Source organism: Legionella bozemanae, from assembly GCF_900450575.1.
Taxonomy (GTDB): domain Bacteria; phylum Pseudomonadota; class Gammaproteobacteria; order Legionellales; family Legionellaceae; genus Legionella; species Legionella bozemanae.
In genome coordinates, this window is record NZ_UGGY01000001.1 from 2,308,493 (window position 1) to 2,366,163 (window position 57,671).

The following is a 57,671-nucleotide window of genomic DNA, read 5'->3' on the forward strand; positions in this document are numbered from 1 at the left end:
AGTTAGCGAAACAACATTTCCCTCACCTCAAAATCTTTGTTCGCGCTCGCAACCGTCGTCATGCTTATGAATTATATCGAGTAGGTGTTGATTATTTCATTAGAGAATTATTTGATTCCTCTTTGAGTATGACCAAGGAAATTATGAAATTCCTGGGTTACAAACATGAGGACATACAGAAAAAAGCAATAGCATTCCAAAGACATGACGAAGAGACATTAATTCAATCCTTTGATTTTTTTGAAAAAGAAAGCGATCTCATCAATTTCTCACGGCAAGCAAAAGGCGAATTGGAACGCATTCTGCAATCGAGTTAAAAAGTACAACTCAAGCTTATTCATTGTAGCCTGGGTGCAGCGAAGCGAAACCCGGGGAAAAATAAGGCTCAAAATCCTGGGTTTCGCTTCGCTGCACCCAGGCTACAATAATCAGATGTTTTTTGGGAGTATTAACACCATATGATCAATTTTCAGCAAATTTCTTTAAAAACCTTTCTCAGTGAGTATTGGCAGAAAAAACCTCTAGTGATTCGTAATGCCATTCCGGATTTTACTAATCCATTATCTGCTGATGAATTGGCAGGCCTTGCACTTGAAGAAGATGTTGAAAGTCGCCTTGTCTTTGAAACACCTCATGAAAAACCCTATTGGCATTTAAAGCGCGGACCATTTTCTGAAAATGACTTTAAACTCCTACCCCCAACCCATTGGACCATACTCGTACAAGGCGTGGATAGATTAATTCCTGAAGTATATGATTTACTCGATCATTTTGATTTCATTCCACAATGGCGGATTGATGATATTATGATTAGCTATGCTGCGCTCCACGGCAGTGTCGGACCTCATTACGATAATTATGATGTTTTTTTATATCAAGCTCAAGGACGCCGAGAATGGTCGCTTACTACTAAAAAATGCAATAACGAGAATTACATCAAAGATCTCGAACTTCGTATCATGGAGCAATTTGATGTCGAAGAGCGTTTGACTCTTGAAGAAGGAGATATGTTGTATCTTCCACCACATATAGGCCACTACGGCATTTCACTTTCCGAGGATTGCATGACCTACTCTTTTGGCTATCGTAGTTATCAAGGACAAGAATTATTGGATAGTCTTGGGGATTATTTGGCTGAAAAAGGAACATTCAAAACATTATATCAAGACCCTGATTGGTCTCATTTGCACAATACCTCTGAAATCACCCGCCCTGCCTGGCAAGCTGCACAAAAACTATTACAACAATTAATCAGTGACGATAAAATAATGCAATCTTGGTTTGGATGCTTTGCAACACGCCTGGATCAAGGGGCAGAAATGCAATTACCTTTGCCTTTAGAAGAAAATGAACTCATTGATTTATCACATTTTATTGAAGAAATAAACACAGGATCGGATCTGAACAGAGATGCAACATGTCGTTTTGCTTATCAAAACTCAGAGGAACAATTCGAATATCAGTTTTATGTTAATGGCGGTGAATGGGATACAACCGATGTTTCTCATGATTTGCTAAGCTACATTGCCAATAATCGTCACCTATCCCATCAATCTCTTGCTGCTTATTTAAATACTACACAAAATCAAATATTTATTTATAATTTATGGAAATTGCAATGGCTATACATTGCAGAAAACTAGGGTCTGTTTCCAAACCCTAAGACTTATTGACTTTTTACCGCTAAGACAAAAAACTTGTGTGTAAATTGGTTAAATTCAAAAACATAGAGTATAGTTAATATACATACCATAATAAGGACAGGTAATGAAAAAAATAATACTGGCTGTAATCTTGGTGTGCTCAACTGCCTTTCTGGTCAACTGTGGCGGTAATCCCTGTTGCGGAACTTGTGCGACTGATTGTGGTGGCTGTGGCGGTTGTAATGGAAGTTGGTATTAAAAATATCAGCTAACTGTTCGCACAATAAAAATGCTGCCTGGGCAATAGCGCCCAGGTTACGGTTCTAATGCATTCATAAGAACAGTTACCCCGCATCTTCACTGCGTACGAGCTGAAACTTCAATTGGCCAATAGTGATTTTATGGCTAAACAAAGTAAGAAGCGCGCCTGTTAATACGAATACAATACCTGCAGCGCCCCAGAAGTTCAGTTCTTCACCTAAAAGCAATACACCAAAAATGACCACAAATACCGGCTCTAAAACGGATAAAATAGAGGCTTTTTCTGAGCTGATGTATTTTAAGCTATACAGCAACAAAATTATGGGAGCTACAGTTGCAATAACAGAGATGCCAAATAAATGATACCAAACGTCCGTTGAAGATGGGATGGCAAAAGAGTGATTAAAAAGAGAAACGAATGAACTGGTTACCATACACCCCAAACAAACCATAAAAGTAGACATATTTGGAGAGAGTTCATTTCTTTTGCTGCCTATTACATAGCACGCATAAAAAAAAGCAGAAGCAATCCCCAGTAAAATACCCCATAAGTTAAAAGACAATGCATCCAAGTCCACCATAAGCGTCATTCCCATTAAAATCACTAGAATCGCAAAATAATAAACTTGTGGTATCGATTGCCCGTAAAAAAAATAATTGAGCAACATAATGAGTACCGGATAGGTAAAAAAGATAACCATCGCCAGTCCAGAACCTATGTAATTAGATGCTAAAAAGTAAAGCCAGGTTGATATACCATAAAAAAAAGCGCCTGTTAAAAAGGCAAGAAACATATTTTTATAAGAATCGTTGTTTTTTTTAATTTTTGGCAACATGATAATTAAAATAATCATGCTGGAAATTAAAAAGCGCCAAAACAACATAGTGCTCGCGGATAAATTGCCATTCATTGCGCTTAGACCAAAATAACCAATAAACCCGTAAAGAAATCCAGATAAAATGGCATAGATAGAACCGCGATATTCTTGATTTATCATCATGATAATACTGCCTGAAAAAACTGACTTACGAAAAAGCAGGTTAGATTTTTAATCCTACCTGAAAGCATGAAAGTAAAGTGTACCTAACATAAAAAAATAAGAAGTTAGTGTATCATTTTTTCCACATAATATCATATTGAAAACAAAAGATACATACTGTATTATTTGTCTACTTTTAATTGAGATTGTAACTATGTTTCGTTTTTTACTCTTCATCTCTTCCTTCTTTGTAGTAGCCCCTAATATTTATGCCGACGCTGCTGCATGTGCTGAACATCAATGTATTGCCGTTGTTGATGCAGGGAGTACGGGATCAAGACTTCATGTTTTTGCTTATGATCTTGATGAAACAAACACGCCTTCTCGTATTACAGAAATATGGTCTAAAAAGATCAGGCCTGGATTTTCAATGATTGAAGCCAATCAAAATACTGTAGATGCATACTTGACAACGCTTTTCTCAGGAGCCCCTGCCCAGCACATGCCCGTTTATTTTTATGCAACTGCAGGAATGCGTCTTGTGCCACAAACCAAACAAAAAACTTATTATCAGGAAGTACAAAAGTGGTTTAACCAGAAATCTGAATGGCAACTTGTAGAAGCAAAAACCATTACAGGACATGATGAAGCTTTATATGACTGGCTTGCAGTCAATTATCATATAGGAGCCCTCAAATCATCTTCTAATGAGCCAGTAGGTGTTATGGATATTGGTGGTGCATCAGTACAAATTGTTTTTCCAATACGCAACAAAACGGATAATAAAGGAGCGCAAGTTGAATTGGAGCTTTACGGCCGCCGCATCAATTTATCTGTTCATAGTTTCCTGGGTCTTGGACAAAATGAAATGGCTCACCAACTTCTGGATACAGCCTCCTGCTTCTCGGATGGCTATCCTCTTTCTGATGGCAGTCATGGGCAAGGTGATGCATTGGCTTGTGAACAAGAAGTGACTCCCTTAATTAAAATGCATAAGGTCAGTAATGAAGTGCAGCCAGATCTTTCTGCCAGCCATATTAATTCTTGGTACGCCATTGGTGGTTTTCCAAATCTTGTAGAAAGCAAACCGTTTCAGTTCCAAAACAATCAATTGACCATTCAGGATTTACTGCAACAAGCAAATGCTCTGATTTGTCATCAACAATGGGAAAGTCTCAGCGATCAATTTCCAAACAATGAATACATCGAGACATATTGCCTCTTACCCGCTTTTTATTATGCTTTAATGGTAGAAGGCTATGGTCTAACAGTAAATCAACCAGTGAACTATATTCCTGCAGAGCAAAATCTGGACTGGACTTTAGGTGTAGTACTGCATCATTGATGCCAAGGGCATTTAATGCGCCTGCAATCTGGTGCAAGTCCCCACTGCTATTCCCGACGTATTGCGCTTTATGCGCAGTATCCAGAGATCTTGTTAATAAAATCAGGAGTTCATAAAATGTTATAATTCATCTAAAGAAAAATCCTCCATCCTTAAAGCACTTGGTTGACCATAGAAGGAACATAAAGCATCGCGAAATTTTTGCGCACGTTGTGATAACCCATGTTTACAATAATGTACCACTTGCTTATATACTGACTGTTTAAAAGCAATAGTATCTGATTCCATACCATTTAAATTGTCGATACTGATATAAAATTTATGCCCCGCTGCCTTTGAAAGAATCCATTCCATTGCCTGCGGTTTTACTTCAACTTGTTGAAATAACGCCTGTTGCTCTGCACTACGTCCATCAGGCATATACCAATATCCAAAATCGACTTGTTTTCTACGCTCTTCGCCGGCAATGAGCCAGTGGGAACATTCATGCAAAGCACTGCTAAAAAAGCCATGGGCAAAATATATAGCGTTGTAAGGGTGCTGTTCACCAGCAGGGATGTAGATAGGCTCATTATCGCCTTTAACTAGCCTGGTATTAAACTCTTCACCGAAGCAATTATAAAAAAGCGTGATTAAATCTTGATATTGATGCACTAATAGCTTTTCACTCATTAATTTACACATAGTGGCTAATTTATACTAATATAATTAAAGAGTCATTATTTTTTATGAGTTCCTGGATTTGGAGTTCCGACGATAAAAATGCAAAAAAAAGCACTGTCGTACCGATTAGGAAGATTGATAAATAAGCTTCGTTGGCCAATTATAGGCTTATGGGTGCTTGCTATATTACTCTGCATCCCCTTTTTACCGCACATTGTTGATCCATTTAAAACTACTGGATTTATTGATGAAAGTTCAGCAAGTGCCCTTGCTGAAAATTATATGAATAAAAAATTGGGATATAACGATAAGAATAAATTTCTTATTATGTATCATAGCGATAAACTTTTAGCGACCCAGGCTCAATTTAAGAAAAAAATTAAAGCATCATTATCCGATTTAAACGATTTTCCAATTAAACACGAAATTATTTATCCTGACGACACCCATCAAATTTCCAAGGATAAACATACAGCTTATGTTGTGGTGATCATCAAAAGCAATAAACAGCTTAGCGATGACTTATTAAAACAATTTACAGAATCAATAAAAAAACCGTCACGCATGACCGTGCAAATTGGCGGAGAACCACTTTTTGTACAAAATGTGAATCAACAAACACAAACAGACCTTTTTAAAGCAGATATGGTTGCCACCCCAGTAGCAATTATCACTTTAATTCTTGTATTTGGATCAGTAATTGCAGCAGCACTCCCCATTATTTTAGGAGGCGGATGCGCCATAATTATCCTAACTACACTCTATTTTTTAGGACATCTGTTTACCCTTTCTATTTTTACCGTCAACATTGCCTTATTACTCGGCCTGTGTCTTTGCTTGGATTATTCATTATTTTTTATTAGTCGATTTAGAGATGAATTAAAGAATGGATTAAATATTGAAAAGGCGATAGCAACCACTCAAGAAACCGCAGGTAAAGCAATTTTCTTTAGTGGTTTAGCTGTTTTTGTGAGCCTCAGTGCATTATTTTTATTTCCAGTCAATATTCTTTTTTCAGTTGCAGTCGGCGGCTTAGCTGCTGTTTTTTTCGCAGTACTCATATCCACTATATTTTTACCAGCAATTCTTGCCGTTCTGAAATCAAAAATTAACTTGCTCTCAGTACGTCTATTTAAGAACAAAAATAATGCCAGTTGCTGGCGCTGGCTTGCAGAGCGAGTAGTTCATCATCCTACTCTCTTTTTCTTCCCCATTCTTATTTTTTTATTGGTACTGGGATACCCTTTGTTAGTGTCAAAGTTTGGTATTTCAGATTATCGCATTTTCCCAGAAAAATCAGAAAATCGAGCATTCTACGATACGTATGCAAAGAAATTTCAGATTGAACAATTAAATCCTGTAATATTGGTTATCGAATCACCGTCTTCATCAATTTTGTCACGCCAGAATCTTTCTAAAATATATAATTTAGTCCAAAAGCTAAAACGCAATCCACTGGTCAAAGAAGTCAATGGCATCATCAGCAGTAATTCGGATCTAAAAAAGGGACAATATTACACTCTTTATCATTTAGATAAAAAATTACTCGATCCGAGCGTGAAACAATTGCTTAAAACAACGACAACCAAACATATGGCAGTCATTAATGTGATCAGCAAATATCCAGCAGATTCCGAAGAAACCAAAAAGCTTATTAATGAGTTGCAGGAAACAAAATTAGGCTCGGGATTAAAGGTACAAGTTACTGGAGTAGCTGTGAGTAATATTGATGTGCTTCATAGTATTTATCATTATCTCCCTTATGCCATCCTTTGGATAATGGTGTTTTCTTATCTGATACTCCTTCTATTATTGAGATCTTTATTTTTGCCATTAAAAGCAATTGTAATGACCTTATTAAGCCTAAGCGCTTCATATGGAGCCCTGGTTTTTATATTCCAGGAAGGGTATTTCGCTGAAGTGCTTAACTTCCAGCCACAAGGAATGCTCGATATTAGTTTATTAGTCATCATATTTTGTGCTCTTTTTGGTTTTTCAATGGACTATGAAGTATTTTTATTGACTCGAATTAAAGAGGCACATCAGTTAACTAAAGATAACAACAAGAGTATTATTTTTGGTATTGAAAAAAGCAGCCGTATTATTACAAGTGCTGCACTGATTGTCATCGTGATTTGCTGTGCTTTTTTGATCGCCGATGTATTAATGGTCAAAGCATTTGGCCTTGGCATCGCAGTTGCTATTTTCGTAGATGCCTTTTTGATACGAAGCTTTTTAGTTCCCGCAACAATGGCTCTCTTTAAGTCTTGGGTCTGGTATCTCCCCAAATGGTTGGATCGAATCCTGCCTAAGCTGTAATCCATCACTTAAGTTGAATATACCGGGAGTGTTTACTATACTGAATTTAAAGGTTTTTTAGCTATTTTGTGGCAGAAAAGGAATTTAAATAACACTGAGCTCATGAAACTTCATAATAACTAAAAACCTTTAGCTTCAGGATAAGATTTTAGTTTTCGCATTATTCCTTAACTGCCGAATATGGGATAAAAAATGGCGAATAAAAAAATAATACAAGCCTTATTTGAAGAGTATGCTCATCATTTTCCTCACCATATTGCCGCTCTAAGAGGAAATGATAAACTGACTTATAGTGAGTTGAATCGAAGGGCAAACCAACTCGCTCATTACTTACAGGACACAGGTTTAAAGCCAGATACCCCTATTGCTCTGTGTTTAGACCGTTCATTTGATTTTCTAATAACACTTATTGCTGTTTTAAAAGCAGGATGTGCTTATTTACCTATCGATTCATCGCAACCTGAAGAACGTTTATTATTTTTGCTTCATAATAGCCAGACGCCGATTTTAATCACAAAGTCCGCTTTCAAAGATAAATTTACAGCATATCAAGGAACTGTAATTTTACTTGACTTAGAGAGTAAGAATATCCAGAAACAAGCAAGTGACAATCCATCTTTAGCAAATAATCCAGAGAATTTAGCTTATATCATCTATACTTCTGGATCCACCGGAACACCTAAGGGCGTGCTTATTGAGCATGGTTCCGTCGTCAATTACTGTCATTGGTTTGCCGACTACACCCGCTGCAAGCCGCAACAACGAATTGATTTTTCTGCAAATCCTATTTTTGATATGTCCGTATCGACTACAATTGTTCCGCTAATGCTTGGGTTAACTGTTGTTCTTTGTGATGATGTTATTAAAAAAGAAGTACGCTCTTATCTGCACTATCTAGCGAAATCACGAATTAATATCATGAAGTTGACTCCGAGTTATTTTAAAGTACTGTTGCATGAAGCAAAAAATAATTTCATTGTCTTGCCACACCTGCATTCCATCATTCTGGGAGGAGAAAATCTATCCTCTGCTGAATGCAAATCCTGGCTTGCATTATACCCTAAACACATTTTATTTAACGAATACGGTCCAACAGAAACAACCGTAGCAATCGCAGCGTATGAAGTAAATATTTTAAACTGTGAGAACTTAGATACCAATGTTCCTCTTGGAATAACAGGTAGCAATATGAATGGCGTTATTCTTGATACCAATCATCAACCTGTTCCAGATGGAGAACCAGGCGAATTATTTATAAGCGGAAAATGTCTTGCTCGTGGTTACTTAAATCAACCGGAATTAACACAACAGCAATTTATTATAAAAAATAAAACCCGGTTTTATAAAACGGGAGACTTATGTAAAAAACGTTCTGATGGAATGTTTGAATATCTGGGAAGAATTGATGAACAAGTCAAGATACGGGGATATCGTATTGAACCTAGTGAAATTGAAAAACATTTGATTACTCATCCTGAGATTAAAGAGGTTGCGCTACTTGCTCAAAAAGACTCTTTTGGAGAGCAACGATTAGTAGCCTATTACGTTCTAAAAAATCACAATGCCATATTAAACACGAATCAAATACGCCAGCATTTACAAAAATATTTACCTGAGTACATGATTCCAACAGTTTTTGTAAAAGTTGGCTCATTTTCTCTAACCGCGAATGGTAAGTTGGATAAGTCATCATTGCCCGTCCCTTTACTCACTGTACGCCATAATTATATTGAGCCTGTTACTGCCTTAGAAAAAAAACTTACGCAAATTTGGTCAGATGAATTAGGCATTCAGCTGATCGGTATTCATGATGATTTTTTTGATTTAGGGGGGCATTCTTTATCAGCAGCACGTATCATTTCAAAAATAAATGATGAATTAAGCAGAAACATCAGCCTCCATGACTTTTATAAAGCAACAAACATTGCCAAATTAGTCCCAATCATCAAAAATACAAAAAAGAACAAGAAAAAACATCCACGTAGAATTCTTAATAATCATAAAATACCCCATATTCCTCTTAGTGATTTTCAATTTTTGCTCTGGATGTCAAATACATTTGAACCTAGAGCGCAAAAATTGAATATTGTTGCTAGAAAGCGCTTGAACGGCCGCTTAAATGAACTGGCTTTAGAATTTGCTTTTCAAGCAATTTTAAAAAAACATGAAACATTGACTTACCAGATATTCAAATTAAAACCTGCTCAAAAAATACAAAGAAAATGGTCATTTAAACTGGATGTGACCGATTTTACATCTCTTTCTACGCAACAAAGTGAAGAAAAATTACAAAAATCAATGACCCAATTAATTAACTTTTATCCTTGGCCTAAAAAAACTCCTTTGATTATTGGCAAATTATTTTACTTACATGAAAATGAATCAGAACTGCAGATTTGCATGCCACATCTGATTTCCGATGAGCACTGTATTGATATTTTATTCTCTGAATTATCTAAATTTTATCAGCAGTACAACCAATTAACACTTGATAAAATCTCAGCGGACTCCCAGTTTAAAGAGCATATTTTTAATGAACGAACGGCAATGAAAATGCATCAGGAAGAAGGCGCTTCATTTTGGAAGGAGTACCTTAAAGATGCCAATTTATTTACTTTCCCAGAAGAGTATGTAGTCCGGGATATGAAAGCTGAAAATATTCCCTATTCAACATATTCAGTACTATCTGAGGAATCATTAAATCATTTCAAACTTTTTTGTGAACAAAACCATATCAGTATGAGTAATGCTTTATGTGCGGTAATTGCATTGGCTTTACGAAATTGCAGTGGCAGCCATAAAAGTGAAATACCTTCTACTCATATGAATATCATTCAATCAACACGCGATAATTCGATTTATGATAATACAATTGGCTGTTTTCTAAGAGTTGAACCTATTAAAATTATTCTTGATGCTACTGCAACATTAATGGACTTGGCCCAACAAATACGTCATACCACGATTAATACGAGCCGTTATCAATATTGCTCAAACTTAGTGAAGCTTTGCTCTATCAACTCTTTTAAGCCTAATATAATTGAAAATTTCATTACACATTTAGTTACCCCACTCTATATAAATCTACTTAAAATTCCTTCGATTTACCGAAAAATCTTACAACGATGTGGCAGTCGGATGATTGCATTTAAGCGAAATACCAACTTTCTTATTAATCTCAACATCAGAAGTAATTTTATTGAACCTCCTGGTAAAAATCCGGAATTATTTGGTTTTAATACAAAGCCGATTAAAAACGATAATATTGATTTATTAACAATCGATTATATTTTTGAAGCCAGTTTCATTCGCGATGACAATCAAAATACCCGTTCCTTGATTATTTCAGCAAATTTAAAACCCGAGTTTCGCGAAAAAATTATAAGAGAAGTGATTCAAATCATAGATTCTGTGCCACTTGAAAAAAATTCAAATGAACAAAATCTAAAATATGAACATGAAGAACAATTTTTTTAAGATAAACACTGAATCCAGAATCTTTTGAATTCTCTTTCTCCAGTCTGTGTCGCTCAAAAATAGTTAATCTGTTTGCATTTCGCTAGGTAAATTAAGACAATTTAGCCAAGATAGCAGAAATGTAAACAGACCCTAACTTTTTGCATCATTAAAATCACATATTCATGCCAATGCCTTTTGCAGCCAGATTAATTTTCTGATAGAGTTACTTGGATAAAATTTCGGGTCTAAATAAAATAGAGGATGTTAAAAATGATACGAGGATTTTTTGCAGGTTTAATGTGTTTGCTAAGTTTCTCTGTTTTTTCATATGGTAATCCTTGTGGTAATGCTGCTCCTACTAATGATTTAAATTTTTGTGCCTCATTTAAAGTAGTTGCAACATGTTATTGCACCTCTTCTGGTTTACCTGCTGGTATGTGCCAAGATATGAATATGCTTTATGCACGTATGGTGAGTGTATATGGCTCATTGGATAAAGCTTGCGCAGCACAACCCTACACTACAAAACAAGATTGTCTTGATAATTGGAATTGTTACCGCCTTGGTGGGGTGGATTCTCGCGGCAGAATATGTAGTTCCACTCGGAAATCCTGTCAATAATTTTATTAAATTATCAAAGTCAAAAAAATTTGATTAAGTTGGGCTTCGGCCCAACAGAAATTCTAATGATTAAAGCTATCTTGGTAGAGTAATTATTGTGCATAATAAAAAATCAAAATTATTTTTTTTCTCATTCTTATTCCTTTCTACGTCTTCTTGTTTAGCAGAGAAAAGTAATCTACCACAACACCCTTTTTATGTAGGTGCAATAGGCGGTTTTGGCTCAACTACATGGAAAGGCTTAGTTCCCACCAAAGAAAATCAAAATGTTGCGCTTATGCTCTCAACACCAATAAAGGTTGAAGAAGGCGGGAGCGTATGGGGTGTTTTAGCAGGATATGAATTTACTAACTTCTTTGCAATTGAAGTAAATTACACACATTTTCCCGAAGCGAATGTTAATTTCGACCCTACAAGCTTATTCAGTTTCGATCATGATGGCTTAGAAACTTTAACATCTCAAACTGAAGTCTTAACTTTGATGGGGAAACTCATGGTCCCTATTCCTCATTCGCAAATGAAAATTTTTTCCGGTGCGGGAGTGGCTGGCGTACACCGCAAAGATATCGTTGTTGATGATTGGCGTCCAGGACCTACTTTTAGTGTGGGAGTAAATTATAATTTTACAGAGCGGATAATGGGAGAAATTGCTGGATCTTTTACTGCCGGATACGGAGAATCGCAACTTAACCCAGCAGACGCATATTATCCCTTTCTCTACTCAGTCGCCGCCCATCTGATTTTTCGTTTTTAATGCTTTTAAAAAAACTAACATACGATTGCTGAAACGTCTAATAATATAGCTCGGATTATTATTGTATAATCCGGGTTTTCTATTACAGGTTTAACCATTGACGGCGATTGGTAAATGGTTATAACTATATGAGCTAATACAGAGCTTGCAAAGCCCACCAATGAGGCTCTACGTTTAGTCCTACTTTTATAAACTAATTTAGCAAATCCTTAAGGTGATAGACTTTCAAACATGTGTTTACCAACATAATATTCAGCGTAGCATTTTTCCAAATTCGGTTTTAGATTTGTGTTTTCAATTCCTAACCGCTCTACTAAAGTCAAGGTGTGCCGTATATGAGCAGCTTTTGCTCGAGTAACGTAAAATGGCATGATACAATTAGCTTTCTGGGAATCTGAACTTTCTTCGAGCAAAGTTTTTTTGGTAAGCCCATCAATGTGTTTGCATTTCTTTTCTGCATCCGGCAGAAAGTTCTTTTCTTTTACAAGACAACGCATTACATGATAATAGGTATGTATTTGTTGATAAGTCAAATCAATATGAACTGCATTATCCTCATTATAAATATCCATAGTTGGATTTCGAGAAAGCAAAGGATTATGCATTTGTGCAAGCCCTTCTTTCTCTATAAGCTCATCTTGGACAGAGGCTTTTGTGCTTTTTTTATCTGCAAAACAATAAGAGAATATAAGAGCACTTGCAAATAAACCTCCAGCAATGCTCAGAAAAGAAAGTGCAGGTAAGATACCGACAAATGCAAGACATGTCCCAATAAGAATTTCCAATACAGGTATAGAGATCATCCAATTTTTTATAAGAAAATACATCCAAGGTCGAACTCCGTAAGTATACGGAAGTAAAAAAAGACTATAAACTAAGGTTCTACCCAGTGTATAAAGCCAAAAATTACGTGTTTTTCGTTTGGCATTATCCAGATCAGCCTCAATGTAAGTAAAAATTGTATCTGCAAAACCCGCATAATTTAAAAAATGGTCACAAAAACGATTTGGTCCCTGTTTGTCTTTTGGAGGGGTTATCTGAATAATATACCAATCATCCTTCCAAATCCCAAAAGCCGACACGGGATCATTTCCTTGTTTTTGCACAACAACTTCTGGTTTCTCAGTCAACTTATCCCAACAATCATACCTTCTTTTAAACCAGGAATCATGAAGTCCAGCAGGATTTAATGCGTCAACGCGTGAAAGCTTATACTTTCCTTTATCAATAGCGAGCAATAAGCTTAAAGATCCTCCCAAACTTACCCCACATACATGTATCTTATTTTTCTGTGAATTGAGCCATTCATGAATTCTTTTTCGTCCCATTCGATAAAGAGATTCACCAACTGTGGAAAACCCCTTAGAATCAGTATTAATTTGAGGTAAAAAACCTTGTCCTGCTGGATAGGTTGTTCCCATAAAAATTAAATGTGACTCTGCTTTCTCATTAAAAATTGGCTCAAGCCCATAAGCAAAAACACGATCTTTATCATGGATAAAATAGTTCTGCCATCCTGATCGTTCTGTTAATTCAATTGGCTTAACCTGATACTCGACTAGCTCCCAATGTCCATCAATACATTGAGGGATTTTTATGGATTCATAAGGAGTTAAATCGCTGTAAGGAAGTAAGGTTAAACAATTACTCAAGTAAAGATTAACTTGTTCTTGTTGTATGTCCGTTAATTTTTTCTCTTTAAGTTGTTCAAAAAGCTCTGAAAAACCTTGTTGGAAAGCAAAACGTAATTCTCTTAATAATTCATGATCACGTTGTACAAAAATAGCATGGGCTACTGTAGAAGTTAAAAAATCTGTCCACTGCTCCGTCCACCCCATCATTAAAAGCCGTACCGCATTCCGAGCAATAATTGGTGCCTGCTTCTCCGGCTCTACACCATCAATTGATTCAAATTTACGTTGTGGAAAAAAATTAAGATCTATTCCACCCTGAAAAGCAGCTTTTATAGGCACAATTTGCCTCCCAAAATAATTACAGTCTGTAATTACCTTATTCCGGAGCAAAAAATTTTGGGAACGCTCGAATTTAAATGCATATGGATATATTCAATACGAACGTTCTTAATAGAGGAATAAGCGCTTATTATAGTTTTTCCTGTTGCAAGGAAGTCACAATAGCCGGACGCTCTGCAGCAATGCTCATGAATTCTTCTATATGCTTATAAGGTGACAGATCCATTTTAAAATAATGAGTCCATCGTATTATGACGAATAAATAAGCATCTGGTAAGGTAAAGTCTTTACCCATCAAATAAGGCCCATTCGCAAGACGCTCATTAATATGTTTCAATCTGGTATTAATTACGGACGTAAAAATGTTTTTTGTTTCCTCATTAAGATTAGGATAGAAAAACATGCCTACTGTTTTATGTAATTCAGTAGCAACATAATTGAGCCATTCTAGAGTGTGGTATCTTCTTAAATCGCCTACTGACGGCAACAGCTTTTGACCGGGGGTGGTATCTGCTAAATATTGCAAAATCACCTGATTTTCAGTCAGCAAATCTCCATTATTAAGATGAAGTGCAGGAACTGCACCTTTTGGATTAATCAATAAATAATTTTTGTCTGAGCGTGTTTTTTTCGCTTGCAAATCAACTTCTTCATCTTGAAAATCAAGACCTAACTCATTAAGAACGATACGTACAGCTAACGAACACGCTGATTTGGTGTAATAAAGCTTCATATTCACTCCTTTGATTCATAGTTAATACCAAGAGGTATATATATTAAAAGAAAACTCAAAAACTACTTATAATATGCTTTTTGTACACGATTGAACACTGCTAAAATTAGCCCCTCTAACCAAACGTTCTATTCGCAATTTCTGCTGCAAGATCATCTTCTACTTCTGCAAGTAAATTCATAGTAGCCGATTGTCTTTTAATGAAAGGGAGAGAATCCCAGAAATATTCTTTTCTTAAAACATTTAATACTCGCTTATTATTCTTTTCCTCTTTCCAGGTATGGATGCTTCTTAGCAATTCATTAAGAGATAAACCCTTCTGCGGCCCCACAATATTTAAATACAATTCTTTCAATTTCAAAAACTTATCCTGAGTATACTGGGAATTAGGCTCAAGGAGTAACATATTTTCCATTCGTAAGTATAACTTTGTAATTACCTTTTCTTTTGCCTTGTCCGACTCATGAAAAGACCCTGGAGGAGGTGGAAGCACATAGAACGGTATATTTTCACTGGGATGGCCATATTCCAATACCGTTTCATAAGGTAAATTCATTAAAAAACTAGATGAAACCAAAGAAGAAATTGGCGCATGTTGGACTTCTTCAATGAGTGCAATTGCTGAATGCCTGCATGTATTACCTACATTCAACTCCAGAAGATTCGTATTTAGTTTCTTTACATTTACTGGGGGTAATTTTTTTTCACTGGTAAGCGTCAACGTGACTTCATCTCTCCCAATTGCAAAGGAATCAGCGGCTGAATCAGGTTTATAACATTTATATGCATCATGACGTCGCAATGATTCTAATATTCTCACAAATTCTATATATTGCTCATAGGAAATATCATAAGCTTGGTAAGTAATTGGAACATCGCCTCTTTTTTTTCGCGAAACGCCTTCATTTTTTAAAAATGCTTTACTAGCAAAAAAAAGAGCATTGCAAAGAAATTGCAATTTAGCGGGATAATTCACTTCCCCATTCTCATCGGCTTCAAAATCGGCAACTTTACCAACGCGACAAAGTACATGCCGGAATTTATTTTGATCATATACTCCCAACATAATAAAAGAATGTCCCTTTTTTTTATTAATTGAAATAAAAAAATGATCCGTTTTTTTATTAACATTCAGGGATTCAGGTGGTTGATAGTCAGACTCAGGTAATTGATTCTTACTTTGCATGTCTATTAATGGTCCAAATTGTCGAATTATATCACGCGAATTATATCTGTACTACAATTTGATGAGGTTAATTTCATTGTAATTTTTTTGAAGAGCTTGAATAAAAGCCCTTCAAAAAAGGAAGAAGGATAAAGACAGAATCACGAGATACACTGCAATTCAGGATGGTTTTTCAAAATCACTTTGTACAAATTTTGGTTCGCCTCCATGATCTCATCGCCTAATTTAGAATCCGGATTCCCTTCTCCTCCTTTGCTATTTAAAGCAACCACTGTAGTAACATTATTGCAAGGTTGCCAAAAATACATCACGCGAAATCCTAAAGTGCTTCCTTTATAAACCCAAAAACTTTGCTTGAGATCTTTATCATAAAGATACCCTACGCCCAATCCAAATCCGTAAGGATCATCTTCAGTCACTTGAAGAATTGGCTTTCCTGTTTTCATAGATACAACAGATTCTAATTCAGCTAAAATTCGCTCTCTAAAAATGGGCTTAATTAAAGTTCCATGATAGAGCAATTGCACCCAATGCACTACATCTTCCGGCGTGGCAACAATTGCCCCAGCAGCGCCGGCCCAAGATAAGTCATTGGTGAGTGTATCAATTAGTTTATTTTTTTTCTCATCATATAAATACCCATGTACCCTGCGATTTTCAATTGCTTTTTCTACAGATTGACCATCGGGTCCGGCAGGATAAAATGAATCATTTAATCCATTTTTTGAATTAATAATTCGCAATTTTAATTGGTTTTCAAAAGTATCGTTGGTAATTTTTTCGATTATCAAAGCAGCAAGAATATAATTGGAATTAGAGTATTCAAAAAGATTTCCTTTTCTCTTTTTAAGTGGTTTTTCAGGGTGAGCATATTTAAGCAGTTCCTCATCCGTCCAAATTTTATCTAAATGTGATTCCATTTCTTTGGAGAATTCATCATCTTCAGAATAATTTGGTATACCACTTGTCATATTCAATAATTGTCTTAAAGTGACATTTTTCCAATTAGGATATTGCGGTAACCATTTACCTAAGGGATCGTCTAGAGTCAATTTATCTTCAGTCTGCAATTGCAAAAGAATTAATGCAGTAAAGGATTTGGTAATGCTGCCAATATCAAACAAATTATTTGAGGTAATAGGTTGGGATAAAGGAGGATACCCCATGGTACCGTGCGCCACTGTCTTGATTTCCTTTTTATAATTCATTTGATTCTGAGGAATCAAGACAGAAGCGGCAATAGCAGTAAATCTCTCCTTTTTACTGTACTTTTTATAATAAGCCTCAATCTCTTTTTGTAATTGATTGGTGAGTTCGGAAGAAACCTCAGAACCAGCATAAAGTATTGGCGAAGCCAAAAAAGCGCTTAAGACAAATCCCAAGAATTGCGATTTTAATTTCATAAGGTCTCATCCTTTTTTTCATAAAAGTGTTTGTCGATTCAACAGTACATGATATAGCGACACCTCTAAGTTCTTTACATCGTTGCAAGCTTGTTCGGCTCGGTCATGTACTTGAGTACGCTTCTTCACCTCACTTTACTTGCGCCTTGTCCAGAACTTAGCGGATGACACTATACTTTTCGAATATACAGAGTCTACAGGTCACACATGCGTCAACCTGCAGTCCTTGAGGGTACTTATCAATTACTTGCTTGAGCTCTGATTTTCAATTGTTCCAAGGCATTTTGAAGGCGAGTTAAGACCCTTTCCCTTCCTAATAAAGTCAATGTCATATCGATAGGCGGCGACATACCAGAACCTGTTACCGCTACTCGTAATGGTTGTGCTATTTTTCCCATGTTAATATCAAATTGCGCGCTCACATCATTAATGCATTCTTGCAACGGATCTTTTTCCCAGGATTTTACCGCTTGTAAACGTTCATAAAGTGCAGTCAATGGCTCTAAAATAACAGGACGTAAATGTTTTTTTACTGCAGCTTCATCGTATTCAATCGAATCAGTAAAAAAGTACAGGCTCATTTGGCACATTTCAGTCAAAGTTTTACATCGCTCAGCTTGAATGGCAACTAAATCAGTTAATTCTGGTCCTTTGGAGAGATCAATACCTGCCTGTTCAAAGTGCCAACGCAAGGATTCAGCCACTTCCTCGACTGGATCATTTTTTTGATAATGTTGATTTAACCAATACAATTTCTCATAGTTAAAACTTGAAACCCCTCGACTTACATTCTTTAAATCAAAGCATTCAATCATCTCCTTGATACTAAAGATCTCTTGATCGCCATGAGACCACCCTAAGCGTACTAAATAATTTAACAAAGCGTGAGGGAGAACACCTAACTCTTTAAATTGTAATACACTCACTGCACCGTGTCTTTTTGACAAACGCTTACCATCTTCTCCTAAGATCATAGGTAAATGAGCAAATACTGGAATGGGAGCCTTAAGTGCTTGAAACAGATTAATTTGTCTTGGCGTATTATTGATGTGATCATCACCACGAATTATATGAGTGATTTTCATATCGATATCGTCAATAACCACAGCAAAATTATAGGTCGGATGACCATCAGAGCGCACCAAAATCAAATCATCCAGCTCGCTATTTGCCACATGGATTTCTCCATATACTTCATCATGAAACGTTACAGTTCCTCGTTCAGGATTTTTAAAACGAATCACAAATGGCTTATCGGATATAGGTAAATTTCTATCTCGGCAGTAGCCATCGTAGCGTGGCTTTTCTTTAGCAGCTAATTGTTCCGTTCGTAATGCTTCCAGACGCTCTTTACTGCATTCACAACGATAAGCCTTACCCTCATCTAAAAATTGCTGTGCCACCTGCTTGTATCGCTCATAACGCTCGGTTTGATAAAATGGGCCTTCGTCATAATCCATGCCGAGCCAAGCCATGCCATCCAGAATAGCTCGTACCGATTCTTTGGTTGAACGTTCCTGATCAGTATCCTCTATGCGTAAGATAAATTCACCATGATGGTGTTTTGCATAAAGCCATGAAAATAAAGCAGTTCTTACTCCACCTACATGTAAAAATCCGGTTGGGCTTGGTGCAAATCGGGTTCTAACTGTCATAATATCTTCCACATTGTAAGGAATAAAATAATCGGGCTATAATAACTGACTTTGCAGCCTGGGTGAAGCAAGACATTTGAATATTTAGACTGCTTCAAAAACTCACTACTAAAGAAGAGAAATACGAAGAGACATAAAGGCAGAACTGTGTGTACGCGCAATGAAGCAGCTCTTCTCTGAAGGTTAGAGTTTCCAGAGAAATCTATTGTACAAATCATACCAGGTTACACAGGGCTGCACACGGGCTAAAATAAAAGTATTATCCGAACTACTTGGTGAGTTATTTTGAAAAGCATTGGTATTAAGTATCAACTGAGAATTACTACCCTAATCCCAGCCTTTTTAGTCGCCCTGCTTCTTGCTATTTTTTATAATGGACTATTTGGTAATGACTTAAAACAACATATGTCACGTCTGGGAGAAGCTTATATCCGTCAATTGCTCCCTGCAGCTCAATACGCCATGCTTCGACGTGATGATCGTACTCTGCAAGGTTTAATCAATGCCTCTACAATTAACCCGGAAGTAATAGCCCTTGCCTTTTACAGTAGTGATGGGCAATTGCTAGCTTATCGTGGAGGAAAACATTCCCTGAATAAGCCATTTAATCCACCTAAATTTACAGGGGATTATATTGAAAGTAAGCAAATTAATCCTTTCACTATTAATTTTATCGCACCAGTTACCATTCCTAAATTTAATCTTTACTCTAATTCCCCCTTCAAGAACCTCCTAAGTCCTATGGCTACTCGTGCAGACGATATTTTAGGTTGGTTATCCATTGATATTGATACGCGCTCGATGATAATAAAGCGCTATCAAATGCTCATAGTAACGATTTTCATTACTCTATTTGGCTTGCTTATGGGATTAACCATCCACTATTTTCTCTCCAAGCGTATTTATTTACCTATTTCTCGTTTACGTAGAAGCATGAAACAAATTTTGCGAAATGAATTCGAAACAGAAATAAAAACAACCAGCCCCGGTGAACTAGGTATTATTGAGCAAGGTTGTGCCCATTTGCAAAAAAAATACCTCGACACAATTCGTGATTTGAATCAACATATTGAAGTAGCCACCGAGGATTTGCAGCAAAGCCTTGAGCTGTTAGAAGAAAAAAATATCGAGCTGTCACTCGAAAAGAAAAAAATAGAAGAAAAAAGTCGACAAAAATCAGAATTTATTGCCAATATGAGCCATGAAATCCGTACCCCGATGAACGGAGTAATTGGTTTCACTAATGTATTACTGGAAAGTAAACTTGATCCATTGCAATTGGATTATGTAAAAACGATAAAAACTTCTGCACAAGATTTATTAGGAATAATTAACGACATTCTCGATTTTTCCAAAATCGATGCTGGAAAACTTCATCTTGATTGCATCCCATTAAATATTCGTCATTGTATTGATGAAGTCCTTACACTGGCCGCACCGAATGCACATAAAAAAGGAATTGATTTAATCCCCATAACTGACATTAATGTGCCTAAAATTGTTTTGGGAGATCCTTTCAGAATAAAACAATTTATCACCAACTTGGTGACTAATGCCGTTAAGTTTACAGATCATGGTTATGTGTTGGTTCGCACGAAAGTAGAACAGGAAACAGATAAAGATTACACCCTATGCATCACAATTACTGATACCGGTTTGGGGATTTCCACCGAAGATCAAAGTAAATTGTTCACAGCATTTAACCAAGCGGATACAAGCATTACACGACGTTATGGTGGTTCGGGCCTTGGTTTAGTTATTTGCAAAAAACTCTGTGAAGAAATGCATGGTCGGATTACATTTACTAGTGAACTCAATAAAGGCTCCAGCTTTACTGCTCATGTGAAAGTCGAAAAGCTGGTTGCTTATGAAATAGAAAAAAACCAAATACACCCTTTTGCCCATTTCAAAATGCTGTGTTTTGACGATAATTCGCTACACTTAGAAGCTCTTTGCAATGGCTTGGGTTATTGGGGAATACAATGCGTCTCGGTAAACTCATTGAACCACCTTGAAAAAGCCCTAGAGAATAACAAAGATTGCAAAATTGCTTTTCTTAATATTAATAAAGGCTATGAGCAAAAAATCGCTAAAATTATCTCAGAACATAATTATTTTCCTTATGTATTGATTTCCAAATGGCTTATTAATGATTACACTGCACTTGGTGGTCAAGGCTTTTTATATAAACCAATTAGCATTCAAAAACTCCAAGATGTTATTGAATCGCTTACCAGCCTGGAAAATATTGAAAAATCGGTCAATCATGAATTGGATAGCTTAAGGGAACAATTACGTTTTATGCATCCAGATTTGCTTATTGCCGAAGACAATCCCGTTAATAAAATGCTTTTGAACTCTTTATTAGGAACCCATGCAAACATGACTTCAGTTGATGATGGCGAGATGGCTGTATCTGCGTGTCATGACAAAAAATATGACTTGATTTTACTTGATTTACAAATGCCGAAAATAAATGGTTTAGAAGCAGCGCGACTCATCCGTCAAGAATCACAACTGAACCGCCATACCCCCATAGTTTTAATTAGCGCAAATGGCAGTGATGTGAATAGTATTGATCTGAAAAAAGCAGGTGTGGACTATTGCTTACAAAAACCTATAGATGAAAAACAATTACTCACACAAATTCTTCGTATTACAGATAAAGCAAAACATGCTGCGATCGATTGGCAATTATGTATACAAAAAGTGTCAGGAAATCAAGCACTTGCAGAAGAGTTTCTTGCACGATTTGTTGAAGAGCTACATAAAAATCGTGAAGAATTCATCCAATTAATGCATGATAAAAACATTAAAAAACTAGGAGAGGCAGCACATAAACTTCATGGGGCATGTTGTTTTTCCGGTGTACCCACGTTACAGAAAAAAGTAGTTCATGTAGAAAAATTGGCGGTACATGCTGCTTCAATTGAAGAATTGGCTACCCCTTTTGCAGAATTAATTCAAAGTATTGATGCAGTAATTAATGAGTATGAAAACCAAAAAATAAGAATTTAGTGATTACCTATCTTTTTTTGCACCCTTTGCAAGAGATTTACGGAGATGAGTAGCCACTTTTTAACCAGGAGAAAGAATGACTATAAAAAATGCGATATATGCTCAATCAGGTGGGGTAACCGCTGTAATTAATGCTTCAGCTTGTGCCGTGCTTCAAACTGCCAAGTTATATCCGCAATACATTGGCAAAGTATATGCAGCTAAAAATGGAATTATTGGTGCTTTAAATGAAGAACTTATTGATACATCGCTTGAAAGTGATGCGGATATTGCCAAATTACTGCAAACGCCTTCTGGAGCATTTGGTTCATGCCGGTACAAACTCAAAAATGATGGTGAAGAATACGAGCGTCTGATTGAGGTGTTTAAAGCACATAATATAGGTTATTTTTTCTATAATGGTGGTGGTGATTCTCAAGATACAGCACATAAGGTATCGCAACTAGGTGCTAAAATGGGTTACCCAATTACATGTATTGGAATACCCAAAACAGTAGATAATGATTTACCCTTTACAGATGCCTGCCCCGGATTCGGTTCAGTGGCTAAATATGTAGCTATTTCAACCAAAGAAGCAGGTTTTGATGTCGCTTCTATGGCTGCATCATCGACAAAAGTCTTTATCCTTGAAGTAATGGGTCGCCATGCAGGATGGATTGCAGCAGCAAGCGGCTTAGCCAGCCAACAACCGGAGGACCCCCCCCATATTATTTTATTGCCTGAAGTCCCTTTTCAACAAACAAAGCTCCTGAGTAAAGTGGATGAATGCGTTAAGACTTATGGTTATTGCGTTGTTGTGGTTTCGGAGGGTATTCGCACTACAGAAGGTAAATTTTTAAGTGAAGCAGGGATTCGTGATGCATTTGGTCATGCCCAATTGGGTGGTGTTGCGCCAATTATTGCGCAGCTAATTAAAACCGAACTGAATTATAAATACCATTGGGCAGTCGCAGATTATTTACAACGTGCTGCTCGCCATATCGCCTCAAGAGTAGATCTGGAGCAAGCTTATGCTTTGGGTAAGGCTGCTGTAGAATATGCCATAAAAGGCCATAATGCCATCATGCCTATTATCATTCGTGAACAAGATGAGCCCTACCAATGGTCTATTGGACATGTCCCACTAGCCGATGTAGCCAATCAGGAAAAGGCCATGCCTGCAGAATACATCGCTGCAGATGGAATGAGTATTACTGCTGCCTGCAGACAATATTTATTGCCTTTGATTCAAGGAGAAGCCTATCCTGATTATATGAATGGATTACCTGATTATGTTCGTTTAAAAAATCAACTTGTACCCAAAGTACTTAAATAGATCGTCATCATTGCAGCTGGGTGAGCGTAGAGAACCTCACCTGGCTGTACTCTAGAATTTCTTAAAAGTAACTCTCTTACGATTAAAACACGCAAACATTTAGGAAAAAACTGCTGATTGAACATAGGGTTAATCCATTTACACATTAGGCAACCCTTCTATACATCTGCTACAATGTTACAAAGGAAAAGAGGACAAGGATTTCAAGACTTCCTTTTCTAGCCATGGCAGGTTACATCATTGTTTTGGCCTACTTGAGTTGTAATTTTTTTTGATAAATGGCATTTTATTTGCGTATTTATCGCTGTCCAATCATTAGGAGCAAATGATGAAAGAGAAAGGGTTTACTTTAATTGAATTAATGATTGTGGTAGCAATCGTTGGTATTCTTGCCGCAATTGCTATCCCAGCTTATCAGGATTATGTAGTAAGAGCACGTGTCACAGAAGGATTAAGTCTTGCTTCTTCAGCACAGACTACGATTTCTGAAAATGCTACAACTGGCGCTAACGATTTAAGCTTAGGTTGGTCTCAGCCACCAGCAACCGCTAACGTTCAAAGTGTTGTTGTTGCACCAGCTAATGGTGTAATCACTATCACATACACAGCTCTAGCAAACAACGTTGTCTTAACCTTAACTCCATCAGCTAATGGAACCCCCCTTGCTGCGGGCACACCACCCACTGCACCAATTACCTGGACTTGTGCTGTAAATAATGCCGCTGATAATCGATATGTTCCTGCAAACTGCAGAATTTAATCAGCTCTTTTTAAAAGCCGCTCCAAGGCGGCTTTTTTATTATGAATTTTAAATTAATAAGAGTTAAATATGTCACGTAAAAATCGCATTGAAAAATTGGTAAGTCAAGAATTAGTCCCTGTTTATCTAAATGTCGAAGATGAGTCAGCCAATCATCATGTTCCTGAAGGGGCACAAACTCATTTTAAAATTACCGTGGTCTCTTCACGATTTATTGATTTATCGCGAATTGCGCGGCATAGATTGTTAAACCAGCTGCTCAAAGAAGAATTTGAACTTGGATTACACGCCTTAAGCATGCACTTGTTTACTCCAGACGAGTGGAACGATAGAAACAAAACTGTTTTGCAATCTTCTGTGTGTAAAGGCGGTTTTAATAAAGAAAAAAGAGATACATAACTTTGTCTAAGTAAAGTAAACTCGGTTTAGTTAATGTAAAAGGATTAAAATGAAGTTAGAAACGTACAAAGCAAAATTTGTCGAATTTACAGAACAAGCGATGAAACTCAGTAGCAACTACAAATCAAAAGTTGATTTACAAAAAAAGATAACAAGCCTCAGTGGTGAAGCAGTTCAATTTTACCAAACGAATAGTGATTATAAAAAATCTGATTATCAATTAAGAATAGAAATTTTTCTCAACTTTGATAATGTTTTAAAATCTGTAAAAAAAGATTTTTTCTCTCAATCACCGGAGAGAAAAAGAAAATCCTTCTTTACAAATCAGAAACAAATAAAATACTCTGATTCTTGTGACACTGCACCTCTTTTAGATAACTCAGTAACACCTTGATTTTAGAAGATTATTAACAGGTTTTTAGCTCCAGGCTCAATCCAGGCCGTCAAAATCTATCATACTGCAGAAAAATAGGCTATTGTTGGTAAGGGCGAAAATATAATTCTTGTTCTGCAGTAACTTTTTTACATAAATGCAACAAAGTTAACACTTGTGATAAAATAAATAGTAACGCCCGTCGCCAACTTCCTATATAATGCCTGGCATTTTTAATAAGTCTATTTAATTAATGAACAATTGGTCTTCTGAAAAAATCTCTGTATTTGCCTTGGTTTTATTGATTACAGGTGCAATTGACAGCATTAGGAATTTACCGGGAACTGCTCTATTCGGCTCTTCATTAATTTTTTTCTTTATCTTTTCTGCAATTGTTTTTTTAATCCCTGTAGCTTTGGTATCAGCAGAGCTATCATCAACTTGGTCTGATGAAGAAGGTGGAATTTATAGCTGGGTAAAGCATGCATATGGTGAAAATTTAGCCTTTTTTACTATCTGGCTGCAATGGATCAATACTTTAGTTTGGTATCCAACTATCCTATCTTTTATTGCGGGAGTCTTAGCTTACTTAATCAATCCCGAACTCGCCCAAAATAAGTATTATTTGATTGCTGTAATTCTAGTGATATTTTGGTCATTAACTCTAATCGCTTTATCTGGCTTACGTGCCTCAGCGTATTTTGCCGGTCTATGCGCCATATTAGGAATGATACTTCCTATGGGATTTATTATTTTTCTTGCACTAATTTGGGTCATTAAAGGGAATCCTATAGCAATTGATTTGAGCGTGTCGCATTTACTGCCACACTGGAAAGACAGCCAGTCATGGGTATCACTCACCGCAATCATGACTTCATTTCTAGGCATGGAGCTCGCGGCAGTACATGTCCGCAATGTGCATAACCCGCAAGTCAATTTTCCTCGGGCAATGTTTTTTTCCGTGCTGCTTATTTTAACCACGATGATTTTTGGTTCTCTAGCTATAGCTTTTGTTCTGCCAAAAGAGAAAATCAGTCTCATTGATGGGGTACTCCAAGCCTTTACTAACTTTTTCCATGCATATAACTTAGAGTGGCTCTTACCTGTCCTTATTGCATTACTCTTATTGGGAAGTTTAGGGAGTATGATCAACTGGATCATCTCACCTGCAAAAGGTCTGCTCATGGCGGCCAATCATAACTTTTTACCCAAGTTTATGTGTCAATTAAACAAACGTGGCGTTGCTTCACGAATTTTAATCACCCAAGCAATTTTAGTGACGCTTCTATGCAGTGGATTTCTCTTGTTTCCTAGCGTGAATGCTATCTATTGGTTATTTACTGACTTAAGTACAGAACTCTACATCATGATGTATGTCTTGATGTTTATTGCAGCCTGGAGATTAAAAAGCAAATACGCACATCTTAAGAGACCTTTTGCAATACCGGGGAAAAAAACCGGCTACTATTTAGTCTGTATCTTGGGCTTATGCGGATGTAGTATGACTTTAATTGTAGGCTTCATCCCACCCGTCGAATTTATGAATTTTGGTAGTGCCGGGCATTTTCGTCTGGTGTTTTCTATGGGAATCGTAATGATGCTAATTCCTGCATTTTTACTGTATTGGCGTAAAAAATACATCACAAAATCGTAATTTGTAGCCTTTGTAGCCTGGTGCAGTGCAGCGGGCTACAAAAAATAGACTAGGATACTCAATTACAACTTATCCTTTTCTTCTAATGAAATCACTCGAGCTTCATGTTCCAGCATCACCGGAATATCATCATGAACAGGAAATGCCAATCGGTCAAATTTACAAATAAGTTCTTGTTTTTTTATCAATAACTTCCCTTTACATAAAGGACATACCAATATTTCCAATAGCTTTTTATCCACAAAATTCTCCTATAATCCTAAGTCACTTTATTTCGTACATATACAGGTTGTGCTTCATCAGCTGTAACAGGCTTTTGCGCAGAAAACTGAACAAACTGAATCATAGCTGCTGCAGAAGGATATACGGTTAATTTATCATGTATTTGTGATTTAACTTCTGGAGTAAAATCATCCCAATATGAGTCTGTCCCTACTCCTGCAAGAATTACTGATTGTTTTTCAGGGAGGTTGAGTTCATGCACTGGTGTAACGTGTTCCTCTGCTGTCCATTGATTCTCAGCAAAATAAGCCCAATACATCTCATGCATCCGCGCATCCAATACGGCCAATACAGGTGAGTTGTGCATCTGCTTCTTCTGGCGAACTGACCAAGCAATAGCAACAAGACTACTCACTGGAATTAAAGGCAAATCATTGGCAAAGGCGAGGCCTTTTGCAATACTGCATGCAATTCGCAAACCGGTAAAACTTCCTGGTCCACGACCAAATACTATGGCATCCAGTTGACTCATTTGTAAATCAGCATTTACCATCAGCCTATCAACCATAGGTAAAATAAATTGGGCGTGCGTTTTTTGGTTACTTTGTTCTTCACAAAGTAACTCTTCTCCAGTAAGCAAAGCCAAACTGGCTCTTTCTGTAGATGTATCAATCGCTAACAGTTTCATAATCCAGCTCTAATTCTCTAATAAATTGAAGCACCTTATGCTCATCACGAGTTTTCGGTAACTGAGGCAAGCTGGCTAAGATACGTCCACCATAATCTCTACTGGTTAGACGGGGATCGGCGATCATTAAAACACCTTTATCCGTATTATCCCGAATTAAACGCCCTACTCCTTGCTTTAAAGCAATCACTGCCCCGGGTAAAGACAATTCATCAAAACCCGATAAACCTTTTTCTTTCAAATAAGCCATTCTACCGCGAATTACTGGGTCAACTGGACTGGAAAAAGGCAATTTATCAATAATAACACAAGAAAGAGCTTCCCCTTTAACATCCACCCCTTCCCAGAAAGTTGCAGTTCCCAATAAAACAGCATTGCCTAATTGCCTAAAACGCTCAAGTAAAATGGGTTTTGCCTCAGTTCCCTGAATCAACAAAGGATAGTTTAAAATACTGCCCATCATTTGAGCAACTTGTTTTAACGCTTTATGACTAGTAAATAGAAAAAAGCAGCGCCCTCCTAATGTTTCAATTAAAGGAATGGCTCGAGATACTAATGATTCATAATAAGTTGAATCTTTGGGATCAGGTAAACCTCTTGGTAAATACAGCAATGCTTGTTGCCGATAATCAAAAGGACTAGGCAATAATAAAGTTTTTGCCTCATACAATCCTAATGGCTTACAAAAACAATCAAAAGAGTCTGCTATAGTTAAGGTTGCAGAAGTAAAAACATAAGTACACTCTTGACGTTTGAGTAAATCACCGAATGTTTCAGCAACATCATACGGCGTAACATGAAAAACTAAAGTATGTTTAAAGCGCTCTAACCAACGTATTTTATGATTGTTTTCTTGAGTAAAGAATAATAAAACTCTGGCAAATTCCATCAATCGTTCTTTGCAGCGCACAAGTCCAGGAAATTCAGCAAGCGCTAATTCATGGAAACATGCCATGACTTCATCTTTTAATGTCAACCAATCACCCCAAACACGCATAAAGGATTTCTTATGCTTTATTTCTTCCCAACTAAATCGATCATCAACTTCAGGTAAACTACTTAATAGCTCATCCATCAATTTATCTGCTTTATGGCTTAAAGCTTTTAAAGGTTGATTTGCAAGGTCTACAGCAGGCCATTCTTTAATAAGATCATCCAATAAATCACGAAACTGACGCGTTCCGATTCGTTCACCATTAAAATGAGTTGCTATTTCAGCAAGTTGATGAGCCTCATCAAAAATAACTACATCAACGCCAGGTAATAATTCTCCAAATCCCTCTTCTTTCAACCGTGAGTCAGCAAAAAATAGATGATGATTAATGACGACTATATCAGCATCTAATGCACGTTTGCGAGCCTTGAGTAGAAAGCATGTTTCATGAGCAGGACATTCAGTACCCAGGCAATTATCTACTGTTGAGGTTACATAATGCCAAACTGGAGAATCTTCATTAAGTTCAGGCAACTCCGAACGATCACCATTTTTCATTTGCGACAATTTACTGCGTACGTGAGCTACTTCATGGGCGCATTGCGGACTTTGAAATTGCCCTTCTTCGGAATGTAATACAACACGATATTGGCAAATATAGTTGGATCTTCCTTTTAGATTTTGTATACGAGCAGATAATCCCAAAGCCCTGACTAAAGCAGGTAAGTCTTTTTGATAAAGTTGATCTTGTAACGTTTTGGTTGCTGTAGAAATTAAGGCTTTTTTTCCACTTAATAAACAAGGAAGTAAATAAGCAAAAGTCTTGCCAGTTCCTGTACCTGCTTCTGCAATTAAAATTGATTTTTCTTCAATTGCTTCAGCAATAGCCACGGCTAAATCGGACTGTGGCTTACGTGCCACAAACCCCGGAATAGCAGTGGAAAGCCGCCCTTTCTCACCAAGAATTCGCTGACATGATTCAGCTAGTGAAGTGATTTCTACCACTCTTTTTGTAAATATTGAAGTTTATCCTTAACCTCTTCCCAATCTTTGGCATCAGGGGGAGCATCTTTTTTTGCGGTAATATTAGGCCATGTTTTAGCAAGCTCGGCATTTAATTCTTTAAATTGCTGCTGCTCAGAAGTTAAATCATCCTCAGAAACAATCGCATTAACAGGACATTCCGGCTCACACAATGCACAATCGATACATTCTTCAGGGTGAATCACCAGAAAATTCGGCCCTTCATAAAAACAATCAACAGGACATACTTCAACACAATCAGTGTACTTACACTTAATACAACTTTCTGTTACTACAAAAGTCATGATAAACCTTTCTTACGCTGGGAAATAGTAAATATTAAATCATAAAACAGACCACTTAAGATAGTAATTTTCTTAGTAATTACATCATCTAAAACTGTCTTCTCATATTAAAACAACTTCGTGATCTTTGCTAAAAAAAATAAAATGATTCGAACGCTACAATTATTCACTTTTTATTCAAATACACTTCTTGAAAGATAAGTAGGTCTATGCTTTAATTTTACGCAATTTTTAAAATTACTGATGCGAGTGGTGTTTGAAATCTCACTAATGCTTTTGCTTCCCCAGCTTATCAAAGGAAATGAAATCTCAGCAGTGAAAATAATCGTCCACTTTTAACATGACATCGATGCCTATTTTCTGATTTTTGACGTTGGAGTAGTAAAGTACTATGGGATTAACAGTAAAACCTATTAACGCAAAGCACCGGAGGCTCATACGCCAAATACATGAATTTAATAAAATACCTGAAGAAGATACAGTCCAGCGTTTATTCTACTTACAGAAAATCAATTATCATATTAATTCAATACCTATATTTGAGGGAGAATTTAAATGGCTTGCAGCTAGAGGTCCTGAAAGTTGGCGAGCTCACCTGGAGATGCATGGAATAAATCCTGATGGTTCATTCCTTTTTAAAGGGATTCAGTTTGCAAAAGCTGTTGCCGCCCAAATACCAGCATCCCTCATATCCCCCGGATTGAAAGAGGAAGTAGAAGGAAAAAATATCTATGAACTAATGCAAGACCGAGATGCATTATTAAAAAGCGCAAGACCTTTTAGTGAAATAAAAGAACAATTTTTGGCTATAAGCGAACGTCTTAGTGTGTTGGCTGAAAAGGAGAGTATTCTAAAAAAGAATCTGGATGATCATGCTCAAATTCTAAGTTTGGCCAAAGAAAAAATCAGGGCAATTAAAGGTGAAAGTGATTTAAGTAGTTCTGACTATAAAACCGAAGTTCTAGGAGAAAAACAGGTCAATAATTTTAATTTTAAATTCAGAATGAAAGGGTGGAAGGAAGCGCTTGTTTTTCGAGTAGAAGACCGAAATGATTTGAGCTTTGAACAAGATCTTCACTCTTACCCAGTATCCAAATATTTCGCTAACGATGTTGCTTTATTTATGATGCAATTCAAAAGTGAAGACCACAAGGAAATTGAATTTAAACCTGTAGTTTTAAGTCAATTTGCCAATCAAGGAAGTCTATTAGATATTGCAAAAAAACTGAAAGGGCAACCACAACAAAAAATCGCGGCTATAACAAAATATTACTTCAATCAGATTAATGATTTTTGCCTCAAACTCAAAGAAGCAAATGCCTATCATCCTGATATTAAATTAAGTAATTTTTTGATGCATAACCATAAATTACTGATAAGTGACCGAAAAACGTTCGTACGTTCCCCAAAACCACTTGCCAGTACACTACGAAGTAGTCCCCGCTATGCTCCACCTCAATATCTTGCCTGTCTTGATGAAGCATGTGAGGATTACATACCTAAAGCGTATACTACTCAAATTGACATCGAGCAACTGATGTCTTACCAAATGGGCAAAGCGCTCAAGGAATTCCTCATCGTAACTCAACTGGGTGATATACCCGAAAAATCTGATGAGAAAAACAGAAGCGTACTCGCCCATTTTGAAAAGCCAAATCGTGCTATTATTAACTTGTCCATACTTGTTGAAGAGCTCACACGGTATGAGGAAGGGAAAAGGCTTACAATAGAACAGTTCAAGAGATTACTTCCCTTTTTCAATCATAATATCGATGATTTCTATAAACAGCTTGAAAAGGAATTACCTGCAAAAAATTTAGGGATTGAACACGAATTAAATGAAATTGATCAACTCTTACATAACAATAAGCTCAAAAGTATAAACTTTCTGGAGCAAGCAAACATAGTTTTTGCTACCATTTCAGAACAAAACCCGAAAGAACCTCGCTTCAATCGAGTAACTGAAAAGTTGGCGATAAAGTGTTATCAAGAATGTTCAAAAAGTTATTTTTCCCAAATTTCCCAGGATATTGAAGACGCACTTTTAACAAAAGACTGGGATTCTGCAAGTTGGTGGAGACAAATAATCCATACCCTATCTTTTGGTTTTTTCAGAGTAAAAAGAGTAACTACTGCGGATAATATAGACATTTCATTAAACTTTAATGATCCAGAATTCCGAACTCATTTTATTCAACTGGAGTTTTTACCTGCAACAATTCTGGATAATCTGGGCGCCAGTGAAGCAAATAATTTTAAAGATTATTTTCAAGCGCATTTGGAAGAGATAAGAGCTCTAAACGATACGAACTCAAATGGCGAAGAAGAAGTTGGTGTATTAGAAAAACAGAAAGACCCCACAGAAGAGGAAGCCAACATCCCTACTCCCAAAAAAAGTGCAGAAAAAAAGGATGAAGAACTCCTATCAACAGAAACGATAGTGGTTAAAAATAACAGTATTGAAAAATCAGATGAAGCAACATTTCCTACTAAAACATCTGCTGATGTAGAGCCACACGCTGATGAGGAATCATCTACTAAGCAACAAAAAACCGCTTCTCAAACTGATAAAAAACCAAAACATAAGAAAAGAACGTCCGTTGATCTTAAAGAAAACTACAGGTTTTTCGCAGAACTTGCCAAGGGCGCCAAAGATGATGATCCACAGATTAAGAAAAGATCAATACGTCGAGTCGGCAGTACACTCTTTAGAGGCGAGAAAAGCTCGCATTACCCTAGAGCTCAGGATATTTTTAGACAACCTTCAGTAGTCCAAGAAAAAGTCAGTAACCAGCAACATTTAACTACTGGGTTAATACAATAAATAATTGGCTTAGGGAAGAGCACCAACAACTCAAAATTATTTTTATCTTCAATTAAAAATAATCAAGGACTTTAAGTAGTTGTTGTTTCTTCTCTGGATTTACTAAATTTTTTCTTAAAACTGATATAATTATGCACTACGGAAGATTACTTATTTATATCAATGAAAAAATTTGTAATTTTTTTGTAAAAAAAATCAACATGATCAATTAATTAATACTCAAATATCTCTCATAGGCTAAATATATTAGTAGTGACTAAAAAAGAGTTTAAAATGAGCCGATTGAAAGATTTCGCTAATTTTGCCAATCGAATATATAAAAAATTGTCAAGAAGCGAAAAAGAAGCATCCCTGCCAAATTACATCATCTCAGAAACTGTTGTTTTATAAGCTGCACAAACCATTATTAAAATGAAAAGATTGTAATTTTATATAGTTTTCATCTGTACTCGCATTGATTATTATACGGAAATCCCTAATGTACTTTTTGACCAAAAGCATAAAAATTGTCTATATTTATAAACAGGTCAAATTGGTTTTATAAGGACATAACCAATGGAGCTGGAGCAAAAAAACAGGATTATTAAACGTTTTTTAAAAGAAAAAAGTGGAAATTCTGTTGCAGTGGAGCTGAAGGATGAGGATCTGGCGAGCTATGCTGATCTTGATAAATTATTAGATCATATTGATCTCCATAAAAATGGCTTATTTGACCTGGGAACTCTGGAAACAGATCCAGACCAGTGGCGGGAATTATGTGGCATTATTAAATACGCTTCTACTTTTGAAAAAGGAAGCTCTCCTCCTTTGCTTAAGAGTATTGATCTTGAAAAAGCAGAAGAAGGCATACGATATACTTTAAATGCACATGAAATTATTCGATTACCCAAAGATGATTACTATGAACGCCCGACCAATATTCCTCAAGATATTGATACTCAGTTAGATGATTTAATAATTAACAGCAGAACAAAACTGTATGCACTGACACAAACCTTTCCGGAAGCTATAGTTTTTGATGCATCCAATTCACTACAGGTTACTACGCAGATTCAACGTCTACAAGAAGAGATGGCACGAGTAGCTAATAGTGACTCGGAAAGGGAGAACGTAGAAAAAAGATTAAATATTTTATTGGATCTCAATAAAATCAATGAATTAAAACGAATCAATATCCCACAAGACAATGGATCAACTCTCGCCTATTGCATCTTACAAGAAAACGTAGGCGGGGTGACCGAAAAAATCTCATTAATCAGTCTGGAGAAGGTAAAAAAACAATTGCATTGCTTATGTAAGCGAGCAGAAGGCTTGAGTGTTGAGGCTTACCATGCTGAAAGAGAACATTATAAACTCAGTACGCAAGCCATTATTAAACTACCCAAACATGGCAATATTAAAGGAGTCCAGCATGAAGCTATGGCACTCAATATTTCCCGATTATTGGGATTAGATACAGCTGCTGCCACTACAATTTCCCATAATGGACATCCAGGGTTATTTATACCTTTTGAAGAAATACGCTTACTGAGTGAATTTTCTTTAGGGAAAACATTTTATGCATGGCTTGCAGGAAAAACCTATACCCATTATTCAACGATTAAACCTCTAGGTGAAGGAATACAAGCGGATTATTTTATCGAAGATTTTGGCAGAGCACTCGGTTTACTTTATCTATGTAGCGATACCGATGCAATTGGAGGCAATTGCCAAAACAAGGCCTTAAGAAATGCAAAATCACTTTTTATCTTTGACCAATCACTCATGGATACTGATAAATTTATTCTTGATTCACGAATATGCCTTATACCAGGTGACTTTCTTAGAAAGCATACTCGCCATGGCTTGGGACGCAATCGCACAATTATTGAAGATTCATCTATGTATTCTAAATTCGAAAGTATCATGCAATTGCGCTCTATTGGCGATAAAATTATCCAATATATCAATCACATTGCATGGCAACATCACCAACAAGCATCCCGAATTAAACGACAATTTAAAAAACCACTAAGTACAGAAAAACAAAGCCAATTAACTTCTGAGTTAAGTGATCTGATGGTTCTTGAAAAAGATGCAGAAGCACTGCAAACAAGAGTATTAGAGCGTCTTGAAGCAATTGATAACATACTTCCCCAAACGGCAGGCGATATCGATTCTTTCGGAATAAGGCAAGCGTTAATTTTTGAAAAACTCCTGCATAATCCCATATTATTTAGCGACGACGGCCGCGCCTTTAAATATCCTTGGACTCACAGACAGCAAAATAAAATTAAAAAAGTAGAGGATCTCGGCAATGACTTGATACAACTAACTTTTAGTGAGAAGGTTTCTGTAGCCATGCTTGATTTTATTAAACGACGTAGTGGAGCAGATTCAATCACCAACACTTCAGCCAAAAGTGTAACCCTAAGTAAAATACACTTTGCTGCATTACGAGAAGATACACTCCATCCTGAACATCAATTAGTTTTGAATCCCACTATGAACTATTTGGATCCCGCTGATTTGGGAGTAATCAAGGATGCTTATAATATGGGAAATAGAACCTATATTATGAGTACGATTGCAAGCTATTCTAAAAAGATGAAGTGCGATACAGCGTCTACTGATGAAAAATTGAAATGCATCATTGAAACCGAAGAGCGACTTAGAGAGCTTATTATTACAGCCCATGATAGAGGTTTTGGCATGCATGTCTTTAAAAAATTCTTTTTTGATGCACAACAACAATTACAAAAAATGATTTCGCCTTTGAAATTCCCGGTGAGGTTAAATGATGCTTTTACCGCTGCTTTAAAACTTGATAGAGTATCTGAATTTAATGCCGTAGTTCTGGAAGCAATAAAACACGATAAAATCACCGATCAACAATTCACCAACTTTCTTGATGAGTGCATACTCAAAGCAAGCGCAGCAACAAATTATCTGCAAGCACAAGAAAAAAGCCAAGAGCTATCCGGTATTGCAAAAAAGGTAATACATCAATTAGAAGCTCTTTCCACGTCTTGGAGTCAATTTCTTGCAACAAGTATGCGCCCAAAAAGATTGAATCAAACCGAGCCAATAGTTATCACTGAAACAATACAAGGGAAGGAAGAAGATGAATGGGTAATAAAATCATCCCCTAATTCATCAATATTGGACAATGATACAAGAGGAACAAATAGGAATATCATGCAAGTCTAAGAGACTTGTTCACTAAATGCAGTTAATGGAGCTACTATGCCTATACATGAGAGACGTCAACATTTTCGGGTAGAAGATCATATCTATTTTAACTACCGAATTATGGAACCTGGAGAGCTGTGCCCTGATCGCGCAGTTGTGGATCAACTTTTAGGCAAAAATGGACAACGATATCTTGAGGCAGCACATTATTTTCAAGAAATTGATTATGAACTGGCTGAACTCACCCAAGTTATTGCCCTTAAAGAACCAACAATAGCCCATTATCTTAACCTTTTAAATGCAAAAATAGATTATTTGTCACGACAAATGCTGATGACGAATACCATTCAGCTGCGTAAAGTCAATATTAGTCTGGGTGGAATGGCATTTAAGACACCTGATCTTATTAAAGAAAAAACCCTGATAAAACTAGTAATCTATACTAAACCGAAAATGATTCCCATAATTGTGGAAGGCACTGTAGTCTACAGCCAATATCAAAGTGAGCATAATTACCGCACGGCAGTACAGTTTAACGGATTAACAAGTGAACAGGAGCAAATTCTTTCTCAACATATTTTATTGGCTCAGGCAAAACATCGTTCAGACTAAAAAATTTAAGTAATTTTAAGTACAAAATTGCCGAATAACACGTAAACTATACTCTGTTTATGATGTTGGAAATAAGAGGCAAAACATGACCAGAATAGTACATTGCTGTAAATTAAACCAAGATGCCGAAGGCTTATTAAAACCACCCTTCCCCGGAGCATTAGGAGAACGGATTTATAATGAAGTTTCGAAACAAGCCTGGAATATGTGGCTAAGCCATCAAACCATGCTCATCAATGAATACCGCCTGAATTTAATGGAAGCTAAAGCTCGCGAGTTTTTAAAAGAAGAAATGCAAAAATATTTTTTTGGTGAAGGCTCTGAAAAACCATCAGGCTACACTCCTGAATAAATCAAAAAAATAAGCCTTTGCAAAAAACTCAATAATACGCAATAGTCCCGCGTACAAAATTCTTTGGGAAGGTCATAAAATTTAAAAAGGTTTTATTGTTAAATATTGAATTTTTATGGCCCCTATGTACTGCACTTTATATTTGCATTTTTATAGCCTCCTACCTACCACGCTTTATGCGCGGTACCTACCGTCTTTAAAGTCAAGGATTATTGCTACATAGCTGGGCAATAATCCTTTGCTTGTGTAAGCACCGCATTCATCGTCACTAACATCTTTCGCATAACAGCAACAATACCTACTTTCTTTGCTTTACCAGTGCTTATTAGGCGCTTGTAAAATTCCCTCATTTTTTTGTCATATCGAATGGCTGATAAAGCGCCCATATAAAGTATTTTTCTAAGACTGTTTCTTCCATTTTGAGTGATTGCACGTCCCCTCTGTTTCCCACTATCTTTTGTTATAGGAGCAACTTCGACTAAGGCTGCAATCTCTTTTTTATTAGCATAACCAAGCTCTGGCAGTTCTGCAATTAGTGTTAAAGCGAATGTTGGGCCAACGCCTATCATTGCCTGAAGGCGGGTATACCTTTCTGCGAGCTCTTGTTCCGATTTAATTAATTTTATCATTTGTGTCTCGATGCTGGTCATTTGTTTTGCCAAAAGTTTGAGCATCTCTTTGTGTGTTTGTTTGACTTCAGGTATTTTGGCGTTACCCAATCGACACGCTTCTTGATGATGAAACTCTTTCAGCTGACTTAACCTGCTATTAAGCGCAGTAAGCTTCATTAACAGCTTATTGCGTACTGTCATACCCATTTCATCAAAACATTCTGCTGCTAATAGTTCATAACCACTAGTACTTTCCAGGACAACCAGGGGTCTCATTAGGTTGCTCAAAATTCTTTTTAATAAAACCAATAATAGACTTTCTATCTTGAGGCAATTGGACGATTATTTTATCTGTTGCAACATCTACACCACAAAAAGTACTGAAAATTTTACTCATTCTTGTTATCCTTTATAAAGATTCAGACACTTGATTGGGTACACGGTCTTTATGACCTTCCTACCGTTCGCGTTCTAGTGTAACAGTGGATAATCACAAAGGGACAATCCAGAAAGCAATTGATGTACTTTTAAGTTCTGTAAATCAAAATCTCAGGAATAAAATATAAAACGCAAAAATCTCTCATTTTTTTCTCTCTTTTCCCAATGTCTGGAACAAATTTAACACACAAGAAAAACAATAACTCACTTTGGGTTTAATAAACACAAATCGGAGCTATTAGATACTAAAATTATGATAAAAATTAATGGCTTATACAAAAAAATACTATGATTTTAAAAAACACATACAATAATTATTCAAGAAATAAATCGCGTTGAAGTAAAAAACAATTTTTTTTAAAAAAAAATGCATTCAACACTTGACTCAAAACGCTTCTCGGAGTCTAATAGCAACCCTCGGGGCCAGATAGCTCAGTCGGTAGAGCAGAGGACTGAAAATCCTCGTGTCGGCAGTTCGATTCTGCCTCTGGCCACCATGAGACCCGAGTATAATCAATAAGTTATAGATAACCTCCCTAATAAAGCAAAAATCACGGCTCTTTCCCATTTAAGGGGGCAGCTTCAATCACCCGCAGAGCACCTTAACACGCACTCTATAATTTTCAAAATTCCTAAAACCATAAGCTCTTCGCTGAATGAGTTTCATTTTGCGATGAAACCCTTCGGTTATTCCATTAGATTTACTAAACCGCCACATTCTGGCGACCTCATCTTTCCAAGCACTAAGAGTTTTTCCTAGCGAAGCTAACGCTTTAAACGCGCTCTGCTTCAATTCAACAAGCATATCCAAGAATGTAGGAATTACTTTACGGCAGGCACGTTGAGTTAAAGCTCTTTTCATTAACAGAGAATGAAGTTCTTGCTGAAATTGATAGATGGTTGTTCTCCCATCCTACGGATGTTCTAACTATAAAAATATAAACATTGCGGCTATCGTATTAAGCATTATCCTATGTATACTAAATAGAAAAGTATATATTCTCATTATTCTTGATATTCCCAACTATGCATATATATTCTAAGTTGAGTGTCATCAGAGTATGGGGCTGTGAAGCATTTCAAGGTTGCCTTGCATTTCTTATCTATTCTCAGGGATACCTGTTGACCTCTTAAACTCGCTGCCTGAGTTGAGTCTCTCACATAGTCTGATGAACCAACCACAGAGACATAACCAAGGCCACCTGTATATTTAAAATCAAAACTCACTAATGAATTAGGCTCAGCATCTTTAATAACAAAAGTAGTCAGTTGCTCATGATCTGTAGGCTTAATTATTGTTGTGTAAATATGACGAGGCAGGTGATAAACGAACCTATTTCCAAAAAAGTTACCTTTCTCTTTTTCTCTCTTATAAGCTATGTATGGAGCGCTAATTAGACCAATTAAAAGGTAAATCCCATAAGATCCAACAAAAGCTATTGCACCGACAATTAAGGTATTTAGTTCATCCATCATCTTATTTTCATCAAAAAAATAGCGATAAAACGAAAGAGTGATGGCAGGTGCACAAAGTGCCAAAATAAGGCTCCTTTTAAAAACAGGCCCGGTAGCCCATTCGAAAAACACAGATTTGGAAAACCTGCATATGCGGAATACTCGCATCCAAAACATTGTCTATCCCTATTTCGATATCGGAATTCTAGAGATGAAAGGTTACATATGTCAAAAGATTGCATAAAATAATCCTTCTCGCTGTGCTTTCTATGTCAAACTGGTTCAAATCAATAAGTTATAATCTCCATAAATTATTTATATCTTCTATTTCCAAATTATTGTTCCTATATCAAGCTTAAGGGATTTTGGAAAGCGTACGGATTTGACACCTGTCCATCATGTAGATTACTAATTGGAATTAATACAGTATTGGGGATTTGGTTTTTTTGGCACCTATAATTTTTTTTAACCTTATAAAATCCTGTTTGTAGTTTGATGAAAGTGAATCCATCAAAAAATGGTCAAAAAGGATGTTTTTTAGATATTTTTTCTTAACTTAATGGCAGTGGGTCAGGACCTGACCCCATTGCATTACTGAATAAAACTAATCTTATCAACCGCCCATTTTTTCTCTGATTTTAGCAATAATCAAAGACGCTAGTTCCGAAGTGTTTAAGCCGCCTATTGTAAAAGCCCCATCAGAATAGCTACTCAATTTAAAAGAAATCGTCCCATCTTCTTGAATTTCACCTAAACTTGTCATAACTAATGTTAATCCTTGTATGAAATATTTGGGAAAATAATTTGCATAATATTTTATAGAAGGCATATTAAGCAGATCGGCAAGCTGATTAGTCCAATTAACTTGTATCCACTCAGCAACCTTTTCCATATCATGGGCTGGATTTTTGAGATTAAATTCTTGACTCCATGTCGGTGAATCAGGGACACCAATAGAGAAATAACTTTTACTGCCTACAGAGGCACTCCAACGGCCATCGTAAGCATCAAGTTGGAGATAGTTATTAATATGGGTGAGAAAAACATCGTCTTTAGATAAATAGTCAAAAGAACCTTGTACCGTTAAATTTACCCCTGTCCATTCAGAAATCGGTGAAGTAAAATCCAAAAATAAATCAAGTCCGTAGAAAACCTTTTGTAGCAATAGATCATATTCTGTCTTATCTTTCAAATTGCGATATTCTTCGCTCATAGTCCGTATTGCCTTTATGACGAGATCCACCAAAGAGTTTTTACCAAATCCATTGCCAAAAATTTTCCAGTTTCCAGCCTTTACGTCATTTTGCTGATCTTGCCATTCAAAGGCTAGGCTTTGTTTATCCAGCTCAAATTTGATTTTCATTTCTGGATGAGCATTCTGCACCAGATCCATAGATGTGAATAAATATAAATGGATATCTCCCTCTGCACTTAACATTAAGGTTTTGAAAAGATAATGACCGAAACTGGCTGCAGTTTTAGAGTTTTTCTGTTCAAACACTTTATTAAGAGGCTTGGCATTTAAATCCAAGGTCATTTCTCTTCGATTAACATTAACGATGTTGGAGAATTTTAAATCAAAGGAACCTAATGAACGTGTCCATTCACTACCATTTTGAGTAATCACTTTGAACTTTACTTCGGGTCCTAGCACTAAAATTTGAGCAATATCAGAAAATGATGGCCATTGTTTCGTCACTATAGGATCAAGGACTTGTCCATTATTGAGAGTCATTTCTGCTTGTAGGCTTTCAGCTTCTATTCTTACTTTCTGAATTAAATTTTGCTGGGGGAAAATATTTGCTATATCAAATTCAAGAGTAGCAGCTGAAAGAGTAGTGGTAATTAATTGAAAGCCAAGAAACAAAAGAGAGGAAATATAACGCATGATCGTACCTCAAAAAAATTATGTAGATTTTTATATTGGGTTTTTAGCTTGGCGATTTTACCAGTCGTATAAATAAAAATCGACTATAGGAAATTCAAAAGTCATAGGGGACAAAGTCATAAGGGTCGGGACCAAAAAATTTCTATTAATAAACAATAGGATATCTCACAAAACCCTTTTATTTTACTACTTAAATGGCTATTTTTGAGTCTTAAAACAGCTTTAAAAAACATAACGATTTCGAGCTACTGTGATTATATTTTTTGCAACCTTTTTGATTTTGCAAAAGAAAGATCAAATCCCCAAGCTAATCTTTTAGTAAATTTGCTTGGTTTTATCATAAATTTGGAAGAGATGGGTTTAACTGAAGTTAGTAAAAGAACAGATTTTGGGCTAGAAGTGGCAAAGCATTTTATTAACATCACAAAGAGCCAAAATTTCTCTGTGTGGATTTTGCGTATTTGGGGAAGACCTTGTTATACATCGTAGGACATTTGTAGTGGTTTCCTGAGATATAAATTATAATGAAATCAATAAGTTATTCTTAAACTGAGTGACTGAAAATCCTCGTGTCGGCAGTTCGATTCTGCCTCTGGCCACCATGTAAATCAAGGAGTTACGTGGTGGTTACCCGGTGCATTCTAGCTCCAAGTGCGACAGTCATTTTTAGGCTCTTTCCCATTTCCGGGGGCACTAATCAAGAACACAAAATTTCTAAAACCATTTTTTGATTATAAAATCAAGGAGTTAGTCTAGATACATTTGATTAAAGCGCACTTTTTTGTGTAAAGCCAGTCTTGCCTAAAAAGCGAACATGAAATCTGGTATTGTTCTTTTACCCCCCTCTTCTTTATTTACAGTTGCCCATGCACGCATTCGGCTTCTTTCGTTCGGAAATAATAAAAAACTAAATCCACGTAGGAAAAATTGTATTCCCCAAATTGACTGCTATATTTAATAAATCTCATTTAATTCGCTTTCTTAGGGAGAACATCATGGATGATTCAAGCAAAAAACCATCACTTCATAATGCAAAAACACATATTGAAGAGGCTGCAAGTGAAATTTTAGAAGCAGGAAAAAAACGTGCTAATGAGATTTATGAAGAAAGCATTAAAAAAGTCACTCAAGCAGAAGTCAATATTGAAGAGTGTGCTAATAAGTTCATCTGGAAAATTAAAGAAAATCCTCTTACGTCAGTTCTCATTGCTGGAGGAATTGGATATCTACTTGCCAAAATTATGAAGAAGTAACAAAACCTGGCGAACGAAATGATGTAATTCGAAATGCAAATATCGCGGATAACGAGCTTGTAATTACAATACTCCTGATTGTAAGCAATCAAGCTCCTTGTTGTAGGAAATTTTTGTATTAAGACATCAATGTTCGAATAGTAACGCAACAATGACGTGCGTTACTATGAAAACCTATCTCCACTTGCAGCTTAATCTTCGGGAATCCCAATTCTTTAGAGTATGGAGTTTGTCATATGTATCTTTTTAAAAGTGACAATTAAATTTGAATCTTTCATTTTGGTAACCATAGAATTTGGATCATAACCATCGGGTAATTGAAATGATTGACTGTAATTGCTTTGAGAATAACTTACACTTTTGTTGTTATCTTGTTCCCGTGTGATTTTCTGCGTTACGTTTGTGCTCACAACTAATTGTCTATTTTTAACCGAAACGTCAACTTTACTATCAGAACCTTTTGGTAATTTTATTTTATAAACAATCTCATTTTTATTCTCTTCAATTTGAATATTACTTGCATTACCAAAAAGATTTTGAGTAGGTTGGTTTACAAGGTTATTTTGCATTTGTAAAAATTGATTTTTGATAAACTGGTCCATAGCTTGTTGCATTTTGTACATTTGCTGAAGAGCATCATTATGCGATTGAAAAAAAGGATCGTTATCAAATGGATCTAAAATTAATTGGTCGTTACTATTTTGTATTTGATTATTTGGCTTCGCCTCAAGAGCGATGACCCCTGTTGATATTGCAGTGATGAAAGCAACTGTAATTAAAATAGGAAGTAGTTTTTTTTGCATTGAAATCTCCTTACAAGATTTATTTATAAAAAATTCTAGTCACTATTTTACATAGATATACTGGACTAACCTCATTACTCTTACTTTTTTAATGTTAGAAACAATGTATTAAATGTCGGGATAACTATACTTTTTTCAAGTCCATATTCTAAAAATTATTGAATTAGCTATAACTCAATCAATTAGAAAATAATGACTTTTCATACACGACCAGCTGGTTCAGACCTTATCCTGGAAAAATAGAAAAGCAAAGTTTTGCTAACTGGCTAAAATAGTTCAAATGAGTTAACAATTATAAGATTTATTTGTATTCTTTCTCCTGGATTAATGCTTGCTCTGCCTCTGCTTGTAGTCCTCAAAGTGTGCTTTTGGAAATCCCAATGGATGTTTGCCCGTAGTATTTATTATTCGCCATGTTATTTAAAAATTATATATGGGGTGATACTCATAGTGTAAGTAAAGATACAAGCCAAGCCTGTGCATGCTCCATCGGTAAATTAAGCTAAATAACAGGAAAGTAATATACTGTGGGGAATATCTATAAAAAATATTTTTTATATTAATTCCGATTCATAGAGGCGAATGATAACTTACAGCGTCATGCACTCCTTATGTTCTTTTTCCGCCAACAAAGTAAAGGTGGCTTCAGCGAAGTGCTTTGTTGCTTCATAATGTACTGTTTTGCTGCTTAGGTTTGTCTGGCGTAATTGATTTATAAGCGTTTCATTATGACGAAAACTGTCTATCCATTTTTTGACTCTTTTTAGACTCCATATATGCTTGTAAATTTTCTTATCCTTTATCTCTTTTATAACAATAAACCTAGGCAACTTAAAGGGGAGTAATTCTTCATTGATAAGAAGTATTGCTATTAGCCAACGTAATGAAAGGAATGACGGGTGAAAGTCGCCACTGCGGTGGCTGATATTTTTTAAGACAGCCCCTGCTTTATCTTTAAATTTTATATTTCCTGCGGTCAGGCAGCATGCAGTCTCTAGAGGATCACCGGTCATTTGGAAATGTTTCGGCGCTTTATTATGAGGGCGAGTTTCAAAAGCAAACCACAACTTACCTGCTGTATCTACTAAAAAGCGAAAAATGGTTTCTTCTTCTCGGGCCAGTAGTTGTTTGAAAGTAGATAAAGAGTTTACCGAAAAAGAATCAGCTTCACAATTAACAGGGGTTTTTCCTGCATAAAAAATATCCGCTGGATCTGGCGGACATGAGAAAAATTCTTTATCTAATTGGGTTGAAAATCTAATCATATTTTTCATTAGGATAATTGGCGCACTAATAACATGAATCATAACACAAATAGGCCCTATCAAGTTAATAAAATCCAGGGTAAAAAATACCAAGTATCTCGAATTTCAGGTACAAAGAAGCCTAGGTGCGAAACCGCCTTATAGGCCAATAACTTCGAACTGACGTTTTAGATATAAAAGGATTGCAAATTTAATTTAACTCGATAACATAAATCTATAAAAGAATAACAAAGGAATGTCATGAAACTTGCATTATTTACTACTGCTTTATTAGCCGCTGGAGCTGCTGCCTCGGCCACAGTTAATGGCTGGTATGCCAGCGGTTTTGGTGGCTACACTTATTCACCTTCTAATGTAGAAAGGCTTTATTATGATTTCTTCTTCCTCTCCGATGTGCATTATCGTTGGGGCTATAATGTTGGTGGAGGCCTTGGGTACCAAAGTGCCCCTATTCGTTATGAATTTCAATATACTTACTTATATGTTGATACAAATCAGTATAGTGTAAATCATAGACCAGCATTGGATATCGATGGTGGTACTAAAGCAAATATCCTTATGGCCAATCTTTATTATGATTTTCCTGAAAAGTTGGCTAAAATTTCTCCCTTTCTAGGGGTAGGTATTGGCTATGCCTTTATGCACGCTACTTTAAACAGTACAAGCCGCTTCAAACGTCCTCATTTTAATGTAGATCAAAATTCCTTTGCTTATCAAGGAACTGCAGGGTTGACTTATAATTTTCGAGAAAATTTTGCAATCAATGCAGCATATCGCTATTTAGCAACAACCGATAAAAGTAATTGGGGTAAAAACCTTCAAGCACACATGGGGAATGTTGGAGTAATATATCGTTTTGATGTAGGCAGTTATAAATAGTAGCTCTTGGCGTCTTTGTGTTGAAATCTCAAATTTGGTACACCTATGGTACCCAACAATTATTGGTATGATTATGTCCTTTCAGAAACAGATAAGAGTTCCGTTGCAAAAACTATGCAGTTGAGATCTACCCTGAAGATGGATTTTTGATCTAAGTTCGCAACGGAGTCTGAAAATTCACTTATTATCATAAATATTAAAAAATTTTGATAGCTTCCGGAGATTTACGTACAGGATCATTAGCCTTAGTGGCTACTCCTTTTGGATAGCTTTTAAATTAATAAATTCTTTATGCCAAATTAAAATTAACCTCACCTCTTAATAATTCCATAAGAAAAAAATTTGTATAATTATGCACCAATTTGGATTGCAATGGATTCTTTATGCGTTTTAGCACAACAGGTAAGAGGTAAATAAACAAATGTTTACACGTCATGAAGCGATACTTAAAAATAAAAAAGTACACGGTGAAAGCCAGGTTTATAGTTTAGAAATAAAGGATATTTCTCCAAAGGATTGTGGAAATGGACAATATGTGGTTATTCATGGGGACAAAAAACCGATTTATTTAGCTATTGCCTCAAGTAAAAATGAATCCTACCTAAAAATAAGCCAAGTTTTAAAGAGTGGAGCTAAAAATATCCTTTCTGAAAGCCAGGTTGACTCGCATCTTGAAGTCGATGCTCCCTGTGGAAATGAATTCAAACCAGCAGGAGAAAAGGTGTTGTTGATTTGTGCTGGATCTGCAGAATCTGTCATGAGAAACATGTATAATAATTTAACATCAGAAGGTAAAGAGGTTTCCGTTATTTATTCAGCAAAACGTCTTGAAGATCTTCCATTTCCCAAGTTAATTGTGAGACTGAATAACAACAAACAACATTATATAACACTTACAGAAGAAAAAGGAACTCAATTTAAATCGGATCGTATCACAGAGCATTTAAAAACAAAAGATCTTGATCCTGAAACATCTGTTTTCGTTTGTGGTCCAGTTGGTTTTGAAAATGATGCAGTAAATATGTTACTCGACAAATCACACCCCGCGCAAAATATTCACATTAGTCATTGGGGCAAAATTCTCCCTGTAGATTCAAACAGTCTTGTTCATCGAGGTTTTAAAATTAAAGAAAATCCTCCGACAGAAAAAGCGAATGCCAATGAGTTACCGCAAATAAAAATAGCCTAGCACTCATTATGGGAGTCATTCATGATTCCCATTAGATGTAGATTGAATTTCTTTAACATCTTCTGTAAAGATTGAAGTCTCAGGATAAATATCATTTTTATCCTGAGACTTCAAAAATCTTCATCTAGACACAATGTAGAAGCTTTAGTTAATATGTGTCTTTTCCAATTACGGATCAATTCAATAGAATATGGATTTTTCATCGATGCAGAAGGTCAAGCTATTTTATTCCCCATGGCAGCTTCAATTTTTTCTTTTAGTATTAATAGACATTGCAATTGTCTACACCACCAAAAACTCTATTCTATGGTTCAGTGCCCCAATTTACTTATGGGGTCTCGGGATGAGCCTGCTTTTGCATTATTATTTAGGGTTACTCTACTCCGCTGCCTCTGAAAAAATAAAATACATCCTTGCATTTTTATATGCAATTTTATTTGCTTTTATGATTTATGTTAATTATTTTTTAATCAAATTCACAGGTCTTTATTTTGACAAAGACGCTTTGCAATTTATTAAAAAAGATCCTGCATATCTATCAGATTATCTGCATACTTTTGTCCTAGGCAGATACGGTGTTCTTCTTTTTGTCTTATTCGTTGTACTGTTCATTATTTGGCATCCTAAAAAAAATAGTTCAAGAGGCACTATTTCTTTAAAAAAAACAATCACCCTTCCTTTACTCTATTTTATCTCTCTTAACATAATTACCGGATTCAACAAAGAGTATAAGCTTCCGATAGATACCAGTACTTTTGTAACCTTGGGTGATATTTACGCTGTTTCAAATAAACCTGTTTTTCATTCATCACATCGTACAAAAATATCGAAAGGACTTCCCCATAAAGCTATTTCTCCGAATGTTTTATTAATTATCAATGAATCATGGGGAAAAACAAAAGGATTACCATTTTATGGCCACTCTACAAATGCAATGCCCAATTTAACCAATTGGATAAAAGATGAGAAGAATTCATTTTTTATATTTAAAAATGCTCATACTAATTCAACGCAAACTGATATTAGTATCACTTCAATGCTCACAGGGGTTTCTCCCGAAGAAAGCGTTTTTAAATTACATAATATGCCTTTAGCGTGGCAATGGGCAAAAAGTGCTGGCTATCAAACATTTTTTTTATCATCTCAACGTCTTTCTTGGTGTCATTTAGATCAATTCTTTTTTACTAAGGAGTTAGATAATCACGTCACTTTAGAAAACCTCAATGCACCTGTGATCAATGATATGGGATGTGATGATTTGATTGCAGTGGAACAATTGCCAGAGCTCTTAAACTCACGTGATCCGTCCAAACCATTCTTTGGGGTATTCTTGTCAAATGCACTTCATGCCCCCTTTCAGCAGAATAGCAATTTATTAACAACCACTCCCTCGTTCAAATCAAAATACAATAATGCCCAATTTATATTGGATACAGCTATCACAAATATCATACAAAATTTAAAAAAGAGAGATCATCTAAAAAATACCATCGTAGTTATTACCGCAGATCATGGTGAAGTTGAACATCCTATGCACTTAAAAGCCGCAAGATTATATTCATTTTACAATGAATACTTTTCTATCCCTTTTCTAATTTATATGCCTCAAAATTGGGCAAAACAACATCCTCAATTAATCAATAACTTAATAAGTAACTTGGATACCAATGTAAGTAATCTAGATGTTATTCCATCACTTATAGATTTATTTAACCCGAAACTGAAGCAAAATAATAAAAAAATAATCTCCCAAATGAAAGGAAAATCCTTATTTCAAGTAATTCCAAAAAATCGATTTATTATTGGTGTTAATTCAGGTGATCGTAACAGTTGGCATGTTGATGGTTTTGGGATTGCTTATCAATCAAAACGTTTTGTCTATTCAACACTCACAGGCGCCCAATATTTTGATATATCCACAGATCCCAATGAACTTCAAGATATATGGAGAAATACAGACGAACAAGAAAAGGAAAAAATTTTATCCCTAGTTCAAAGTACTTATCATCTTGAACGTATTTACCGTCCTACCTATTTATCACGATATCATTTATGGTTGCGTTTGAAAGATTGGTGGAGCAAATCGAGTACAGCATGAGCCTTAGAAAGGCTATCGTTAACAGCAAATTTATATGCCAGTATTTTTACAAACCATACTCACCATAATGGTATGTTGAATGTCTCAATCTTTATCAGCAAAAATATCTAAAAGAAGTTCATTGAAATTTAAAATTTTTTCTTCATATTTTTCATTCATAAGAATACTGCAAATTCTACTTGCCCACTCAATTTAACCATTACAGGCAATGCCTTATCTGGTAGCGAAATAAAAGGTGCATTTTGAGATGAACAGTAGATTTTACCCAAAAGTGAACAAGTTACTTCTTGCTACTCGAAAGATTTTTGACATAATCTCCTAGAGCATACCTATTTGAAAAATCTTTGACATAAGTTCCCAGAATATACCTATCATAAGTCTTTTTGAACTGGCCATTTTTTTGAAACTCAAGTAAAGCATCATTAATCTGTTGTAATAGTTCACTCTCCCTCTTATTTACGGCAATACCCAATCCATATCCAATACCAAACGGCTTTCCAAAAGTAGTAAAGACAGGAATTTGAGTGGCCCAATACTGGGCTGACAATGCATCCTGTAAAATAAAATCAACCTCCTCATCGCTCAAAGCCTGAATAAGCCTGGGGGTAGAGTTATAATTTACAATTTGAACATCAGAAAAACCTGAGTCTTTAATTATTTTTTCAAACATAGTGCCAACTTGAATCCCTATTTTTTTTCCATTAAACGCGTCTTTAGAAAAAGGAACGGCAGCCCATTTTTTTAATGCCAGATATCGGGCATCACTTGGAAGGTAGGGCAATGAAAAATTGACATGCTCGCTTCGTTCTGCAGTAATTGTAATGGATGCAACACCTAAGTCTGCCTCATTTTTTTCTATACTGGAAAGAATAGTGTTTTCCAAAAAACCGGAGCGATATTGACACTCACGTTGTATAGTTCGACAAATATCCTCCATCATTTCTATATCAAAACCAAATAATTGTTTATTTGCTCCTTGCATAATAAAAGGAGGGTTAAAAATTTCTGTAGCCACTATAAGTGGACGTAATGAATCCGCATAAGAGCAAGAGATAAAGAAAGAAAAAATAAATAAAAATTGAGTCCATCGCTTCTTTATAGCTAAAAGTCCTAAGAAATAGGAAGTTATGGCTTGTATCATCACAGACATTTCCCTTGTTTTTGTGAACTCCTAATTTTTTAAAAATGTAGCGCATTTTCCAGAATGGTTCAATGCTGGAATTTTAGACGGAGAAAAAACCTAATGAATTGGTCATGGAAAACAAATTGTGTGCAAATAAAGTAAACGTAGTGGCCTGCTTGCAGTCAGGATTAATCATGGTTAATAATCCTGGTCGCAACCTATAGCGATATTGATTGTTTTATTACTTAACTAGCTCTACAGCTCTACCGCTTCATAAAAGGTAAACTACAATATTTGGATATATTGAGATTCTCAACTTGACTTGATGCTTGCTGCGTCATATTGATTTTCCACATTGCCCACAAAACTTAGAAACTGATCTAGGACATTGAAGACACGCTAAAAGAAGTTTTAGACGATTGACTTCACTTATTAAATTCAGTGTTTCATTTAAGGCACTAATTTGGTTTTGTGTTAGCATGATTAGTTTAACAGTGCCTAAAAGTAGTGCGAATCAAAACGATTTAAGAGTAGTTAAGTCAATCGACTTAAAAATGCTTTTCTCTGTTATATGCCATACTATATCTATATTAATTGATAAGTTGATCAGAATATGGAAATTCATACTCAGCAAAGGCCATTACCTATTTATCTTGTTCATCAAGACCCTAATATAATTGGGTTAATTACAAACGAATTAAAAACATCAGGACATATCACATCCTCTACGGATAATGTGGAGGATGCGCTCATGCAAGTGAATAAATTCAAACCCGACTATGTATTAATCGATCAACAGATACCAACTGAAAAGATCAAAGAGCTTTGCAAATCAAATAAATATAAAGTCATCATTCTTTCTTTGGATCCTAGCAATAAAAACATTAACCCATATAAATTAGGTGCACATGGTTGTATTTATCAAATTAACCACATTGAATTATTTACTGATCAACTTAACCGTATTATTGAAGACAAGATTGATATTGAATTTTGGGGGATGACCGGCGCATTTCCAGCACCAGGAAAAGATTTTGTCAAATATGGTGGACACACTTCATGCGTCACATTAAATTTTGTAAATGAGCGCATGATCATATTAGACGCAGGCTCTGGGATCATCCCATTAGGTAATGAGTTAATCATTAAAAACCAAAACCCCATAGAGGCGGATATTTTTATCTCACATGAGCATTGGGATCATATACATGGATTAACATTTTTTAAGCCATTATATCATCCCGGAAATCTATTCAATTTTTATGGGCCACCACAAGGAGTAAAAAGCGTTCATGAGTTACTATCAGGACTTATGGATGGCATCTATTTTCCAGTAAAAATTGATAACTTACCTTCTACCATTTCATATCATGATTTAATGGCAGATCAAAATTTTAAAATTGATAATATTAAAATAGCAACAATCGCGCTTCAGCATCCATGTGCAACATATGGTTATAAAATTCAATATAATAATAAAATCATAAGCTATATCACTGATAACGAACTATATGATAAATCATATCACTTATATAATGCTGATTTTGTACATAATCTTATTCAATTTACGATGGATTCAGATATTTTAATTGTAGATTGTGCATTTACCGATGAAGAATACGATTCAGGGCGGGTATGTTGGGGACATTCGTGTCCCAGGCAAATAAGTGAGTTTGCATACTTGACCAATGCAAAACAACTTATCTTACATCATCATGACCATGATGAAACAGATGATATTGTTGATGCCAAATTGATTGTGACACAAAAGATATTAAAGGAATTCGGTTCAAAAATGAAATGTATTGCGCCTGTGTACCGACAAATAGTTCGTATTTAGTAGCAAACAGATTGAGTTATTTTTGACCTCAAAAACAATCACTCAATTTTCCCCCTCACCTTTTTAATTTATTTAATTTGTAGACTTCAACGCCCCGCGGACAACTCCACGAACAAATCCAGGGGCGGGACAGAATGAGCTAAATTTAGCTTTAAAAGGAGAGGATCCCTCAGGCAGAATACCCTAGCCTACTTTTTAAACAACACTTTGGCATTATCCGTTAAAATTTTTCTGACGAGATCTTCAGAAAGATTCGCTTGCTTAATATAATCTACAGCCCTAACGTATTTATCATGATTCGCATAAGGGTAATCTGTACCTAACAGCAAATGATCCGAGGGATAAACATCAACGGCATTATGCAAGGCCGGGATATGGCCATGAGCTACTGTGTCAACCCAAAATTTTTTTATAAAATCACTGGGCTTACCTTGAATCTCGCCTTCCCCCCAATCTGTATATAAATTATCAATACGTTGCATGATCATAGGCAAATATCCGCCGAGGTGGGTACTAATAAATCGGATATCTGGAAAACGTGAAGTGACACCAGATAAAATCAAATGCAGCACGCCGTAAGTGTCCTCAAATGGAGCACCAATCATCCAGGTAAGTCCAAAGACCTTGGTCTGCTCTCCGGTGCAACAACCGGCAGGATGCAAAAAGACAATAGCTTTCCTGCGATTTAGCTCAGCAAAAATGGCCTCAAAACGGTTTGCTTCGACAATAGAATGCTGCAAGACAGTGGTCGTCAGGGTAACGCCCCACATCCCCAATTCATCAAAGCAGCGTTTAATTTCATCTAATGATTCTTGGATATGCGGCAGAGGAAAAATCCCAAATGCCTGAAAACGTTTGGGGTATTTGGTAATAAGCTGCGCGTAAAGATTATTGGCCATTTTTGCACTGCTCACAGCATCCTCTTTATTTGCAAAATAAGGAACTTGAGGCACGATTGAAAGCACTTGTAAATCCACACCAGCGCTTTCCATTACAGCAAAGCGTGCTGCTAATTCTTGCTCATCACTTCCAGCTTTCATATAACGAGCCACATTAACCAAATCCCCTCCTTTTTTCTCAATATCATCAAGATATTCTTTTGGAAAGCAATGTGCATGAACGTCAATAATCATAATAAATTGCCTCTAATGATAATGAATTAACTTTAAGTATAGCTGGGTTAAACAGAGGAGCAATGAACATACAAACTCTTGTTACCAGCAAACACTATCTGCGTGATTTCTTAATCAGTTAAGGCAAGACCCCTAACCTACGCATAGCACCTAGAAACAGAATTCATTGATTTAACGAACGCTTGGCAAGTACCCTCTTATCCATTACCTTCCGCCATAATGGAGGGCAAAGAGACAGAATTATCATTCCCAAATAACCTGAAGGAAGCTGTGGACTTGCATCAATATGTCTTAATAATTGATAAGGACGTGCTCCATGAACATGATGATCGGAATGTCTTTGCAGTTGAAAAAGAAGCATATTACTAAGCCAATGACTCGCATTCCATGAATGTTGCTCTGAAACTTTCTCATAGAATCCATTGGCGAGTTTCTTACGTTCCAAACCATAATGTTCAATATAGTTAATGACTTCCAACAAAATAATGGCAGTCAAAGATTGAAGAATAAAGAAGAAAAGAGTGATCCATCCACCATAATAAAAAAGAGCCATTGCCATAACAATAGGCATGCTAATTATCCACCAGAATTGATTTTTCAAATGAAACCATGAATATCCTAGGCGATTTAAACGTCTACGTTCCAGGTTCACTGCAGAACGAAAAGAACCAATAATTGTTCTAGGTAAAAACTGGTATAAACCTTCTCCTAGCCGAGATGTTGCAGGATCTTTGAAGGTAGCCACATGCACATGGTGTCCACGGACATGTTCAATAAAAAAATGCCCATAACATACACTGACTAATAATAGTTTACTTAGGGTTTGAGCAATCATGGAGTTTTTATGCATGAGCTCATGAGCAAGAGTAATTCCAATCCCGCCCGTCAGAAGTCCAATTGATAAACTAAACCCAGTAAACTCTATTACTGTTAAAGGGAAATGTACGAGCAGATAAGCTGCAAGAATCAAAAAACAATATTGCAGCGGCACATACATCCAAGTAAGAAGTTTGAAATATCGGTCTTTTGACAATATATATTCTTGAGTACTCTCTGGATTGACTGGATCAACAAACCAAGTGTCAATGAGCGGAACCAATGTAAATAATATAAAAAAAGGGAGAAAAGTATAAAAATCACCAAAATAAAAACCAATAAAAGGCAGTATCACCAACAAATAAGCCAACATAAAACACAGTTTTTTACTCCGTTTCATTATGGATATCCTTCCATTTGTCTGAGAATAATCTTCAGGGAGTTGAAGTTCTATGAATGCTCATAATATGATATGATTATGCTTTTGTTTTATGCTCGCTCAATTGTTCTATAATGGCTTTGTTAAACTCCGGGATATCATCAGGTTTTCTGCTGGTAATTAAATTCCCATCCTTAACTACAGCCTGATCGACCCATATTCCTCCTGCATTAATTAAATCAGTTTTCACCGAAGGCCAAGAAGTCAGCCGTTTATATTTAACAGCCATAGCATTAATAAGAAGCCAGGGGCCATGGCAAATAGCGGCTATAGTTTTTTGTTGTTCATTGAATTTTTTTGTAAACTCCACAGCTTCAGGTAAAGTTCGTAATGTATCTGGGTTCATCACGCCACCAGGTAAGAGTAATGCATCAAACTCATTTGGATTTGCATTTTCCAGGAGTACATCAACATCAAAAGAATCCCCTTTATCTGCATGATTCCATCCCTGAACCGTTGATTTATTTGAAATAAGAAAAGTTTGAGCTCCTTGATCTTGCAACGCTTTTCTAGGCTTTACCATTTCTACTTGTTCAAAACCATCCGTCAGCAAAATAGCTATTTTAAGTCCATTAAGTGAATTCATAGTGATTCATCCTGAAATAGAGTAGTTTGATAAAGGATAGACTGTTGTATGATTTTTACAATTAAAGGAAAACATTAAAATTTTGAAAAGCAGCTCCATTTTATATATTTAATTTTACATCCAAATACAAACAGGCTGGGTCTTTTTGACCTGAGATATCGTCACTTTTTCATTAAATTTCCCTACGTACCGCGCTTTATGCCTGTACGATCCCCACAAAATTCAAAGAAAGACTGTAGTGGGGGTCTGTGTTGTGGCATTTAGCTCAGAGAGTAGAGGTAATAAATTTTGAAACTGTTTTACTTTGAGAGAGATTCCTTTTTTGAGAGCTTCGCGCCCTAAATAGACCAGGGATAAAATGTTGGTGAATTTTGAAGAGTGAGCCTGAAAGGAAGATGCATATCCTTTACGCTTGGTAAAAATGCCAGCAAGCCAACAAGCAAAAGTAGAGATAGCAGCAATAAGCAGTAATATGCTCATTCTTTGAGGAGAACGAGAAAGACTTTCTTTCAATCCAAACCCATAACGAGTACATTTTGTATCACGAAAATTTTCTTCTATTTGCATGCGTTGCCGATAAATATTCACAGCGTATTCAGCGGTGTTTGTTGAGGTCAATGAAGTGACCAATAACCAAGGCTCACGATGAGCTCTAGCATATCGTTTACTCATTGCATCACGCCTACCTTTCTTGTATTCACTCTATGACGACCTTTAGAGAGGCCTTTATAGAGTATAAAGTGAGCAGGGATTTGTTCTTTCTCTGTAAGAAGGCCCTGCCCCAAGTAGTTAGGTTTGGCTGTGGCTTGTTCATAATAGATATGACTTAATTGCCAAGTTGCTGTAGCCTCTAAATATATCGCATTCTTATGGCGTAATCGGCCTAAAAAATCCCAATCAAGCGCTCGAACATAGGAAAACCAAGGCGCTCTAAATCCCGCATCGGTAACAATAATAGGTTGTACAGAGCTCGGTAAAATAGCTTTTAGATTATTTAAAAATTCTTTATGAGTTTGATGGTTATTTTGTTTTTTCTGTGGATGACATTCTTCGTAAATCACAATCGAGCGTCCTTGCATCGACAAGGAGGCTCTCAATAAATAGAGTTTAGTCTGCGAACATATACAGCTCCAATCAACATGAATCCAGGGGCGTCTTTGTGCTGCTAGTAGATAATGACTCATTGTCCTATAAAATTCAATCGCTTCTTTTTGTAATCGCGTATTCCCTAATAAGCGGTCTATCCTTTTTATATTGCTGCGAGTCTTAACTTTAGTATGAGGCAAATGACGGCCAAGCGATGTCAGCGTTAATTTATTTACCTTAATTAACGTCGATGAAGCCATGATTAAATTGTGTAAGCGTGATTTATGAATAAAAGGTAATTCTTTTGCTAATGTTTTGTGTAATAATTGCATCAGGTGCATGACGTCGATCTCTTATTGTTGTGGAACTCTATTGGATCATAATCCGTCATGCACTTTCAATACCATTATTCCTATATTTCAATGCCTTAAACCAAATTTTTTTGTCTATCTCTCAGGCTTTATGCGCAAAAAAATTTGTGAAGGTTTCTATCTTGCATTTTGCTTTTTTTCTACCAACCAATTTGTAAAAGCAGAACTTATACGTCTATTATTTATACAAAATTTATATGTTTTTTTGACAATTTAAAGACGCCAGTCTTTCATTACTTATTATCAACAGGAGTATTTATCATGCCAAAGCCAATAATTTTAAGTATTGATGACGATGAAAAAACGAAGCAGATACGTCAAGCTTATAATGAATTTATGGCTCAAAAAAAGGCTCAGCCTCAAATCTTTGACTCCCTGGATAAGCTTAAGAAAAGCCAACTTTATCAAGATATGTCCGAAGAAGAACAAGAACGACTAAAGCAATATGAGGGAAAAAATGTGATTGTTCTAGTATTTGAAACTTCAGAACAAGCCATAGAATTCATTCAACAAATTCAACAGAAAAACCTCATCAGTGAAGAACAGGCAGAAAAAATAATTGCGCAGTTGGAAGAGCTTAATGAACCTCAATACAGATCAGGAATGCATTGAAAAATATGGTTCATCTCCAATAGTATATAAACTGGTTGCTTGCGACCAGGAACTCTATTCGTTCCGCGTCGAATATGAGTGGATTACATTATTTGCTCGATTTTCCTACCAGATAACCGCCCCTACTCCCAGCACCAGCTTGGGAAATGGAGGAAATACAGGAGCAATTGGCACGGATAATGGTGGAGGTAATGGCCCTGTGCATTAACTAGGGATAGTGCTAATTTTTTAGAAACCTTTATGTTTTGAGCCATTATTCAATAAATAGTGTACTTACTATGTCCCGCGCTCACGGCTTGTCCGCGAGATGCAGGAATATAGGAATAATCAAAAACTGACGATACCTTGGCTACTTGTTTCGAGTTTCTAACCTATTATACAAATAACTACGGATATGTGGATGATCAAAATGGAGTTTAAAACAATGCAAATTAAAACCATATTAATAGTTCTGGGCCTTTTTTTCTCATCAATGAGTTTTGCCACTATTAATATCGGTACGCTTATGTTTAAACCGCCTTACATTTTCTCTCCGGGCAATGGATTTGATATTGATTTGGCTCAATTACTTTGTCAGCACTTAAAAGAACAATGTAATTTTATTCCGATGGGAATGGATGAGCTTTACAACAAATTAAAAGAGGGTAAAGTTGATTTGGCGATGGGAGGTATTCCGATTTCTTATGCTCTTAAAACTGATTTTATTTTCAGTTTGCCCTATATGTTAAGTAAAGGGCAGTTTTTAGTTCTAAAAAATAATCCAATTAATTCAATCAATGGATTGCAAGGTCAAACAATCGGTGTTTTGCGAAACAGGCTCAATGGTGGATTGTTCTATGAATATTTGTCAGAGCATTACCATAAACTATTCCAAATCAAGCTCTATGATGACATTGAAGATGTCTTGGCCGATTTACATAATAAAACAATATTAGCTGCTTTTTTTAACCGCTCTTCAGTAAATTACTGGACCCAAGAGGGAGGAAAGCAATTTAAACCATTAGGAAACGTACACACAATTGGAGATGGGATAGCAATCCTCGCATTACCCAAAAATAAAGAGTTAATCCTGCGTATTAATAGTTTATTAAGAGAAATAGAAAAAAATAATACCTATATTAAATTATATGATACTTATTTG

At 36.1% G+C, this 57,671-nt stretch carries 49 protein-coding genes, 2 tRNA genes and 1 pseudogene (2 of these 52 running past the window's edge); 28 read left to right on the forward strand and 24 right to left on the reverse strand.

The window, feature by feature from the left end:
* The 3 genes from DY223_RS10105 to DY223_RS19495 form a co-directional block, all read left to right on the forward strand.
* Window positions 1–317, forward strand: partial view of a monovalent cation:proton antiporter-2 (CPA2) family protein gene (locus DY223_RS10105; protein ID WP_058458875.1) — the 3' portion only. The gene continues 1,477 nt to the left of window position 1, outside the view; 317 of the gene's 1,794 nt are visible here — the last part of the coding sequence; its start codon lies off the left edge, out of view; the stop codon is at window positions 315–317.
* Window positions 318–458: 141 nt separating this feature from the next.
* The gene (locus tag DY223_RS10110) at window positions 459–1,643 is read left to right on the forward strand and encodes a JmjC domain-containing protein (RefSeq protein WP_058458876.1); all 1,185 of its coding nucleotides are present in this window, start codon (window positions 459–461) and stop codon (window positions 1,641–1,643) included.
* A 124-nt stretch (window positions 1,644–1,767) separates the two neighbouring features.
* Complete coding sequence (locus DY223_RS19495; RefSeq protein ID WP_259293089.1) at window positions 1,768–1,902, forward strand: hypothetical protein; 135 nt, start codon at window positions 1,768–1,770, stop codon at window positions 1,900–1,902.
* Window positions 1,903–1,987: 85 nt separating this feature from the next.
* On the opposite strand, the gene DY223_RS10115 is transcribed toward DY223_RS19495, so the two are convergent.
* Window positions 1,988–2,902 carry a DMT family transporter gene (locus tag DY223_RS10115; protein ID WP_174223935.1) on the reverse strand — a complete coding sequence of 305 codons (915 nt, stop codon included), beginning with the start codon at window positions 2,900–2,902 and terminating at the stop codon, window positions 1,988–1,990.
* Between the two features lie 196 nt (window positions 2,903–3,098).
* Between DY223_RS10115 and DY223_RS10120 the strand changes: the two genes are divergently transcribed.
* Window positions 3,099–4,229 carry an acetate and sugar kinases/Hsc70/actin family protein gene (locus tag DY223_RS10120; RefSeq protein ID WP_058458878.1) on the forward strand — a complete coding sequence of 377 codons (1,131 nt, stop codon included), beginning with the start codon at window positions 3,099–3,101 and terminating at the stop codon, window positions 4,227–4,229.
* 120 nt (window positions 4,230–4,349) lie between these two features.
* Here the strand turns inward: DY223_RS10120 and DY223_RS10125 are convergent, their stop codons facing one another.
* Window positions 4,350–4,883 carry an elongation factor P hydroxylase gene (locus DY223_RS10125; protein ID WP_058458906.1) on the reverse strand — a complete coding sequence of 178 codons (534 nt, stop codon included), beginning with the start codon at window positions 4,881–4,883 and terminating at the stop codon, window positions 4,350–4,352.
* A 108-nt stretch (window positions 4,884–4,991) separates the two neighbouring features.
* On the opposite strand from DY223_RS10125, the gene DY223_RS10130 reads away from it, so the two are divergent.
* The 4 genes from DY223_RS10130 (at window position 4,992) to DY223_RS10145 (ending at window position 12,045) form a co-directional block, all read left to right on the forward strand.
* Complete coding sequence (locus tag DY223_RS10130) at window positions 4,992–7,211, forward strand: MMPL family transporter (protein WP_058458879.1); 2,220 nt, start codon at window positions 4,992–4,994, stop codon at window positions 7,209–7,211.
* A gap of 192 nt (window positions 7,212–7,403) precedes the next feature.
* Entirely contained in the window at window positions 7,404–10,688 is a 3,285-nt protein-coding gene (locus DY223_RS10135) for an amino acid adenylation domain-containing protein (RefSeq protein WP_058458880.1), read from the forward strand.
* A 252-nt stretch (window positions 10,689–10,940) separates the two neighbouring features.
* Window positions 10,941–11,291 (forward strand): hypothetical protein, encoded by a 351-nt coding sequence (locus DY223_RS10140; protein WP_058458881.1) that lies wholly within the window; start codon window positions 10,941–10,943, stop codon window positions 11,289–11,291.
* Between the two features lie 97 nt (window positions 11,292–11,388).
* On the forward strand, window positions 11,389–12,045 hold the full coding sequence (locus DY223_RS10145; protein ID WP_058458882.1) for an outer membrane beta-barrel protein: 657 nt from the start codon (window positions 11,389–11,391) through the stop codon (window positions 12,043–12,045).
* A 209-nt stretch (window positions 12,046–12,254) separates the two neighbouring features.
* Here the strand turns inward: DY223_RS10145 and DY223_RS10150 are convergent, their stop codons facing one another.
* The 5 genes from DY223_RS10150 to gltX all read right to left on the reverse strand — a co-directional run bounded on the left by DY223_RS10150 (window position 12,255) and on the right by gltX (window position 18,995).
* Window positions 12,255–14,018 carry a hypothetical protein gene (locus DY223_RS10150; RefSeq protein ID WP_058458883.1) on the reverse strand — a complete coding sequence of 588 codons (1,764 nt, stop codon included), beginning with the start codon at window positions 14,016–14,018 and terminating at the stop codon, window positions 12,255–12,257.
* Window positions 14,019–14,148: 130 nt separating this feature from the next.
* Window positions 14,149–14,751, reverse strand: a complete 603-nt coding sequence (gstA, locus tag DY223_RS10155; protein WP_058458884.1) for a glutathione transferase GstA — start codon at window positions 14,749–14,751, stop codon at window positions 14,149–14,151.
* A 115-nt stretch (window positions 14,752–14,866) separates the two neighbouring features.
* Window positions 14,867–15,937, reverse strand: a complete 1,071-nt coding sequence (locus DY223_RS10160) for a hypothetical protein (protein ID WP_058458885.1) — start codon at window positions 15,935–15,937, stop codon at window positions 14,867–14,869.
* 140 nt (window positions 15,938–16,077) lie between these two features.
* Complete coding sequence (locus tag DY223_RS10165; protein ID WP_058458886.1) at window positions 16,078–17,340, reverse strand: serine hydrolase domain-containing protein; 1,263 nt, start codon at window positions 17,338–17,340, stop codon at window positions 16,078–16,080.
* Between the two features lie 239 nt (window positions 17,341–17,579).
* Window positions 17,580–18,995: a glutamate--tRNA ligase gene (gltX, locus tag DY223_RS10170; RefSeq protein WP_058458887.1), complete on the reverse strand. Its 1,416-nt coding sequence runs from the start codon at window positions 18,993–18,995 to the stop codon at window positions 17,580–17,582.
* 282 nt (window positions 18,996–19,277) lie between these two features.
* Between gltX and letS the strand changes: the two genes are divergently transcribed.
* The 6 genes from letS (at window position 19,278) to DY223_RS10200 (ending at window position 26,514) form a co-directional block, all read left to right on the forward strand.
* Complete coding sequence (gene letS, locus DY223_RS10175) at window positions 19,278–22,013, forward strand: two-component system sensor histidine kinase LetS (RefSeq protein ID WP_115684311.1); 2,736 nt, start codon at window positions 19,278–19,280, stop codon at window positions 22,011–22,013.
* A 76-nt stretch (window positions 22,014–22,089) separates the two neighbouring features.
* Window positions 22,090–23,328, forward strand: coding sequence for a 6-phosphofructokinase (locus DY223_RS10180; RefSeq protein ID WP_058458889.1), 1,239 nt, complete (start codon window positions 22,090–22,092; stop codon window positions 23,326–23,328).
* Window positions 23,329–23,656: 328 nt separating this feature from the next.
* Entirely contained in the window at window positions 23,657–24,088 is a 432-nt protein-coding gene (locus DY223_RS10185) for a pilin (RefSeq protein ID WP_058458890.1), read from the forward strand.
* 69 nt (window positions 24,089–24,157) lie between these two features.
* Entirely contained in the window at window positions 24,158–24,487 is a 330-nt protein-coding gene (locus DY223_RS10190; protein ID WP_058458891.1) for a BolA family protein, read from the forward strand.
* Between the two features lie 49 nt (window positions 24,488–24,536).
* Window positions 24,537–24,881, forward strand: coding sequence for a hypothetical protein (locus tag DY223_RS10195; protein ID WP_058458892.1), 345 nt, complete (start codon window positions 24,537–24,539; stop codon window positions 24,879–24,881).
* A 232-nt stretch (window positions 24,882–25,113) separates the two neighbouring features.
* On the forward strand, window positions 25,114–26,514 hold the full coding sequence (locus DY223_RS10200; RefSeq protein WP_058458893.1) for an APC family permease: 1,401 nt from the start codon (window positions 25,114–25,116) through the stop codon (window positions 26,512–26,514).
* A gap of 62 nt (window positions 26,515–26,576) precedes the next feature.
* Here DY223_RS10200 and DY223_RS10205 read toward each other — a convergent pair whose 3' ends face one another.
* From DY223_RS10205 to fdxA, 4 genes are read right to left on the reverse strand one after another with little or no spacing between them, the layout of a single operon-like run.
* Entirely contained in the window at window positions 26,577–26,756 is a 180-nt protein-coding gene (locus DY223_RS10205; RefSeq protein WP_058458894.1) for a Trm112 family protein, read from the reverse strand.
* A 17-nt stretch (window positions 26,757–26,773) separates the two neighbouring features.
* Complete coding sequence (gene tsaB / locus DY223_RS10210; protein ID WP_058458895.1) at window positions 26,774–27,424, reverse strand: tRNA (adenosine(37)-N6)-threonylcarbamoyltransferase complex dimerization subunit type 1 TsaB; 651 nt, start codon at window positions 27,422–27,424, stop codon at window positions 26,774–26,776.
* Entirely contained in the window at window positions 27,405–29,363 is a 1,959-nt protein-coding gene (locus DY223_RS10215) for a DNA repair helicase YoaA (protein WP_058458896.1), read from the reverse strand. Before DY223_RS10215 ends, tsaB begins: the two co-directional genes overlap by 20 nt.
* Window positions 29,357–29,686, reverse strand: coding sequence for a ferredoxin FdxA (gene fdxA, locus DY223_RS10220; protein ID WP_058458897.1), 330 nt, complete (start codon window positions 29,684–29,686; stop codon window positions 29,357–29,359). Before fdxA ends, DY223_RS10215 begins: the two co-directional genes overlap by 7 nt.
* A gap of 391 nt (window positions 29,687–30,077) precedes the next feature.
* Here fdxA and legK7 point away from each other — a divergent pair, with 391 nt between their 5' ends.
* The 4 genes from legK7 (at window position 30,078) to DY223_RS10240 (ending at window position 36,645) form a co-directional block, all read left to right on the forward strand.
* Window positions 30,078–32,510 (forward strand): LegK7 family Dot/Icm T4SS effector kinase, encoded by a 2,433-nt coding sequence (legK7, locus tag DY223_RS10225; RefSeq protein WP_064115092.1) that lies wholly within the window; start codon window positions 30,078–30,080, stop codon window positions 32,508–32,510.
* A gap of 555 nt (window positions 32,511–33,065) precedes the next feature.
* Window positions 33,066–35,699 carry a hypothetical protein gene (locus DY223_RS10230; protein ID WP_058458898.1) on the forward strand — a complete coding sequence of 878 codons (2,634 nt, stop codon included), beginning with the start codon at window positions 33,066–33,068 and terminating at the stop codon, window positions 35,697–35,699.
* 36 nt (window positions 35,700–35,735) lie between these two features.
* Window positions 35,736–36,293 (forward strand): PilZ domain-containing protein, encoded by a 558-nt coding sequence (locus DY223_RS10235; RefSeq protein WP_058458899.1) that lies wholly within the window; start codon window positions 35,736–35,738, stop codon window positions 36,291–36,293.
* An 85-nt stretch (window positions 36,294–36,378) separates the two neighbouring features.
* The gene (locus DY223_RS10240) at window positions 36,379–36,645 is read left to right on the forward strand and encodes an oxidative damage protection protein (protein ID WP_058458900.1); all 267 of its coding nucleotides are present in this window, start codon (window positions 36,379–36,381) and stop codon (window positions 36,643–36,645) included.
* Window positions 36,646–36,860: 215 nt separating this feature from the next.
* On the opposite strand, the gene DY223_RS10245 is transcribed toward DY223_RS10240, so the two are convergent.
* Both DY223_RS10245 and DY223_RS19120 read right to left on the reverse strand, forming a co-directional pair.
* The gene (locus DY223_RS10245) at window positions 36,861–37,532 is read right to left on the reverse strand and encodes an IS110 family transposase (RefSeq protein WP_064115172.1); all 672 of its coding nucleotides are present in this window, start codon (window positions 37,530–37,532) and stop codon (window positions 36,861–36,863) included.
* The gene (locus DY223_RS19120; protein ID WP_154669267.1) at window positions 37,501–37,653 is read right to left on the reverse strand and encodes a hypothetical protein; all 153 of its coding nucleotides are present in this window, start codon (window positions 37,651–37,653) and stop codon (window positions 37,501–37,503) included. The genes DY223_RS10245 and DY223_RS19120 overlap by 32 nt, the downstream gene beginning before the upstream one ends.
* A 462-nt stretch (window positions 37,654–38,115) precedes the next feature.
* Between DY223_RS19120 and DY223_RS10250 the strand changes: the two genes are divergently transcribed.
* A tRNA-Phe gene (locus tag DY223_RS10250) sits at window positions 38,116–38,191 on the forward strand.
* Between the two features lie 89 nt (window positions 38,192–38,280).
* Here the strand turns inward: DY223_RS10250 and DY223_RS10255 are convergent.
* From DY223_RS10255 to DY223_RS10265, 3 genes and pseudogenes are all read right to left on the reverse strand, one after another.
* Window positions 38,281–38,592: pseudogene (locus DY223_RS10255) on the reverse strand (transposase); the annotation flags it as partial.
* Between the two features lie 107 nt (window positions 38,593–38,699).
* Complete coding sequence (locus DY223_RS10260; RefSeq protein WP_131744495.1) at window positions 38,700–39,233, reverse strand: hypothetical protein; 534 nt, start codon at window positions 39,231–39,233, stop codon at window positions 38,700–38,702.
* Between the two features lie 529 nt (window positions 39,234–39,762).
* A complete protein-coding gene (locus DY223_RS10265; protein WP_058460001.1) occupies window positions 39,763–41,037 on the reverse strand; it encodes a hypothetical protein in 1,275 nt (424 codons plus the stop codon).
* 533 nt (window positions 41,038–41,570) lie between these two features.
* Here DY223_RS10265 and DY223_RS19125 point away from each other — a divergent pair.
* Together DY223_RS19125 and DY223_RS10275 are read left to right on the forward strand one after the other, a co-directional pair.
* Window positions 41,571–41,639 (forward strand) — tRNA-Phe (locus tag DY223_RS19125).
* A gap of 393 nt (window positions 41,640–42,032) precedes the next feature.
* Window positions 42,033–42,290: a hypothetical protein gene (locus DY223_RS10275; RefSeq protein WP_058460003.1), complete on the forward strand. Its 258-nt coding sequence runs from the start codon at window positions 42,033–42,035 to the stop codon at window positions 42,288–42,290.
* 215 nt (window positions 42,291–42,505) lie between these two features.
* Here the strand turns inward: DY223_RS10275 and DY223_RS10280 are convergent, their stop codons facing one another.
* Both DY223_RS10280 and DY223_RS10290 read right to left on the reverse strand, forming a co-directional pair.
* Window positions 42,506–43,093, reverse strand: coding sequence for an Hsp20/alpha crystallin family protein (locus tag DY223_RS10280; RefSeq protein ID WP_058460004.1), 588 nt, complete (start codon window positions 43,091–43,093; stop codon window positions 42,506–42,508).
* Window positions 43,094–43,683: 590 nt separating this feature from the next.
* Window positions 43,684–44,358: a hypothetical protein gene (locus DY223_RS10290; RefSeq protein WP_058460013.1), complete on the reverse strand. Its 675-nt coding sequence runs from the start codon at window positions 44,356–44,358 to the stop codon at window positions 43,684–43,686.
* 240 nt (window positions 44,359–44,598) lie between these two features.
* Here DY223_RS10290 and DY223_RS10295 point away from each other — a divergent pair, with 240 nt between their 5' ends.
* The 3 genes from DY223_RS10295 (at window position 44,599) to DY223_RS10305 (ending at window position 48,524) form a co-directional block, all read left to right on the forward strand.
* Window positions 44,599–45,237, forward strand: a complete 639-nt coding sequence (locus DY223_RS10295) for an outer membrane protein (RefSeq protein WP_058460005.1) — start codon at window positions 44,599–44,601, stop codon at window positions 45,235–45,237.
* A gap of 421 nt (window positions 45,238–45,658) precedes the next feature.
* Window positions 45,659–46,426, forward strand: coding sequence for an FAD-dependent oxidoreductase (locus tag DY223_RS10300; RefSeq protein ID WP_058460006.1), 768 nt, complete (start codon window positions 45,659–45,661; stop codon window positions 46,424–46,426).
* Between the two features lie 343 nt (window positions 46,427–46,769).
* Window positions 46,770–48,524: an LTA synthase family protein gene (locus DY223_RS10305; protein ID WP_160116283.1), complete on the forward strand. Its 1,755-nt coding sequence runs from the start codon at window positions 46,770–46,772 to the stop codon at window positions 48,522–48,524.
* Between the two features lie 280 nt (window positions 48,525–48,804).
* Here DY223_RS10305 and DY223_RS10310 read toward each other — a convergent pair whose 3' ends face one another.
* Window positions 48,805–49,665 (reverse strand): transporter substrate-binding domain-containing protein, encoded by an 861-nt coding sequence (locus tag DY223_RS10310; protein WP_064115144.1) that lies wholly within the window; start codon window positions 49,663–49,665, stop codon window positions 48,805–48,807.
* Between the two features lie 595 nt (window positions 49,666–50,260).
* Here DY223_RS10310 and DY223_RS10315 point away from each other — a divergent pair.
* Window positions 50,261–51,487, forward strand: coding sequence for an MBL fold metallo-hydrolase (locus tag DY223_RS10315; protein WP_058460009.1), 1,227 nt, complete (start codon window positions 50,261–50,263; stop codon window positions 51,485–51,487).
* Between the two features lie 188 nt (window positions 51,488–51,675).
* On the opposite strand, the gene DY223_RS10320 is transcribed toward DY223_RS10315, so the two are convergent.
* The 5 genes from DY223_RS10320 to DY223_RS10340 form a co-directional block, all read right to left on the reverse strand.
* Window positions 51,676–52,620 (reverse strand): amidohydrolase family protein, encoded by a 945-nt coding sequence (locus DY223_RS10320; protein ID WP_058460010.1) that lies wholly within the window; start codon window positions 52,618–52,620, stop codon window positions 51,676–51,678.
* A gap of 163 nt (window positions 52,621–52,783) precedes the next feature.
* Window positions 52,784–53,836 carry an alkane 1-monooxygenase gene (locus DY223_RS10325; protein WP_058460011.1) on the reverse strand — a complete coding sequence of 351 codons (1,053 nt, stop codon included), beginning with the start codon at window positions 53,834–53,836 and terminating at the stop codon, window positions 52,784–52,786.
* A 76-nt stretch (window positions 53,837–53,912) separates the two neighbouring features.
* Entirely contained in the window at window positions 53,913–54,461 is a 549-nt protein-coding gene (locus DY223_RS10330; RefSeq protein WP_058460012.1) for a type 1 glutamine amidotransferase domain-containing protein, read from the reverse strand.
* A gap of 222 nt (window positions 54,462–54,683) precedes the next feature.
* Window positions 54,684–55,133, reverse strand: coding sequence for a hypothetical protein (locus DY223_RS10335; RefSeq protein WP_058460248.1), 450 nt, complete (start codon window positions 55,131–55,133; stop codon window positions 54,684–54,686).
* Window positions 55,130–55,879, reverse strand: a complete 750-nt coding sequence (locus DY223_RS10340; RefSeq protein WP_160116276.1) for an IS4 family transposase — start codon at window positions 55,877–55,879, stop codon at window positions 55,130–55,132. The genes DY223_RS10335 and DY223_RS10340 overlap by 4 nt, the downstream gene beginning before the upstream one ends.
* A gap of 300 nt (window positions 55,880–56,179) precedes the next feature.
* On the opposite strand from DY223_RS10340, the gene DY223_RS10345 reads away from it, so the two are divergent.
* The 3 genes from DY223_RS10345 to DY223_RS10355 all read left to right on the forward strand — a co-directional run.
* On the forward strand, window positions 56,180–56,530 hold the full coding sequence (locus DY223_RS10345; protein WP_058460023.1) for a hypothetical protein: 351 nt from the start codon (window positions 56,180–56,182) through the stop codon (window positions 56,528–56,530).
* Window positions 56,499–56,738 carry a hypothetical protein gene (locus DY223_RS10350; RefSeq protein WP_058460024.1) on the forward strand — a complete coding sequence of 80 codons (240 nt, stop codon included), beginning with the start codon at window positions 56,499–56,501 and terminating at the stop codon, window positions 56,736–56,738. The genes DY223_RS10345 and DY223_RS10350 overlap by 32 nt, the downstream gene beginning before the upstream one ends.
* Before the next feature lie 201 nt (window positions 56,739–56,939).
* A protein-coding gene (locus tag DY223_RS10355; RefSeq protein ID WP_160116284.1) for a transporter substrate-binding domain-containing protein crosses the window boundary here: on the forward strand, window positions 56,940–57,671 show its 5' portion. It continues 24 nt past the right edge of the window; 732 of the gene's 756 nt are visible here — the first part of the coding sequence; the start codon lies at window positions 56,940–56,942; its stop codon lies off the right edge, out of view.

What these genes read in the sequence shown, in the direction of transcription:
- DY223_RS10110 (WP_058458876.1), top strand. Translation starts at nt 459, where the DNA reads ATGATCAATTTTCAGCAAATTTCTTTAAAAACCTTTCTCAGTGAGTAT.
- DY223_RS19495 (WP_259293089.1), top strand. Translation starts at nt 1,768, where the DNA reads ATGAAAAAAATAATACTGGCTGTAATCTTGGTGTGCTCAACTGCCTTT.
- DY223_RS10115 (WP_174223935.1), bottom strand. Translation starts at nt 2,902, where the DNA reads ATGATAAATCAAGAATATCGCGGTTCTATCTATGCCATTTTATCTGGA.
- DY223_RS10120 (WP_058458878.1), top strand. Translation starts at nt 3,099, where the DNA reads ATGTTTCGTTTTTTACTCTTCATCTCTTCCTTCTTTGTAGTAGCCCCT.
- DY223_RS10130 (WP_058458879.1), top strand. Translation starts at nt 4,992, where the DNA reads ATGCAAAAAAAAGCACTGTCGTACCGATTAGGAAGATTGATAAATAAG.
- DY223_RS10135 (WP_058458880.1), top strand. Translation starts at nt 7,404, where the DNA reads ATGGCGAATAAAAAAATAATACAAGCCTTATTTGAAGAGTATGCTCAT.
- DY223_RS10140 (WP_058458881.1), top strand. Translation starts at nt 10,941, where the DNA reads ATGATACGAGGATTTTTTGCAGGTTTAATGTGTTTGCTAAGTTTCTCT.
- gstA (WP_058458884.1), bottom strand. Translation starts at nt 14,751, where the DNA reads ATGAAGCTTTATTACACCAAATCAGCGTGTTCGTTAGCTGTACGTATC.
- DY223_RS10160 (WP_058458885.1), bottom strand. Translation starts at nt 15,937, where the DNA reads ATGCAAAGTAAGAATCAATTACCTGAGTCTGACTATCAACCACCTGAA.
- DY223_RS10165 (WP_058458886.1), bottom strand. Translation starts at nt 17,340, where the DNA reads ATGAAATTAAAATCGCAATTCTTGGGATTTGTCTTAAGCGCTTTTTTG.
- gltX (WP_058458887.1), bottom strand. Translation starts at nt 18,995, where the DNA reads ATGACAGTTAGAACCCGATTTGCACCAAGCCCAACCGGATTTTTACAT.
- DY223_RS10180 (WP_058458889.1), top strand. Translation starts at nt 22,090, where the DNA reads ATGACTATAAAAAATGCGATATATGCTCAATCAGGTGGGGTAACCGCT.
- DY223_RS10185 (WP_058458890.1), top strand. Translation starts at nt 23,657, where the DNA reads ATGAAAGAGAAAGGGTTTACTTTAATTGAATTAATGATTGTGGTAGCA.
- DY223_RS10190 (WP_058458891.1), top strand. Translation starts at nt 24,158, where the DNA reads ATGTCACGTAAAAATCGCATTGAAAAATTGGTAAGTCAAGAATTAGTC.
- DY223_RS10195 (WP_058458892.1), top strand. Translation starts at nt 24,537, where the DNA reads ATGAAGTTAGAAACGTACAAAGCAAAATTTGTCGAATTTACAGAACAA.
- DY223_RS10200 (WP_058458893.1), top strand. Translation starts at nt 25,114, where the DNA reads ATGAACAATTGGTCTTCTGAAAAAATCTCTGTATTTGCCTTGGTTTTA.
- tsaB (WP_058458895.1), bottom strand. Translation starts at nt 27,424, where the DNA reads ATGAAACTGTTAGCGATTGATACATCTACAGAAAGAGCCAGTTTGGCT.
- fdxA (WP_058458897.1), bottom strand. Translation starts at nt 29,686, where the DNA reads ATGACTTTTGTAGTAACAGAAAGTTGTATTAAGTGTAAGTACACTGAT.
- legK7 (WP_064115092.1), top strand. Translation starts at nt 30,078, where the DNA reads ATGGGATTAACAGTAAAACCTATTAACGCAAAGCACCGGAGGCTCATA.
- DY223_RS10230 (WP_058458898.1), top strand. Translation starts at nt 33,066, where the DNA reads ATGGAGCTGGAGCAAAAAAACAGGATTATTAAACGTTTTTTAAAAGAA.
- DY223_RS10235 (WP_058458899.1), top strand. Translation starts at nt 35,736, where the DNA reads ATGCCTATACATGAGAGACGTCAACATTTTCGGGTAGAAGATCATATC.
- DY223_RS10240 (WP_058458900.1), top strand. Translation starts at nt 36,379, where the DNA reads ATGACCAGAATAGTACATTGCTGTAAATTAAACCAAGATGCCGAAGGC.
- DY223_RS10245 (WP_064115172.1), bottom strand. Translation starts at nt 37,532, where the DNA reads ATGAGACCCCTGGTTGTCCTGGAAAGTACTAGTGGTTATGAACTATTA.
- DY223_RS19120 (WP_154669267.1), bottom strand. Translation starts at nt 37,653, where the DNA reads ATGAGTAAAATTTTCAGTACTTTTTGTGGTGTAGATGTTGCAACAGAT.
- DY223_RS10265 (WP_058460001.1), bottom strand. Translation starts at nt 41,037, where the DNA reads ATGCGTTATATTTCCTCTCTTTTGTTTCTTGGCTTTCAATTAATTACC.
- DY223_RS10275 (WP_058460003.1), top strand. Translation starts at nt 42,033, where the DNA reads ATGGATGATTCAAGCAAAAAACCATCACTTCATAATGCAAAAACACAT.
- DY223_RS10280 (WP_058460004.1), bottom strand. Translation starts at nt 43,093, where the DNA reads ATGCAAAAAAAACTACTTCCTATTTTAATTACAGTTGCTTTCATCACT.
- DY223_RS10290 (WP_058460013.1), bottom strand. Translation starts at nt 44,358, where the DNA reads ATGATTAGATTTTCAACCCAATTAGATAAAGAATTTTTCTCATGTCCG.
- DY223_RS10295 (WP_058460005.1), top strand. Translation starts at nt 44,599, where the DNA reads ATGAAACTTGCATTATTTACTACTGCTTTATTAGCCGCTGGAGCTGCT.
- DY223_RS10300 (WP_058460006.1), top strand. Translation starts at nt 45,659, where the DNA reads ATGTTTACACGTCATGAAGCGATACTTAAAAATAAAAAAGTACACGGT.
- DY223_RS10305 (WP_160116283.1), top strand. Translation starts at nt 46,770, where the DNA reads ATGAGCCTGCTTTTGCATTATTATTTAGGGTTACTCTACTCCGCTGCC.
- DY223_RS10310 (WP_064115144.1), bottom strand. Translation starts at nt 49,665, where the DNA reads ATGATACAAGCCATAACTTCCTATTTCTTAGGACTTTTAGCTATAAAG.
- DY223_RS10315 (WP_058460009.1), top strand. Translation starts at nt 50,261, where the DNA reads ATGGAAATTCATACTCAGCAAAGGCCATTACCTATTTATCTTGTTCAT.
- DY223_RS10320 (WP_058460010.1), bottom strand. Translation starts at nt 52,620, where the DNA reads ATGATTATTGACGTTCATGCACATTGCTTTCCAAAAGAATATCTTGAT.
- DY223_RS10325 (WP_058460011.1), bottom strand. Translation starts at nt 53,836, where the DNA reads ATGAAACGGAGTAAAAAACTGTGTTTTATGTTGGCTTATTTGTTGGTG.
- DY223_RS10330 (WP_058460012.1), bottom strand. Translation starts at nt 54,461, where the DNA reads ATGAATTCACTTAATGGACTTAAAATAGCTATTTTGCTGACGGATGGT.
- DY223_RS10335 (WP_058460248.1), bottom strand. Translation starts at nt 55,133, where the DNA reads ATGAGTAAACGATATGCTAGAGCTCATCGTGAGCCTTGGTTATTGGTC.
- DY223_RS10340 (WP_160116276.1), bottom strand. Translation starts at nt 55,879, where the DNA reads ATGCAATTATTACACAAAACATTAGCAAAAGAATTACCTTTTATTCAT.
- DY223_RS10345 (WP_058460023.1), top strand. Translation starts at nt 56,180, where the DNA reads ATGCCAAAGCCAATAATTTTAAGTATTGATGACGATGAAAAAACGAAG.
- DY223_RS10350 (WP_058460024.1), top strand. Translation starts at nt 56,499, where the DNA reads ATGAACCTCAATACAGATCAGGAATGCATTGAAAAATATGGTTCATCT.